Genomic DNA, 57,671 nt, shown 5'->3' with positions numbered 1-57,671 from the left:
ATTAACCGACCTTCAGCATCAGTATTTAAAATTTCAATAGTTTTACCAGACATTGAGGTAACTATATCACCTGGCTTTTGTGCCTTACCAGAAGGCATATTTTCACATGCTGCAACAAGAGTAATCAAATTAACCTCAAGTCCAAGCCCGGCAACAGCAGCAAAAACACCCAGCACAGTTGCTGCACCACACATATCAAATTTCATATCATCCATATTTGCACCTGGCTTCAGGCTAATTCCGCCAGAATCAAAGGTAATCCCCTTACCAACTAGAACAATTGGTTTAGCGTTCTTTTTGCCACCCTTATATTCAAGTTTAATGAATCGTGGCTCTTCTTTTGAACCTTTCGCAACGCCTAAAAAAGCATTCATCTCAAGCTCTTTTATTTCTTTCTCAGTCAATATCTCAGCACTAACATTCTTATTAATCTTCTCAAAGTCTTTTGCTGTTTTTGCTAAATACGTTGGTGTAGCCACATTTGGCGGATTATTACCAAGATCGCGAACAATAAATAATCCTTCAAGTATCGCTATTGCATTAGTGATTGATTTACCTAAATCAGTCTTACTTTTAAAATTAATCTTACCTAGCTTCAAAGAGTTTTTTTCTGATTTAAAATCATCAAAATAATAAAGACCATTAATCATTTCAACTAAAAGCTGTTCTACAAACTCAGTTGTAGCAAGCTTATTATCTTCCAGTAACTGATCATTGAGATGGATGGTTACTTCATCTATCTTGTTCCCACTAATAAAGCGTGCCAATGTAGCTGCTACTGCTGAAACAACAGAATTGGCATTAAATTTTTCCTTATTGCCAAAACTTACAAACACATTATTAGCATGAGTGAGTATCGCGCCAGCTTTGGACAAATCGACAGTTACATATTTTTTATCAAGCTGACTCAATTCTAGATAAGAAGATTTTAATTGCTCGCCAAAATCAAATTGAATATTAAATCCGCCGCTTGACTTTGGTTTTTCGACAAAATTTATCTTTGTATGTTTAAATTTAAACTGCATAACTGTAACTACCTTTCCCGGCTATGACTCATATATGTTAAAATACACTAATTACGATATTCTAGCATTTATCATGTTAATCAAGAACGTTTTTTATCGGGAATTAGTTTCTAATGCAGCCAGGATTCTGGTTGTTCTAGTTATAATTTTACCCATTACAGAATTATTCAAACTACTGGACCAAGCTTCGGCTGGACATATACCAAAAGTAACACTGTTTACACTAACTTTATACGGTACTCTTGCCAGTTTTCCGATGATATTAAACATTGCGACTTTCCTCTCCATCGTAATAACTTTTAATCGCTACTCAAAAGATCATGAACTTGCCATTTGGCTCTCCTGTGGGATTTCCCCTTTTCGCTGGCTCAAGCAAACTGCAATATTTGTAACGCCTTTAGCACTAACTTGCGGCATATGTTCAATGCTGATTACGCCATGGGCAGTTCGCCAGTCAAACCAGTATGCCAATTTTCTTGCAAAACAGTCCGCAACAATGGCTCTTACTGAAGGTGTATTCAAAGAATCACCAGACAACAAAGATGTTTACTACATAGAAAAATACTCATTAAAAGATGGCTATGCCAAAAATATCTTCCTCAAATATCAGGATGAAAGTAATATAAACTATAACATTACCGCTAACGAAGGTATGGTTAGTAATAATCAGGGTATGGTTAAACTAACCCTTTATAAAGGTAACCGCTATCAACTTGATAACTATGAAAGTGGGAATGTTCTACTGATGTCATTCAAAACTTTTACCGCAACATTAAAACAGGCATATGACCCAATCCGCGATCGTGCACAGCTAAATACCCAATCATACCCCACCAGAGATTTGATACGCTTATATTCTGAACCGCACAATCGAGGTGAACTATCTTGGCGAGTATCAATCATGATTATGACATTTGTAATGGGACTAATTGCAGTACCTCTTAGTATGCAGACTTCCAGAGTACAAAATAGCTTGGTATTTATTTTCCCCCCTATCATCTATGGTGTTTATCAAAACATTATCATGACAATAAATGCGCAGATTAATGATGACAAAATATATTCTGCATTCTGGACAATGCCAGTACATATAATTATTATTGGACTAGCACTTGCCCTTACCTATGTAAAAACAAAACCAAATGGTTATTTTCGCTCAAAAAATAAATGAATACCCTCTCTCGCTACATCCTAAAAAAATGCTTCCTTAATACAGCAACATTGCTATTTGCATTTTCGATGATATATACAATTATTAATGCCATCAGTGAAATTAGTAGCGTTGGAAAAGGCAGCTATACTACTTTATCCATGTTTATCTATCTTGGTGCATTACTACCGACCTATATATATCTCCTAGTACCACTGGCAGTACTAATTGGTGTTATGACAGGTATGCTTGGATTAGTAAAAACTTCAGAATATGCCATAATGCGAACTTCAGGAGTATCTCTTGGTGATATTACAAAAGTATTGGCAATATTTGGTATCATTTTTACCATTATTACATTTCTAGTTGGTGAAGTAATCGCACCAACCTCTAGCCACTTCGCCAAAGTTTACAAAATGAATAAGATGAATGAACAGGTATCAACTGAATTATCTTCTGGAGTATGGAGTAAAGATGGGGAACATAATATAATTAATATAAAACAAATTGATCAAAATAATAGTAATACAATCAAGGGTATCCAGATTTTTGCTTATGATGATAAACAGCAATTAAAAAAATATATAGTTGCTGAAAGTGGTGACTATCAAACTGGTACCCATAGCTGGCAATTACATTACCCCACAATATATAGTTATCAAAGTAATCAAATTCAAATTCAATCCCCAAAAGATTTCAGTTGGCAATCAAGTATTGATCCAAGCTATTTTAATGTGCTTGTCATTACTCCCGAAGATATGCCAGCCTTTAGTCTGCAAAAATATATTCAACATTTAAAGAATAATAACCAAGCGGTTAACCGTTATGAAATTGCTTTCTGGAGTAAATTACTCTATCCAATTGCATGTATTTCAATGGCTTTTATTGCTATTGGCTTTATTCCAAATAATGGGCGAAATATTAATCTTAGCACTAAACTTTTTTTTGGTATTCTGATTGGTGTTACCTTTTTCTTTAGTAATAAATTAATTGGTTTCATAGCCGTAATCTATAATTGGAATGCTGTGCTTTCTGCAACTATTCCGACTGTCTTACTCTTTGGGATAGGTTGGCTCGTTATATTAAAAAAAGAATCCTAGCCAAAGGACTCACCCGCCTATTGATTATATATCATAAGCAGAATAGGATTATTGACCCCACTATCAGCACACCAACTTATTTTTATAATCTACCGCCCCAAGTGTTTTATAATGTAGCTCTATTGCAAATTTTTTGGGAGAACTACTATGGATTTTTCATTACCAATTACCTCTGGCGGTGAGTTTAAACTAAGTGAACTGACTAAACCATTAGTACTATTCTTTTACCCACGAGATAACACTCCAGGGTGTACTGTTGAAAATCAGGATTTTAGCCGCCTATATCCTGAGTTTATTAAAGCTGGCTATGAAGTATTAGGTATTTCACGAGATAAACATATTACGCACTGTAATTTTCAGAAAAAACATGCTCTTACCCATCAGTTATTAGCAGATCCAGAAGAAACAGTCTGTAACCTTTTTAATGTCATGAAAGATAAAACAATGTATGGGAAACCTGTTCGTGGCATTGAGCGAAGCACATTTATCCTTGATAAAGAGAAAAACATTATTAAAGAATGGCGTAAGGTTACAGTAGATAATCATGCTGAAGAAGTACTTGAATTTATAAAAAGCCTTGGTTAGGGAGCATAATTAAATAGGTCTAGCTTTATAAGAAGCCTATTTATAAACTCCAATAAACTACGAAAAATATGCGGGGGTGGGTTAAATATTTCTTCACCGAATTAATTATTTGTCCTACCCCCGCATAATATTAAATTTTGTTTTTTTACTAAACAATTATGAATTATCATGAATTATTTGCAACATTAGTAGCACTAACCGCCTTTGCTGGGATAGTTAATGATCGCTACCTAAAATTACCAAAGACTATCGCCCTTACTATTATAAGTATATTAATTGCGATAATCGTAACCACCGTATCAAAAAGTTTACCTGGACACATTGGTCCGGTATATCACATGGTAAAAAGTGTTGACTTTAAGTACACTGTCCTTAACGTAATGCTTGGGTATCTGCTCTTTGCTAGTGGGTTACACATGAACTCAATTGAGTTAAAAAAAGAAATGAAGCCGGTTATTTACCTTGCAAGCGTTGGAGTTGTTATTTCAACATTCCTGACTGGTTATATGCTTTATTATCTAAGTGGTTTATTTAAACTGCCATTTACTCTTGGAGAATGTCTGATTTTTGGGGCAGTTATTTCACCCACTGATGCAATTGCAGTGCTAGGCACATTTAAATCTATTGAAAAATATCCTCAAAGGTTAAAAACTCTGATTACTGGAGAAGGATTATTCAATGATGCTGGTGCTATATTAATGCTGATTATTTTAACTGAAGTTGTCTATTATGATGTCCACTTAACCTTTTTGGGGGTTATAGAAAAACTCGTGATAGAAGCAGGTGGCGGAATACTATGGGGAGTAGTAATTGCCTATATTGCAAGCTTTCTGATAAAGCAGGCAAAATCGCCAGAAGTAGCAACATTAATCACAATAGCAATCTCAAGCGGAGGATACATTTCTGCTGACAGGTTTCATTTCTCAGGAGCTATTACAATGGTTGTAGCTGGTTTAATCATTGGTGGTCTTGCTAAAAAAGAACATTTTTGTCCAGATAATACACTTGTAATCAACAACTTTTGGGAGCTCATTGATGAGATTTTAAATGGATTTCTATTCATATTAATTGGTCTTGCAATGATAAACATCAATATCGACAAAAATGCAATTATTGCTGGTTTGGTTTGTGTGATTATTGTCTTTATTGCAAGGCTTTTAAGTATCTGTTTCCCGGATTTGATAATCAGTAATCTTTTCCGTAAAAAAGGAATGAATTTCTCCCTTAATAAAAGCACATTAATGGCTTGGGGTGGAATTCGCGGTGGATTATCAATCGCACTTGCATTATCAATAGAGCAGTTTCCTGATAGTCTAGTTGCAATTACGTACGTTGTTGTGATCTGTTCTATTTTAATTCAGGGAGGAACATTCAAATGGGCGATAAAAAAACTTGCCCGGTGATAAAATGGATTCCAGATAGCAATAATTAATCATAAAATATGAACTCATTTCTTTTCAACAATACATATCTGAGCTATTATAATAACATGCTGCAATCATAAAAATTGTAGCATGATAAAATGTGTATCTTAAAATTATAAATAAGAATAAAACATAATGGCTATTTCTGATAATACTTTAACTGCACTAAAAACCCCACCTCATTCAATAGAGGCAGAACAATTCTTACTGGGTGGAGTTCTTCTTGACGAGAATGCTTTTGATTATATTGGAGGTTCTTTATTTCCCAAGCATTTTTACCGTAAAGAACACCAGATAATTTTTGAGCATATTAGTAAACTCAAGGCTGATAATAAAAATGTTGATGCAATCACTGTTGCCGAATCACTAAAATTAAACAATCAACTTGAATTCACGGGTGGAATTGATTATCTACATAATTTGGTTGAATCAACCGTCTCCTCCACCAACATCCAAAGTTATTCCGAAATTATCCGTGAACGCTTTATCCTGCGTGAACTGATTAGTGCCAGTAATGTAATTGCCGATACTGCCTACGCACCGCAAGGACGAAATGTTGATCAGATTCTTGATGAATCAGAACAAAAAATCTTTAATATTAAAGATCTAAACGCTAGTAATAAGCAATTTTCACAATTTCGAGACTTGCTCGATGAAGTAATTGCCAAAATGATGGAAGCCGCCCAACGCGATGATAAAGATGGAATCACCGGAGTTGCAACCCATTATAGCGAACTAGATCGATATACTTCAGGTCTACAACGTGGAGAATTAATTATCGTTGCCGGGCGCCCGGGTATGGGGAAAACATCATTTGCGCTAAATGTTGCGGAAAATATCGCTATCCGGAATAAAATGCCAGTCGCGGTATTTTCGCTGGAGATGCCAGCAGTTCAACTAGTACAAAGGATGCTTAGCTCGTGTGCCCGTGTAGATCAAAGCCAAATGAAGCGTGGCGATGTTACTCACGACGATATGGAAAAGATCTATATTGCCATGAATGAACTAAAAAATGCCCCAATTCATATTGCAGAAACCTCTGGAATTAATGTAATTGATCTAAGAGCTCGGGCACGCAGATTATCTGATCGAGTTGGCAAACTAGGTTTAATCGTAATTGATTATGTCCAGATTATGACGGGAATCAGTACTGGTCCGGGTTCTAATCGAGCGCAGGAAATTGCTGAAATTTCGCGTTCATTGAAAACTCTAGCCATAGAACTCGATGTACCAATTATTTTATTATCACAACTTAATCGTGATGTCGAGAGTAGAACTGATAAACGTCCAAATATTTCAGATTTACGTGAGTCTGGTGCCCTAGAGCAGGATGCGGATATCATCTTATTGTTATATCGCGATGATTATTATAATCGTGAAGATAGCAAGGAAAAAGGGATTGCCGAATTAAATATTGCCAAAAACCGGAGTGGCTCAACTGGAACCGTAAAACTAGCATTCCTAAACCAATATACCAGATTTGAAAATCTTGCTTACGAATGGGAAAGTGAACACTAGGATGTCGATCAAACGTAAAGAGCAAGCTCGGCAGATTTTTTCAATCTTGCAACAAGCTAACCCTAACCCAACAACAGAGCTAAACTATTCAAATGGATTTGAGCTATTGACAGCGGTAATTCTTTCAGCGCAAGCAACCGATGTTGGTGTAAATAAAGCAACAGCAAAATTATTTCCCGTTGCAAATACTGCAGCTAAAGTAGCAGCTTTGGGAATAGATGGCATCATTCCTTATATCAAAACTATTGGTTTATATCAAACTAAAGCCAAGAATGTAATAGCCATGGCAACTATTCTTAATGAAAAATATAATGGCGAAGTACCCAAAACTCGTGAGGAACTAGAAGCATTACCGGGAGTTGGTAGAAAAACGGCAAATGTTATATTAAATACACTATATCGGCAGCCAACAATGGCTGTTGATACCCATATTTTTAGGCTTTCGAATCGTCTTGGAATAGCCAAGGGAAAAACTGTTCTAGAAGTCGAGCAAAAACTACTTAAAGTAGTACCAAAAGAATATTTGCTTGATGCGCATCACTGGCTAATTTTGCATGGACGCTATATCTGTAAGGCACGAAAACCAGAATGTGAAAAATGTCAGATTACTGAATATTGTGATTACTATAAAACTCTGAAAGCCAAATAACAATGGGATCAACTCAGGTAGTTATTAATGCATTAGATAGCATTGATACCACTATGACGACCATCATCATCCTAATGATTACAACTTTTTGTATGTATCGGGTGATGAAATTTTTTAATAAACCTCTAGTCTTTGGTGGAGTTTTTGCCGGAGTAATTATTTCATGGTTAAACTTACCAAAACAATACTTTGATATTAGTAGCTGTGCGACCATGGGCGATATTGGAGTAAACTTCTATTTGATGATTCTGGGCTCACGATTCAATTACCTTCTATTAAAAAAGCGCAGAGGTAGTCTCACAGTCTCAATAATTAGTGCAATTGTACCATTTACCTGTGGAATGATTACTGGTCCATTTATCTATCATTATAATATTCTAGCTCCAATCAACAAATTTGAATTTTCTCTGATTGTTGGGTTGTGCATGTCGATTGCCTCACTATCTCTAATCTCGCTATTTCTAAACCAAACCAAGCTTATCAGTAAATCAATTGGTCATGTAGGTCTAATGGCGGCAGGAATAGATGATTTATTATTCTGGGTTGTCTATGGTGGCTTATTACTGGCACTCCAGAAAGATGAGATAATTCGTTACAACCTTTTCTGGACATTTAGCGTCTATGTTATCTCAATGACATATATTTTCCCTCGGTTAATTCAGTATATTACCTCACATATTAAATCTACCGTAGCAACACTGGCATTTATTTTATGTGGCTGCCTAATTTCTTGTGTAATTGCTGATAGCGCCAATATTCACCAAGTCTTTGGAGCTTTTATTTTTGGATTAATGTTACCAAGAAAAAACAAATTAATAACCGAAGTATGTAAAAATCTGGAAGAGTTTATTACTGTTTTCTTTCTGCCAATTTTCTTTGCTCAAGTTGGAATTCTGGCAAAAATAAATATTATAGACAACACAAATTTATTATTAATGGGGTTAATCATTTCATTAATAGCCTTTGCATCTAAATTCTTTGCAGTTTATATTCCGAACAGCTATATCTACAAACACCCTGAAGGTGAATCAGCATTCTTAGCATCGTTACTAAACATTCGCGGCGTTACGGAGATTATTATGATGCGAGTGTTTCATGAAATTGGTTTTATTTCGACGCAGATTTTCACCATATTTGTAGTTTCTGCAATGGTTACTACTTGGTGTGCAACAAGTTTAGTCTTTTATTTTCGCAAGTATATAAATTAGAAATTTGACATCTCTAGTCTTGAAATTTTGAAAAGGCAACCACAAATAGTAAGTTGATAATACTCTTAATGCCTAACCATCGATGTTTAATGACTTTAGCAATTGGAATTAAAAAATGTTAGAAAAACTAATTAACCGTAAAAGACTCATTCCTCTAATACTTAGCTTATTAATTATGTCCTGCTCCAATCAACCAGAAAAACAATCAGGCAATGATAAGCAAATAGAACATGCAACCCTTGCGAAACAGCAGGAAACAACAATCGACCAAAATAATCCCTCATCTATGGCAAATTGTACACTTGGTGGACCAAACTTTGTTAATCTAGTAAAACAGGTTGGTGATAGTGTTGTAAACATAAGTGCCGAAATAAATCCAACGCAAAGAAATGCAAATTTAGGAATTGACCCAAATGATCCGTTAGCTCAACTATATCGTTATTTTGGAGTTCAGCCACAGCAACAAAAACCAAGTCGAGCATCTGGTTCTGGGTTTATCGTTAGTAATGATGGTTATGTGCTTACCAATGCGCATGTGGTTAATAAGGCGACTAAGATTACTGTAACTACTCATAATAAGCAAGCATTTAATGCTAAGCTTATTGGACTTGATACTAAAACTGATATTGCCCTACTCAAGATTGAATCTGGAGGCTTGATTGCAGCTAAAATAGGTAACCCTGAAAGTCTAGAAGTTGGGGAGTGGGTTGTCGCAATCGGTGCACCATTTGGGCTTGATAATACTGTGACTGCGGGGATAGTCTCAGCCAAAGGGCGTAATTTGCCTAGTGAAAATTATGTTCCATTTATTCAGACTGATGTTGCTATCAATCCGGGTAATTCTGGTGGACCATTATTTAACACTAAAGGTGAAGTTGTGGGCATTAACTCACAAATATATAGCCGCAGTGGTGGTTTTATGGGAATCAGTTTCTCGATCCCGATTGACATTGCGATGAAAATCGCCGATCAATTAAAAGTAAATGGTAAAGTATATCATGGACAACTAGGGATAAATATTCAGGAAGTAACACCTGAATTAGCAGCATCTTTTGGACTAAGTAAACCATCAGGGGCACTGGTGGCAAATGTATCAGCTGACTCTGGTGCAGCTAAAGCTGGAATTCAAGCTGGTGATATTATATTAAAAGCTGAAGGTAAGGAAATAATAAAAGCCTCTGATTTACCAATTATTGTTGGTAGCAAAAAGCCCGGTGATATTATTGACCTATCAGTTCTTCGTAATGGTAATATTAGTAATGTAAAAGTTACTTTAGGCAAAGGAAATGAACCTGAAGATGAACAACCGCTATTAAATGTAGATAAAACCCCTAAACTAGACAAGCAAAATACTGAAAATATTGAAAAATTCGGATTACAGGTTTTAAATGTAAATGATCCAAGAATTGCCGGACAAGTTCGTGCCAAATACGGTGTAGTCGTGCTTGATGCTAATAATGTAGCTGCGGCAGCCGGGATCGGGCGTGGAGATGTAATTCTCATGGTAAATAATAGAAAAATTAATAATACCAGTGAATTAAATAGCTATCTAGCCAATGCCAAACAAGTTGCCCTACTTATAGATCGAGGCGGACAACAAATGTTTATAACTATAAATCTGCTTGGACAGTAGCTTAGCTGAAACCTTGCTAACAAATGGTCTCATTAGAGAATAAAGCAAGCTCAAATTAGAGCAAAAGGTAAAATTTATTGTAATCCAGGAGCTAATATGCTATAATCTGCCCCTTATTATTCTTATTAATTAACATTAGGAGTTACACGATGTATGCGGTAATAAAAACCGGCGGCAAACAGTATAAAGTAGCCGTTGGCGATAAATTAAAAATAGAACTGATACCTGCAGAAGTCGGAAGCAAAGTTACTTTATCTGAAGTACTTATGATTGCTAACGGTGAAGATGTAGTTATCGGAAGTCCTATTGTAGCTAAAGCAAGCGTTGAAGCTACTGTTTCGGCAACAGGCCGTCACAAGAAAATTCGCATTTTTAAAATGCGCCGTCGTAAACATTATCAAAGACATCAAGGTCATCGTCAGTACTATACTGAGTTAACCATTGATGCTATTAACAACTAAGAGGAGAAACTAAGATGGCACAGAAAAAAGCCGGTGGTAGTTCAAAAAACGGACGCGATTCAAATCCTAAAATGCTTGGGGTTAAAGCTTACGGCGGTCAGTTAGTTTCTGCTGGAAGTATTATTGTTCGTCAACGTGGAACACAATTCCATGCTGGTGACAATGTAGGTATTGGTAAAGACCATACTTTATTTGCTAAAGAAGATGGTGTAGTTAAATTCTCGGTTGGCGGTAAATTCAACCGTCGTATCGTAAGTATTGAAGCTGCAGAATAATCTAAACTATACTTCAATTATTTTACGAACCCCGCTTACTTATAAGCGGGGTCTTTTTTTGCAAATACCAGTCACAACCTTTATCTTTTGGCTTCTTCAGATGCTTAAATACTGTAACAGTTGTTTTAAATGTGCGATTTTAGCTACATATTTGAAAAATAATCATAAATGACACCATGTAAAGTTGCTTTACTTAATAGCAGTAGGATATAATACCTTTAAGTTAATGTCTCGAAAGGATTATTATGAATAAAGCTGAATTAGTAAAAAGTATTGCTGAACAAACAGGTATTACTGCAAAATTGGCTGATGAAGTTTTAGATGCGATTACAGAATCTGTAACTGCTACTTTAAAAGCTAAGGATAAGGTTACACTTATTGGTTTTGGTACTTTTGAAGTTGCTGAAAGAGCCGCGCGTACGGGACGTAATCCTAAGACCGGGGAAGAAATAAAAATTAAAGCAACTGTTACACCAAAATTCAAGCCTGGCAAAGGTCTTAAAGATGCCGTTGCTAATAAGGCTACAAAGCCAAAAGCAGTCGCTAAACCAGCAGCAAAAACTGCTAAGAAAGCAAAATAAAATAAGGGGCTAACAAATGCCCCTTATTTGTTATATATTTATCCCACAAGCATACACTCCCCAAAAAACCCCATAATTACTCTCCTTACTCCCTAAAAGTGGCACAAACAAGGACAAACCTCAAACCAACACTAAATTAAAATAATGTCATTAGTTAAAGTTATTTGAATACAACAGCGTTGTATTATAAGTAGTTGTAGGGCTGTCTTGTTTAAATATAGCGCTAACTCAAACAACTATCTTTTCTACTCCTTTGTTAACGTTTGAAAGATATGGATTAATTACTTTAGGTATTTTAGTTGCAATATTTTTCATTATTAACTAAGAATTAGATTTTTATAAGGTATTATGGATAAAAATATGAATACAAATAAAGGATTTACAATTATTGAACTAATGATAGCAGTTGCCATCATTGGTATTTTAGCAGCAATTGCAATACCAGCATATCAGAACTATATAATTAGAGCAAAAGTATCTGAGGCAATTACTTTTGCTGACATGGCAAAAGTAGCTGTTAGTGAATACTATCAGACTAATGGCTCATTCCCAAATGGTAGCGGTTCGTTAAATACTGACTTTGGTTTGCCAGCTGCAGCAAGTATAACCGGGACAAATGTCGCAGGAGTTGATGTACGCTATGACTCTCAAGGCGAGCAGATAGCTATCTTAGTTACGCTAGCAATCAGTGGTCTAACTACTTTTTCAATTGCAATTTTAGGTTCACCCTCGGCATCCGGTATCAATTGGACGTGTATCGTACAGCCAAACTATCAAGATTATGTACCTTCTAGCTGTAGAAATCAGCCGTAATATTCGTCTTTTTGGCATGAATATGGACAGTTTTATGAGTATGTCTCAACTACAATAATGCTATTAGATATTAACTGTTATTAAAGGTTAGGATGGAATGAAATTTACAAATTTGCTATGTTTTATAAGCGCGGTGTTAGTAATCAGTGGATGTAATAACTCAGGTGGAAGCACGATTAGTAATAATCCGGGGCAAACAATTGACGAATTGATTATTGATAGCCCGGGAGTAGTTCCAGTATTTGCTGGTGATCAGACTAAAACGGTATTATTTATTCATAATAATGGTAATCAGGACTTGAATGGTATTAGCTATAAGGTAGATAGTGGTAGTCTACTTATAGATGCTACTAATTGCGAGTCGATAAAAGCTGGTGAAACTTGTGAGCTTAATATCACTACTCCATTACTTAGTGAAGAAACACACACTGGAAGTGCAATCATTGAAGCTAGCCAGAACGGCACATCTATCAGACAATTAATCCGTTATGCATTAATCGATGAAAAAGAGGCATCGCAGGGAGAGTTTAAATTCAGCGATAATCTGATTTTAGATAATTCACATAATCAATATCATACTGTATATTTGTATTCAGCAACTAATAAAAACTATCATTTAGACAAGATAGCCAGCGATAGTAATCTAATTAACATCAGTAAATATCAGGAGGCAGAAGCTGGGAGTAAACACTATATTACAGCAGTTGAAATCCATAATCTAAAAAATAGTGAAACTATAAAAAATAGTCAATTAAGCGCATTGGTTCATGATGAAGACAATCATAATTATTCTATATCTGCACCACTAGAAGTTGTTCCAATGCCTAATGGTGCATTCCTGACTTTCGGCGCGACTCCAGTAATCAACACTTTAAATCAGCGTAGTGGTTCGGTAGTAGTTTTTAATTCTGGGACTGAGTCCGCACAAATTAGCCAGATTAGTTATCCAGAAAGTACTGTAGCAGCTAATGGTGCTAATAGATGTAATTCCAGCTTGAATGCTAATGCTTATTGTTATATTTATTTCAATATTGAATCAAACTCAAATAACGGAAGTGGTGATTTAACTATCCATTATCAACAGCACTCAACCCAGACATTATCTTGGTATAATTCAAAATCTTCTGTAATGCAGATGGGTGTAACTGCGGCACAAAACCCGATTCTTTATTATAATAATCAGGCAGCTACAATAATAACTATTCAAAACCTAGGACAAAATACTCTTGAAAGCATTAATTTAAGTTCAGTCCCAGGCACTATCAGCAATAGTAATTGTAGTAGCCTGCATTCGCTAGCAAGCTGTAGCTTTACCCTTTCAGAGACTTCTGCTTTTACTGTAGCTCAATTTAATATAAATATCAATGGAAATTATCTAGCAAATGGTGTTCGTAAGAACTATAGCAGAAAATTCAGACTTTTAACTGCAAACGCAACGTATGCAACAATAAATGCAATTGCAAGCCCATCAACTGGAGGAGTAGTCTCTGGAGCGGGCACTATAGGCGACCCATGGATTTTTAATATTGGAGCGACTGCTTATATAAGTTTTACTTATACGAATACGGGTAATCAGCCAGCGCAGAATTTCTATGTTAGTACGACAGGACTTAGTAATGGTTGGCAGCTATTTAGTACGACTTGCGGCACGCTAAATTCTAAAATAACCTTTAATAACGGTGCGGTTTGTAATGTTACCTATTCTATAACCACTAATAGTAGCGGTAGTAATAATTTTAGTAATGTCCAGACGGTTGCCAATTGGACAGATCAGGCAAGACCGAATGGAGCAACCCTAACAACTACCCGAAATTTCTATTTCAGTGCTAGTCTCGCATATTCGGTAATTGTTACTCCTAGTGTTGAGCGTGCTAGCGATGGTTATTACCACATGGCTCAAGGGCAATATATTAAGTTAAACTTGAAGATTATGGGAAATAATATTGGTCCAAAAGAAATCCGAATTTTTACGAATAATGATGGCGTAAGCTTTGTTGATGCCAATGGTAACTGGACGCGTAACGGTGTTTTTGACTGTGTTATCAGTTCAAATCAGGAATGTAATATTTATGCAATAGCGACACCGTTTGCTAGTAATATCGATAGAAATTTTGGATTTACTAATATGACTGACTCATCTAATACTATTAACCAAATTGCTTACATTGTTGATAGTGGAAAAACTTCCTACATCACTCTATCAAATAATTTGTCTGGTGCGGCAGGTAGTGGTGGCTACGCTACAGCTGATAGTCTGTGTTCGTTTAATGATATGCATCCTACGGGTAATCCGTATTATGTTAGCGATGTAAAAGCCCTACTACGCGGAAATAATGCTACTATCCCGGGGCGCTTATACTGGAATAAAAACTATGAACCGGTTGGAATCGCAGCAAATGGTAACTTTGATAATCTAGTTGGCAATGCAAATAGTCTATGGAATCCTATTGATGCTGCATATCAAGGTGGTGTATGGACAGGTGGGGTTAATGATGGTGCGGGTTCTAACTGCTCTAATTGGACAACAACCAGCGGAACAGGAGAATATGGAATGGCAAATACCAATGCTTCGGGTTGGAGATCAACTTCTAGTAACGCATGTACTGCGACACATAAACACTACTGCGTAATTACTCAGTAAGCTGATCTAAAAAAGCTGCCACGAAATTGGCAGCTTTATAATTTATTTAGTGGCAACATAAATTCGCCAAAGAGTGATGCTGGAATATTTTTATGATAACCCATTTGATATGCCAGTTTTTTTAGAGACTCAAGATTAGAAACATTAAATTTAGCATATAAGTTACGATTAACTATCTTTGCAACCATGGAGCTGGTATAGTTAATTTGATGACTGAGACTTAATAAATTAGCAATATGCTGATAGGTATCACAGTTAAATAACAAAAATAAAACCTCATGCTCCCGGTTAGTTAACCATTCATCAGTTTTGCTACCTAGTTCCCGTTTACGAGGCTGACTTTCTTTTATAATCTCCTTTAAGCCAAAAAATGGCAGCATGATATTTTCCGGTACACGTCCGGTAATTTTATAACCAATCACATTATTCGTAGCATAGTTTACTAGTGGCTGAAAACTAATGATTATCAACCAGTATTCTGGTCTCCGTGCAAATTTAAGTGATAACCATTGTTTACTTTGTCTGGTTTGCTTACAATATTCTAAAGATTTACGATAGATATCAGTTCGCCATTCATCATTGGTCATGGTGAGGAGATTTTTACCCAAATATGAACCACCAGGCGTATTGGTAAGTGCAGCACCAAATTTATCAGCACTAATCACAATGTAATCTAGATTAGCAATCAAATTATAATTGCCATCAAAAACAGTATCATTCGCTTCTGCAATTAACTGTAAAGCTTTTTCGTCAGTCATAATCAAGGTATATAAGGGAAACGTTAATTGGACAAAGTTTATTATACTAAATTAATTGATTATTTGCATATTTTTTCGAGAATTTGCTGGCTCCTCTGTCCTATTGCTTGTCACTACACTGCAAAAAAGCTACAGCTAATATTAGCTAGATTCATACTATTTTAGCGTAACCCCCTCAAAAATCAGAGTTGGCACGAAAGTGGACAATATTCGCCCGTTGATAGATTTATAATCAATTCATCAGCAAATTATATATGATTAGCTGCAAAGGATTCAGAATCTAATAGACGAAAGGAAATCTATGAAAAGAAATAAAATTAATTTAATTGCCATTTTAACTATGGGTGCGGCATTATTTGCTTGTAGCTCGGGAAGTAGTTCTTCTTCAGCAAATACAGCTACTACTAACCAAAAAATAGTTGCATATACAAAAGATGGTAAACTGTATGAATGGGATATGTTTTTAGCAGGTAAAGTAAATCCGGCATTAAGAGTCCATTATATTCCAGGTAAAATGCCATCTGATATAAAAACACATGTTTTTGATTCATTGAACAAATTTGAACAAGCATTACCACAATTGGACGCTCGCTTTAGTAATCCACCAGTATTAAATACTAATAAAAAAGCTAAAATGAATAAATTAGCTGGGTTGTCAAATGCTTTCGAATCAACAGCAGGCGGGCTATTTCTTGGGGTTATCCCATCAACACAAAACATACTTTTAGGATCTGGAAATAGCGAGTGTTATGCCTCTAACCCGTATATTGAACCAGATACTGTTAGCTCTTCATCAAGCTTCGTAGTTACTACTGCAAACCAACAAAACCAAAGCACTGTTTCAAACTCAGATAATATATCAGTAGGATTTGCAGGATTTAGCACAAGTAATAGCAATACCTATGCTAATAGTTATGAATCAGCCAATGCAACCAGTTCATATAATCTGGCTGCTGCGCTAGCAGCAGTTGTTCAAACTGGGGTACCTTCTACTAATAATCTGACGAGTAATTCAGAAAGTATGTATCAACAATATCCAAATGAGTTCTTACAAAATTGTGGATCTTCAGCCCTGGAAGCATATATTGGTGGGATCTTAACAACCTTAAACATGAATGTTACAGCAAGCTCACAGTCGGCTGCACAATCTTTTTCAGACTCGGTCGCAGCCGGATATAATTCTGACTCGGTATCAAACGCATATACAAGTAGTAGTTCTAATAGTAGTAATTATTCAGCGGTTGATTTCACTTATGACTTATATGGTGATGTGCAATTTGTACAGACTGAAACTATATACGGTGAAAGCGCCAGTTATTATAGTTCATATATAGCAAATGCAATGGCTGGTGAAAGTGCAAACTATATTGCATGTACAGCAAACCCTCCAGATATGTCTGCTTGCTCAAACTACAATTCGGCCATGTCTAGTGCAATTTTAGCGGGAATGGGATATGCGCAAACAGCCGTTGAGGCAACAAATTCAACAGCATATACTACACTCTATCCATTTTCAGATGGAATCAATATTAATACAATTAATGCAACTGGTATCACATCAAGTGGCTATAAAAACCCAACCGTTTCTGCTAATGTCACTAATGCAAATATTCAGATAGTTGCGGCAAACTCCCCTAACATATCAGAAAGTAATGCTATTGTTGACCCATATGCAAATTATGCTCCATCGCTTATTAACGCAATCGGAGTCGCTTATCAACTGAATACCTTGGCTGCCAGAGCTAATTTTCTAGGGAGTATGCCTGGCTTAACAACCAGTAATGAAGCTTCGGTACTCAAGAATATTGCTAACAGCTATTTAAATGACTCCAATCGAATAATTACCGTTGCAAATAACTGTTATGATGCAATCATGGAAAGCTACCCAACTCTAAACCCATCACAATGTAATGAAAATATTGTTCTGCAAAGTTCAAATGCCAGTTTCTCATTATCAGGGTTACCTAATAATGTTTATCAGCTTTATGGTAATTCAACACCTGCTTCTGGTTCACTACAAGAGTTACTACTAAATAATTCAGTGGCACTACAATATGAAATTAATTATTCTGAAGTAGGTACCGGCTATTGGAATGGAGATATGATTCGTGGTGGAAACATGATTCAATTAGGAATGGCATACTTTAATCAGTCAGAAAATTCAAGTGAATTTGGAAACTCACCGGCTTCAACGGGTGGATACATTTATCCAAGCGTAACAACTCCAACTTTGGGTACAACAAACAATAATACCTACTATAATTATGGTACGTCTTATAATTGTACACAATGGTGGCAACCATTGGATGCTGGAGGAGAAGTGTGTAATTTAGTCAACTATCCAACAAGCTCGCTTTATTTTGTTTCTTACACTTCAAATAAGTCGCAGCCAATGATCACTTTTGGGCAAACTACACCAGCTACAATCGAAAGTGTGGGATTAAACAAGGTAATTGCCGCTGGTAGTTATACACAAGATTCCTCAAAAAGTCAAAATTACGCTACCTCTACTTGGGGCGTTGGTATAACAACTCAAATACCTAGTATCGCTCAGCTGGCTGCTGGCAGTTTACTAATGAATTTTTCTTATACTACTAGCGGTTTTATTACCACTACAGGCACTACAAATACTCCAAGCCATTGTTATGCTGGTGTCTATTTGCCAAATGTTGATACTGGCAACTCAACGATAGCCTATGGCTATGGTAATCCAAATGGTTATAACTACCTATGTGGTTCACCAAGTGGGACGGCATGGTTAGCTCTAAGTAACAATCCTACAGATGCTTTTACTGTAAATAGTATTCAGCAGACAATAACATTCACATTCTCACCAATTAGTAATTTCTTCGGTTTTAACTGGTGGCAATAAAATTAATTAGACTTGATCTAACAGGATGATACCATTTAAATTTTTGTTTAATCTAGGAATAGAAACTGCCGTTTATGGTGGTTTCTATTTTCAAATGAGGAACAACTCAAATTTATCAATATTGAATAAATTATGTATCAAGATAGTGGCTTATACTCAACAAAGGACATTTAATCATGAATAAAACTAATTTATCAAACTTAGCCGCAGTTTTATTATTTGGTGCTGGTTTATGTGCCTGTAGCTCAGGTGGGAATAGTTCAAATTCTAATCCAAGTAATAACCTAATCCCGGTAACCGATGGTCCGATAAATCCCCAAATTATTGATGGGCAATTTTATAACTATTATACAACTTCTCCACGTAATTTAACTGCCAAATCTTTAAACAGTAACACTACCTCTAGCTTAGCAAAGTTTGGGATTATGGATTTGGTGCCTTATGCCGAATTTGCCTATTATGGTGTAGAAGCAATTAGTGATACCTTTGATTTAATTACTGGCAATACTCCACAAAATACCTTAAATTCTGATTTTAATGCCATCGAAAGCAGCATTCAGTATTTAACCGAGATTACCACGCAGATTAATACCGATCTTAATGATGCAAATAATAATATTACCAATCTAATTGTTGAAATGAATCAGGATACTACCCATAATAGTCTAGTCAGTTACAATAATGCGGTTATTGGTGTTTATCCAATCTGGAATAGCTTATTTAATACTGTTGATGAATATAACAGTATCGAAAGTTTCGTTAATAGTCCTACTGGGGTTAAGGATTTTGCAAATATCTATAATACAACTTGGTTAGATTATCAGGCAACCAGCTCTTATTATACTTCGATTACCAATACCAATGCAACAAGCGATACTATTTGGAATGGAACTAGTTATAATTTATCTTATATCGCGATTAATAGTCAAAACTATACCGATCTTGGCGGGGCGCTTTATGAAATGGAATCGTTGGTATTAGATTATGTTCCATTTACTGGTGGGAGCGCAATTGCCAATAGTGTTACTACAAATTTAGTTTCCAACTTAAATAGCTATAATTTGTATTTGGTCAATATCTATGAATCATCAATAGCTTCGCTACAAACTGCGTATAATATTGAAGCCACTGCTAACTATATTCGTTATGCCAGTCCGTATAGTAACCCTCCGTATAGTAACCCATTAGATGGTTCAGCTTTGCCACTAGCAACACAGTATAATTGTAAGGGAACCTGTACTCCAGGCAGCCCTGAAGCATATAATGCCTATATTTTGGCACAAACCAATCTTGCCAAGTTTTTTGGGCAGATGATTAATGGCTTATATCTGAGTTTAATGGTTGCATCGTTTACCGATCCGGCGCTATCTGGGCAAGCGGTAATCAATAATTATGCTGAAAGTTATCAGAGCATGATTAATTTAGCCACTATTGCCAAAACTATGCAGGGTAGTTTAAGTCCAACAAATCCAACGGGCTATGCGGTTTCTACTAATCAGGTACCAGTCGGCAGCTGGATTGAAAGTATGAATCTTTATGAAAATCCATATTTGGGTGCGTACAAACAGTGCGCTTCAAACTTGTATAACAATAACCAAATTAATTGTCCACTAATTTTTACGACGCCTTCACAAGGCTATTATGACGGTACGACATTAACTGCGGTAACAGCACAAAATAAGACTAATTCAATTAACCTTAACTGGTGTGCGAATTATAGCGCACCATTAACTAATCTGGGTGCTAATATGCCAGCAGTAAGCGGCTCAGAATCGGGAATTAGCGCAAATACGCATGGTACTATGCAATGTAATACCTATGCTAATTTTAGTACTCAGCCAGGAGCGTCGTTATTATCTTCAAGCCTAACTACTAATGCCAATGGCATCAATTGGTCTACGCAAAGTTGTATCAGTCCTTATACCTGCTCTGATTATTGGAATCCAAACTCACCCAACGTCGCTAGTGGCGTAAACTCATTTGTTACCAATTCAACGCATCAGGGCTATAGTGTGTATTTGAATAATACTAGCTGGGCGGGTAGTAATACCATTATTAGTTCCAATAACTTTAATTTGATGATCGGTTTTAATATGGGCAGTAATGGTGAATTAACTAGCGGTGGAGGAAGTAATACCGAGGTGGGTTATGTTCAGGTTACAACTCCAAATGGTACTATTTTGCCGCTATATCTAGGTTATAGCTATAATAATAGTAATGGTGGTATGAGTCTGCAATGCCCAATGGAATCATTTAATGGTAGCTGTAGTGCATATCCAGTTAACAACAGCTCTATTAGTAATTGGTTACAGTTTAATGTTTCTGATCAGACTTATGCGGTTGGAATCGTGAATACTGCACAGGCGCTGAATGATTTATATACTATTGGGTTGGGTGATATTACAATTTCCCAATGTAATACAACTGGTAATACTGGTGGTTATGGTTATTGTTTCTTCCCAGGAGAACCAAATCAAACACTTAGTTTTGTTGTCCTCGATGGTAGTATTCCTAGCCAATATTATGGAAGTGGCGCTCCAACAACAGGTTATCCGTTATCTGGTGGACAATAGTTATAATCTGTAAAAAGGCTCATGGATTCTCATGAGCTTTTTTAATTAACCAATTTTGGCACAAAAATGGACAACTACTAACTATGTATTAATGTAAAATTCGCCTGCTTTGATCTTTTATTGGTCAAACAAGCTTTTTGACTTTAATTATTTTAAAGGTTTTATTATGCGTAAATTATTAGCACTTATTATGGCGTTGCCTGTATTATCTTTTGCTGCATCATTGGATATGAGCACACTAAAATGTCAAACTAGTCCAGATAGAAAGCCACTAAATATCACAACTGCGACAACGTTAAAACAAGTACAGGATAATTGTCTGATTGCAGATGAGAAAAAACATGATGGTATGTATGAGGTAAAATTTAAAAACGATACTACTGGTAAAAATGTAAAATGTGATTTTGCTAGTGATTCACCAACCGCAGTTGTTAACGGTTGTCGTTAAGAATTTTAAGACTATGAAGCTATCTGCTAGGTATAACTTACTCCATTTTTGCTTTTCTCCCTCTGTATCTAGCTGATGGCTTCTTTATTTATTTCACAATTATTTTCAACAAACACTCTACTGCAACTGGAATTGACAGTAAGGCTGTCCACACCCCGGGAAAATAATGAATCCCCAGATGGTAATGGTTGTTCTCGATAAATGGGTAAATATAGTTCAAAGGCTGATTTAAAATAATATATAGACAAATTACTAAAGAAAATAATTCACCCAATAGATTTTCTTGAGAAATCTTAATAATTGCCAATACGCCAATAATCAAAACCGCTGAATTTTCAATAATAGAATAGTCTAAGGTATTTAGAAGCACTCCAACCCTTGGCGCAAACTGAAAAAATGCTTTTTCTTGAAAATTAATTGTCAATAATACTATTATTAATAATAGCTCCTTATTAATATTTACCGTAGCATCAACTCTCCTAAACCTCCAGATAAGTAGCGATATTATAGATGCTAATAAGATACAAATAAATCCTGGGGTTAATGCATTAGCTGTAATTACCATCGTTATAGACAATATCCATAAAACCAATAATAAAGAAAACCACAGGTTTAAATGTTTTAAAGAAGGCTTCATGATTATACAACTTTCAGAATATTTTCTGAAAAAGAGGTTGTATAACATCCTAATATTTACAATAATGATCATCATTGCAGAGATATAATGCCAATCAGAAATATTCTGCAATGCTCCACTACTCACTTTATATAACTGGTATATTCCAGCTATTAATCCCGTTAACAATGTAAAGATTAATGTGTGAATTCCAACAAATGATTGCTTAACCAAAAGTGTTCCACCAGACAGTAGTAACCCAAGAAAAAGGTATTCAGGATGAAATGGCATTTGAAATAATGGATTGGCAGCAATAAAAAATACCCAGCTAATAATGGAATAACCAAATGAAATAATAAGTATTCTACTATTTGAATCTATTTTATTTTTCAGATAAAAAGCTCCAATAAGCGAACTTAATGAAAATATTAAAAAGCTAACACCAAATTTGATACCTAATTTGGTGGTGATAAAAAAGCCAACTGTTAGGCTGGCACACATAATTGTGATAAGTTCAGTTATTAGACTAGTCCGCAATTTAATAATTGCCTTTAACGCAACGTTGAATGTAAGGATAAGTTGTGGTTATAAAATATGCATATATCCCATCAGGAAATTCCTGGGTTTTTACCGTTGCCCCATTACATTCGTCAAGATTTCCAAGTCCGGCAACATACTCATAATCCTGAGTAAATGTTCCCATGGGGTATTGTGTAGTTGATGGTCTACCTGCATCAGGCGTAGTTTTTAACTGATAACTTGATACCATTGCCACAACACTACTTGAGATATTATTGGGATCACTATAACCATATAAAAGATAGATAGGGAAGCCATCCACAGCCCAGCCACCAAGTATGGGTTTGGAAGGTACTCCAGTAGAACCAGATAATAAATCAAGATAACCAATTGGTAATCCATGATAGTGGTATTTTCCCGTGGGTTGGACATGCCCATTATCATTATCCAAACCAAGATTAAGTGCTTTATTTGGCGACTCTGAAGATGGATTTATTGCTTCAATATTCCAAATTTTCCCATCATTTCTAACTACTTCGGCAGTCCCCGGATCAAGTGCCACGCCATTATTCATATACCCCACTGTTGGTGCTACAGCTTTGACGCTACCTATAATTGGAGTAACAGTTGCTGTAAATGATACATTCTGAGAACTAATCGTATTGGGGCAGTAGGTATTTGGAAATGTCCCAACCATCTGATCAGAAGGAATTCCATTACCTGTAAGAGTTCTTGCTGTTGAACTACAGATTTCATTTGAAATGCTTGTCATTCCAAGATTATTTAATGTTTGTTGATTGTAAGGGCAAAACCATGCCACCGTCGAATATGAAGATGGACCTGGTGTTGGCGACGGAGTAGGAGTTGGACTGGGTGTTGGCGACGGAGCAGGAGTTGGGGCTGGGCTACTGCTGCTACCACCATTACATGAACTTAAATTTATTGCCGATATGCTCGCCAATAATAAAATAGCAAAATTACAGTTTTTCATAACCCCTCACTTATTGCGAAATATTTTTTAAATAATTATGCAATATTAGCATACTTTATCTTCAGATGCTAATCCAAAATGGACCAAAAAATTCAGTTTTTAAAGTAGAAAGATTATGACGTAATTAAAATATGTGGATTTCTAGAAAATTTAAGCGATTCAAGTAAGAGTTTTAAATTAGTCAAGCTCATAGCGATACACCCCTCTGTTCCAGTTCTCTGCCCACGCCAAATATGTAGAAAAATTGCACTACCTTTTCCCGGAATTACTGGGTTGGTATTATAATCAATTATTGCGCCCAAAGCATATAAGCCATCTGGACGTAACATTATTTCATAGCTTCTAGCAGAAGTACCCCCACTTATCCAACAATTATAATCTGGATGCTCCGAATCATCAATATACTTATCTTCAGAACTTATCCGCCGAAAAGGCATTTTATTTATCTTTGAATCTAATAAAGTGCCAAAAATAAGACTTATTTTATATAAACCTAGTGGGGTCTTGTTATCCCCTTCCTGTTTATTGCCTGTTGCTCCATTTTTACCAACTACAGCAGGAAGATCAATTAATGGGCTAGTCCATTTACCCTCATTATAAGAAAATAAATTTACAGAAGCCACAGGTATATCAGGAGAGATATTCACAACAACTAACTGAAATATATTTAACTTAGTTAGTTCGCCAAATAATCTTTCATCAAAAATCATTATCCTGCCCCATCCTATAAAAGCCGACTAATCCCAAGATACTCACAAATAATAGTACCAAAGCATTAACTATTGGTGTAGAGCTAACTCCAATTTGTTTGGCAAAGAAAATGCTAAGGCTGCTACTTACATAACCAACTACAACAATTCCAATCGCTGAGCCAATAATAAGAAGAATAATATTTACAGGAATATCAAAATAATCATGATGAACAATTCGGTTAATAATGCTATTTAAAAAATTATAAAGTAATGCCATAACTACAACGCTTAAACCAACTAGATAGTGGAAATATAGATTAAAGTGAATAATACTTATAAGCAGAAAATAAGCTAGGATACAATAGGTAAATAATTTTGAAACATCAACCTTCTGAAATAAATAGCGAAAAAACACTCCACCAAGCAGTGAAACTATACTACAAATTAAAATTATATTTGCAATCGCAGTTGGTGACCAGTTCTCACCATATTGCAATAAAAAAGGTAAATTAAAATACCACTTTACAAGAAAGACTCCAGTCATCAGATTAACGGCTAATCGTGCTGTTAGCTCTTTGCGACTAGATTTAAGTTTGGCTACAATACTTGTAACTGGCAATAGTTGGAAACTCACTAAAGAATACTTATGAAGATAACAGTCAAAAATAGCAGTTAGAAAACTCAATGCAAGCGTAGGTATAACCATAACTTCCATTTGATTAAAATGATGACTACCACCAATTACCGATGCCTTGATACAAAAGCTAGCAGCAAATAACCCACACGCAATTGAAATAAAAAAGCCCTGTGTCAGAAATAAATATTTACTTCTATCTTTAGCGATTACAAGTAAGCTGCTTATTCGAAGGAGCTTTTCATAGCCATTACAAAATAAAAAGACAACAGATGTCAACACAAAAGTAAATTTAAGACTATCGGGATAATGTAGTTTAAATAATTTTAGTCCCAAGGCAAAAAATGACAAATATAAAAATAAACCAAAATAACTAAAATATTCCAAATATCGGAACTTCAGCCTGTAATATTTTTTATTAAACAATAAATAAGCAACAATAAAACTACCAATAATTGTAAGACAAAAGATCAGCTCAAAATAGATTGTTACCGGATACCAGCCATTAGTATTAAAAATAAGCATGGCAATAGAATGGTGATGTGACAAAAGAAGAAAATAGCCACAATACTCAATAACGACTCGGAGGAAAAAGGCTAGTATCTGTTTTTGCTCGATAGCACTAAAGTGATTAGCCCAAATATAATACCATGGGGATTTCTTTATCATTTATATCAAAGTATCTGTTTATTTGGCAGCGATTATAACAAGAAAAATTAGCATCTGCAAAGCTTATTTACATAAAACTAAAATAATATTAAGAAGTTAATCATTAAGAGTCATTGCTTTTTAGATCAAGGATTTCCCCAATGCCAATGTCTTTTAGCTTATCTTTTTCTTCGATGAATAAACCTTGAATTTTTTTGAGTGGCTCACTATAAGGCTCATCGGTAAGATCATAAGTAGCATAATGCATCGGTATCAAATACTTCGCCCCCAAATCATGATAAGCCTGCTTGGCTTCTTCTGGATTGATATGACTATACTGCATAATATTTCTTGGCATATAGGCACCAACCCCCAATATGGCATAATCAATATCCGGAATAAGTTGTCCAATTTCCGCGAAGTGTGGTGAATAACCACTATCACCCATAAAATAAATGGTTGAATTTTTACCACGAATTATAAAACTTCCCCACAAACGTAAATTACGATCACGCAAACTACGATTCGACCAATGTAGGGCAGGCATAAAATAAATCTCTACCCCATCGGCAAATAGTGGAAATTTTTGATACCAACCAGCTTCAATTACGGTATTGCTAATTCTCCATCTTTTCTGTAATAACTCTGCCGTCCCTAGACCACAATAGATTTTAAGCTCAGGATTTATTTTAGCAAGCCTCCTCACAGTTTTTTTATCCAAATGATCATAATGGGCATGTGAAATCAGAATATAATCAATTGAATCATAATCTTTAAGCTGAAAGGGAATTTTTGCCCGCCGCTTAACTAAGGGAATATCCGCAAATACTGGATCAAGAAGGATATTGCAACCATTTAAAGTCACAAGAAAACTGGCATGACCAAGCCAAACAACCTTATCTCGAGTGCGATCAAATATTGCTGGATCATCAAGTGTATCAAGACGAAAGGCATCTGCACGCTTTTCTTCCATTTGTGGGTTTTTTGAAGTTTTCCAACGCAGGATATCTTTTAATTTTGGTGCAGCAACCTTCTGATAGTTAAGAAATCTACCATTTTTCTTCAAATTACCTTTATATTCAGGCTTAACTGATTCCAGTTTTTTATTTAACTGATATTCTATTTCCATACCCCACCCTTACAAATAACTGACACTAATATAAGCACTACCTAACCCAACAATGTTGTGGAGGAAACGCAGTTTTAATCCGATCTGTCGTATGTGGCGAATAATATCTCATATGCCAGTCAATAAAACGAATATTCATAAAAGCAATATCAGCTGTACGTACTTTCCACGAAGAAGTGCCATTAAAGGATGGAATATAACTTGTTACCTCGGATTCATCTATCACTGACCACGAACGATTAGTATATACCAACCGATAAGTTACCTCTCTTTTTATTGACTGGGGATAACGATAATAATTTAACCCAGCAAACTCGCCAGCGACATTAAACTGAACCCGAACACTAGCTCTGGTATCATTAATCATTAATAAATGTGAATGATAGCTTTCGATAAACATCCCACAATCAGGTACTCCTGCATCAGGAAAATCAATATATGGAGTCAATTTATTCCATGACTCATTATTATCCAAAACTCGCAAAAAATTATTCATTGAAGCTAAAACTTGCTGTTTTTCTACCGATGAAACTGCTAATGCTGGTTTTAGCAAAAAACACAGTACTAGAGTTATAAAAAAGCTTTTATACATTTGCCTCATTATTTTTAGCCTCTGATTTAGCTGTTTCGGCAGCAGCAACAATATCATACATATCCGCACCATAATTCCATACCCGGTCGATATATTCCTCACCCCAGTCCTCAAGGAGCATATTCATTTGATAAGCAGTGACATCATCCGGCATCGGACTTGCTAAGAAGGGGTTTTCCGGATTATGATGAATGTATTCCACATCAAATAGCTCCCTACTCATTTTAAAATAATCACGCGTACTTAAAATATAGGCATGCCAAACATCATCCAAATAATGTAAATTATCCATCATAAAATATTTACCATTTTCAAGCTCACTCCGATGTGAGGTATAAAGCCAGCGCATAAAATCAGTAAACCATTGCTTGGCAATTTGTCTACTCCAGCGATTTTCATGCATTAAACGGTAAATAGTTGGCGTATTCTCCCAACTATCAATGACAGATTTTTCAGGTAATCTCATTCTCATTATCCAAAAAAAATGCTGATGAAGAATCTCCATCAGCCATATAGCAAATTATTTTTAGCAAATTAACCAATGTGGTTGCAATTACTTTTGCTTGAACAACTACCGCTACATTTACCTTTGCTGCATGAACCGCCACCACCACCCATACATGATTCTTTTTTACATGCATTTAGTGCTTGTAACGCCAAAATTTTTTGAATTGTAGACATATAAAAATACTCCAACAATAATTATCAGTTAATAAATTATTAAAATAAAGCTACAGTATAAATCAGATTGAAACAGTTTGTCAAAACTATTATTCTTTACATAAAGGGCGATAACAACTACCACCCTTTATTAAGATAATACGTATTACTTTTTAGCCCACGCTTGCGTCCATGCAGTACCTGTTCCTGGAGCATATGCCCAAGCTGCACCACTACACCAACCCGGCTGGATACACTCATATAAGTTACCATCAGTACCAGCAACTACCTGATTTTTTGAATAAGTAGTTCCTTCTTTATATGTCTCATAACCAACTGGAGCTGGTTTTGGATCATATACCATCCAAGCATCAGAGTTTAATGGATATGCTTTTGAGTTACACCATGAAACATACTTACATGAATACATCTTACCATTACTACCATCCATTACAATCTCACCAGATTTGTAAGAACCAATTCCATCTGGATAGATTTTATATTTGGAAATTGGAGTTGTACCATTACGAATTACATAAGATGAATAAGTTGTATCATCAGAAGCCTTATGGATATAAACCCGATTAGCACCACCATCAACAAACTTAACCTGAGTTCCTTCTAAAACACCAGCTTTAACTTTAAGCCCATCATTAAATACATGTTTATTAATTGCCTGAACCATCAATTTTTCAACATTTTTAACATTTGCTGCAGTTTTGATTTCAACTGGCTCAATAGTCTGTTCAACACCAGCAATATTCAAAGAGAATAATAACTTATCACCGGCTTTGATATTTCCATTGCCTAGCCAGAACTTTAATTCCTGACCTGTAGGAGTCCATTGATTAACTACTGGATTAGGATCTTTCTTTTTACTAATCTTGTAACTATAAGTCATGGTTGGATCAGCAAGAGTATTATTTAGATAAACAAAATCTTGAGTTTGATCTGCCGAATCGTAAGTTACAGTACCTTCCTTGGCATTTAATTTACCAACTGCAACCACCTGAGTAATTGTAGTATCTTCATTAATTTTTTTCGCAAGGATACTATCCCAAGTATCTTTATTATTTTTAGTTACAGATAAAGAATAAGTTGCTAATGTACTAGTAACTCCAGCTTTATTTTTCTGATATAATTCAAAAGTAACTAATTGACCAGCACCTACAGCACCTAATTTTTGTATCCAAGGTTCTGCATTAGTTGTAATTGGCGACCAGATTTCTTCAGGTTTGATTGGTGTACCACCTTTAAATTTCACATCAGAACACGAAATAAAGTTTTCACCTGCCGCATCTTGACGTTGCCATACAGTTACAAGAACCTGTTTTTCAGCACCTTGAATCGTTGGCAATTTACATTTCCAGCTACCAGTATCTGATTTGGTAGAAATTGGCACAGAGCATAGTAAGGTTAAATCACTCCAAGTTGGATTAGCATTATATTGTGTACCCTTATAGTTAGTAATAAATACAAACATATTACTTGGTTGATGCCATGCTGTATAAGTCCATTTAAATTGTAAATCTTGTCCATAATTTACTGTAGTCATATGCGCTTCAGGAACTGGTGTATCCAACGAACTCCAACGTCCACCTTGACTACAAATATTACGCCCTTGTGCCGGATGAAAAGCCTTGAAGAAACCTAATGCACCACCGTTATAATAATTAAGGATTCCATCATAATCACTACCGCCACCGCCAGTCAAATTTGCGGCTACTGATTGCGGTTCCCATACCACTGGTGCCATCCCTTGCAGTTTCTGATATTCTGTACGTGATAATGGATAAGTTTGCCAACCATGAGCAAACACCTGTGCTCCAGCAGTAGCACCAAGGACTAAAAGTAAAAGTTTTTTCATATAAATACCTTCCTAAATTTCAAAATTGAGAACAAATTATAACCATATTATTGATTTATTTTAACCAACCATTTTGGTGGGGAATCACACCTAACCAAATAGATATGATAACTAATCAATAATATCGTAACTTAAAACATATAAAACTAAAAACATGTGCAAGACAGCACTCATATCGAATACTGCCTCACTAAGAACCACTCTTACTTATTTTAAAGTAGCAATCTGTAACGGAGAGTTAACAAGAATCTTATCAGCAAATCCTGATGAACCCCATACTACTGACAGAGCCTGGCTATCAATATTAGTGCTAACACTATACCAGCTACCATCTAGATTGTTATAAGCATATAGTTCAGGATGGAAGTTACCAGTATACCAACCATAAGAGTCTGTTTCATTAACCATACGAGTTAAGACAATGCTTGGAATCATCCCATTACTATTCCAATTAACTTGCATATTGCTAATCTGTCTGGCAAATGGATTATTCGGATCAGTTTCTTCAGTATGAACTCCATTTTCATTCCAACCAGCAACTGCACCAAATAACTCAGTTGTACGACCATTAGCAGTATATTCAACCGCACCATTATCCATAGCTATTACTGCTTTAATATTGGCATCATTGGCTTCCCACTTCACAGAAACCTGAGACATATCTAAAGGTCCATCTTGGTAATCATTAGCATTAAACTTATACAAAGTTGTAGTCTTATTTGTTCCCACATTTAAAAGTTGTACACTCTGATTACCGCTATATACGACTCTTGGTTCATCTTTAGACCAATCTGCCTGGAAGATATGACCCGTTACATCAGCAATTGCATGGATAGAACCATTGTTATAATACATTAAGCTCGATGTACCATAGTACTCTGCATGTACATAAAAGATTACTTTATCACTACCTGGTGCCAGACTAATTTCACCCACTTCATGATTAGCTGAGTAAATTTGCTCCCATCTTGCAGAAGCCTCAGCTGAGTTATATAAATACACTTCGCCATAAGGTTTAAGATTATTTAAATCATAATGTGTAGAAGCAATTGCAATTCTTGGCGTGGTATTTGACCAATCCACAGAAATCTCAGACATATCCAGTCTTGAATTTACACTATACGGAATATTTGGTAATGATTTCCAAGTAACCCCATCATAATACTGTACGTTTGCTCCCCATACCACTACTATATGTGGTGTACCATTTGACCAGTTAACATCAACTCGTTGATTTACATTACCCATAAGAGGATGAATATCTTTATAGCCCAAGTTGGTCATTTTGTTTGATTTAATATCAAGAAGCTTAATTTGACCATCAAAACCAGTTATAACTGCCTTTGAACCATCTGGCGATGCTGAAACTGCAGATGAATCTCCTCCAGCAGTTTTAGCCCATTTATACTGGTTTGTCGGCTTAATAACTGGCTCAACTTGTGGATTTTTGCCTTGATGAAATTCAATACTCACGTTTTTAACTTTTGGTGCTACTGATTTTACTACTACGCCATTAGCATACTCAGTTTTACCTTTTGGAACACTAGCACTAATCCCCAAAGTAAGACCTGTTTCAACTTGGTATTTTGCACTAGTGCTTAACTGAGTACTTACATAGCTATACTTATTGCCCAAATCCTGAAAATTAACATTAGCATTATCACCATTAGCAAGACCAGTAACTTTAACTGTCAATGGGTGAGTTTCATGTTTAGCTTCTACCATTGGAATCATGAAAGCATTCGAATTGCCAGTTTTAACTTCTACTTTATTTTCACTGTCCTCTACAAAGTATTTATTTTGTGCCAGATCTGCCAAACCTGTAGAAGTTTTAACCACATACTCATGTGCTGCATCGCTAATCGGTAATTTGACATTAAACGATTTACCCTGTTTGATATCAGCACCTGCCACAACCTCATTATGAGCCTTAGTATTGATTACATCTACGTGTAATGTACCAGTATAGCTATCTAGTACTGATGGCAAAGTAATCTTAACTGTACCAGTTTTTACCGAATTATCTTTAGTAACTTTAACTGTTACAACGTCTTTCGTAAGGTCTTCTGCATTAAGAGTAATTGTTTTTGGGCTAACTACAGTTTTTGTATTTTCAAGAGGCAATACATTAACTGTATATTTCTGATTATTATATAATCCATCAACTGGTTGGGTGTATTCCTGCCCCAAATATTCTTTAGGTACTACAAAAGACTGAACTGATTTGCCTTCCAAATCATTGATACTCACCTGTAAACCAGCACAACTATCTGTTTTAAGGTTGCAACCAGCCTTTGTTGTATCTATATTGATAAACATAACACCATCAGCTTTTTCCACTGGAGCATCAGCATCTAAAACATACATACTCTGATTTGCTGCATTCTGATCAAATTTAGCACCGGGATCTGCCAAAACTGGCACATCATATACTACTTTATTACCAGCAGGAAGGCTCAAGCCATGAAACTCTCCACTTGCCGGAATTTCACCAAAATACTCACCATCCATCAATCTGGCAGTACTACCATTCCAGTTGTCTTTCTCATGCACTACCCCACCACTACCATGGTAACCAAAAGCGACATTTTCACCATGATTATCCACACCACTAAATACGATAGGATGTTTATCCATAGTCACATTTACGCCACAATTATTAGTTACAGTTAATAATGTATGCCCAGATTGACCTGAACCAGTTGTATCCGAGAAAGCCGCACTCAAACATTTTGATTGAGTAAAAATTGGTTTTTTAGCTGCTGAATGAAGAGATTTTGCCTGACGATCAGCGCCACCATTAATCTGATTTCCAGCACCAGAAGCCGATGAGCCGCCATTGCATGCTGCTAATGATAAACTACCTCCAGCTATTAAAATTGCTGATAGTTTTTTTAATTGATTAGTTTTCATAAAATATCTCCTTGATGATTAGTTACTAATTAAAATCTTCCATAACGTTATAATAACAACCATTGATAATCCACCGATATAGCCATATCGGCAATCTACCTATACAGTTTTGACGGAATGAAGAGCATTAGCTGATTTGATATTTGTGATGAAAAAGAATAAAAAAAGAGGCCACCGAATAAGCAGTGGCCAAGAGGCAGAAACCTAAGAAAAAAATGAATTATGCAAAGCCACATTAAGGTAGCAATGCATGATTAGAAATTATTTGGCAGTACCAACCACAAATGGGTACTGTGCATGACCATTTACAACACCAGTTGAGATCTGAGCAACAATTTTACCCGCAGTACCATTGCTATTCCAAATCACTTTATTATAGCCAATGGCTGTATATTTTTTAGAGTTATAGTTAATAGTAACCGCTGACATAGTGCTACCACCATTATTTGCCATAAGCTTCACATCACCATAGAAGTTACCACCTTTGCCGACAAATACTTCAGGGAAAGTAGTCCCAGAATTCCAGCTGACAGCCAAATCACCACTTATTGTTGAACCAAAATCCCACCCTCTTATCGGAGCAGATAACTCGGTTAATTTGCCATCGCCATAGTATTCAACTGCACCATTTTGCATAGCAAAAACTGTTTTTATTTTGGCATCATTGGCATTCCACTGACTATTAATATGACTTACAGATAAAGGTCCCTTAAGTTCAAAATCATGCTGGAACTGATATAGTACTTTACTGCTATTATTCTTGGTATTTAGTAATTTAACAGTATTTTCATCCTGATAAATGATACGTGGATCACCCTGACTCCAATCAGTATCAACAGTACGACCACCCTGACCATATGCAGTAGACCACGAAGATGCAATTTTCTTAACATTGCCATTATTATAATAATAAACCGGATGCCCTAGGGTTTGGGTTTCATTAACGTCATATAGAGCTTTTAAACCATTACTAGCCGGAGCAAGACTAAGCAGTTGGACATCAGCGGTAGTTTTTACGACTTGTTTCCATTTACCATTTTCATAGACATAAAGAGAACCAAATTTCTGACTACGTGGTTTTACAGTATCAAACTCTTCGATGGCAATTGCGATTCTTGGAGTTGCACCAGACCAGTCAACTTCAAATCCATTAAATCCACCATTTTTCCACTGCCCAAGAGTTTCTTTTACTGAATCACCAAAGTAATCTATAGCATCGTATTCAGCAATATCAGAAAGAATGCTCCATTTACTTCCATCAAAGTAAGCTACTCCACCAGAACGCGAAAAGTAAACTACCTGTGGTTTATTCGTACCATTCCATTTAACTGATATACTACCATTTAGCATATCAACATTATCATAAAGCTTGAATTTAGGCATACCAAGGTCATATTTAACAGTTTGGGTTTCCATATCATAAACCTTAATTGTGTTATCTGCCATAGCTAATGCTGCAAGCTTGCCATCTGAAGATACACTCATACCATAAAAATCGTTAGGTCCATCAGCGGCACGAATTTCTTCCCATGGTAAATAAGGATATGATCCATCTTTATCTAGAAGTTGTGGACCTTTAAGGAACAAACTCCATGAATATTCACCTGGTTTACCCGGTACTGGCTCAGGTGTAGGCTCAGGATTTGGCTGTGGCTCAACCTTACCAAAATCAAGAGTAGCTTTTACTGCTTTATCAATTACTACTGGACCATAATTCACTACCGCAGTATCACTAACACCACCGATAGCAAAAACTAGACCACTTTCAGCCATATACTGTTTCTGACCGTTTGATAACACACTGTCACCTGAATAATTATATGAGTGAGCTGCATCATCAAAAGAAATTTTGGCAGTTTGACCTGAAGTTAAACCTTTAACATCTAGGGTAACTTTTTTCAGATCTTTATTAGCAACAGCTTTAAAAGCAAGGTTAAAGGTAGTTTCTTTTCCTTTTTTGATCGCTACAGCTTTTATATTATTTGGTGCTTGATTGAAATATTTACCATTAACTGGGTCAGCAATACCACGAGCAAGTTTCACTTCATAAGTATTATTTTCATCACTAACTGGCAAATCAAGTTTAGGCGAAAGAGTGCCCTGCTTCAAGTGATATTGAGCTACAACGTCAGCACCATTTTTGACAACCAAAACATCAATCACGCCAGTATATGTTTCTAGTACTTGAGGAACATTAATCACTAGACTACCAGTAGTAACCGCAGCAACTTTAGTATATTTTACACCCACTTCATTTTTCTTATTTTTAGCAATAGTAACATCTGAAGTTGGTGCATAGCTGATACTTTCTGAAGCTAGTGGAGTTGCACTTACGCTATATTTCTGATCAACATTAAGCCCATCCACAACCTTTTCACCACCTTCAACTGGCATTGCAAATGTTGCCACAACATTACCAGTCGCATCAGCAACATCCACATTAATCCCATCACAGCTAGATGGTTTATTTTTAGTTGCCTTAGTACACTCAGCCCCTGCAGTATCAACCTTAACTGTCATTGCAGCAGTTTCTGGTTCTTTCGATGGGATTACACCATCAATGGCAGCAGTTGCCTGAGCTTTCGCGATGTCAAATTTATTATTATTGGTAGTATAAATACGTGTACTACTAAACTTGATACTTTCATTTGGTTTTAATACTTTACTAGTACTAATATAGTTTTCAAGAATATTTTGCTGGTTCAAGCTAATTGGGAATAAATTACTGTTACTAGTTGATGTCCAGTCATTAATCTCAGCATAATTACCTTTAACATCCTGCGTTGCAAACTGGATAGTATGCCCATCAACGGTCTGATTTTGGCTACACTTATTAGTTACTTCAACTACAACAGTTCCTGAACCATTAACCTGCCCACTACCTGACACGGTAGGAATTAAACAGTTATTCGCGGCAATAATTGCTTTTGACGCTTTAGCATGTACAACTTCATTTGAAGCTGCATTTGTACCTTGGCTAGTACCTGTTGTACCACTATTACACGCAACTAATGATAAGCTACCTGATGCAATAAGTACACCATACAGCTTATTAATACGGTTTGATATTTTCACAACCTTCTCCTTGTGGTTAAATAATTTAAACATTATACAAAAACAACTTCTATTTCTTATTTTTGCAGCCTGTAGTATAATTGTTACCAAATTATTATTTAACCAACTATTTTGGTGGGGATAGTGCCTAACAAATTTTGTAGCATATAAGATCGTACAAAATCTTTCTCATATTTGATAATAACTACTGTGTATTAGTGGAAAAGCATATGCAAAACTATTTAAATGATGTGATAATAAATAATTTTCGCCCTCTTATTAATCAAAATATCTATTCAGCAATAAAAGACATAAATGGTTGCATTTTATGCTCAACAAATACATTGGCAAAATCAGCAGGCTTTGATAAATGGGAAGATGTAATAGGTATGAGTTACAACAGCACCTACACCAAAATTATTCGCACAAAAATGGGAATCACAGACTCACAAATCATAGATCAAATTCAAGATTATTTTAATTTGCTGTATAAGCTGGAATTATTGGTAGTAAAAGAAAAGGTTGTCGTAAGCTTTGTTGAAATGATCCCCTATAGAAGTATTTATGAATCGTATCTATGTACACTAATTCCACTATTTAACCCAAACGAAGAAGTAATAGCTATCCAAATATACTATTCAACACATAAACTTTTTGGCATTAATGATTATTTTGAACAATTTAAAACACATGATAATAACAAATTGATTAAATTAACTGAAGCAGAAATGAATGATGTTTTACAGATATTCGCACCTCGTGAGCTGGAAATTGCATATTTACTGACAATTGGGTTCTCCCAATATCAAATTGCTGATATTTTACAAATCGGCAGAGGAACAATAGCAAAAGTGATCAGTGATCAAATCTGCCCAAAGCTTGGCATTATAGGATCAAGCACTCGTCAAGTAATTGAGAAAATTCAGGAAATGAATTGTTTTCAGTCACCACCTAAAAGCTTATTACGCCCTCTGGTATTGATTCTTGATGAAGAAGTTAATAAAAAGCTGCAAAAAACTTCTTAAAAAAACATAAGTATTCTAAAAAAACCTACGCCCTCAAAAATGTTGCTTTTTTGCAGCACAATATTTCTTGCCTAGAAAATGATTAATCTCATCCTTTTTACTTACCTCCACCCACAATACATAACCAACTGTAATTATACATATTATTTTCAATCAATACAAAACCATAAAAAGACATCACCCATCAAAAAAACTATATTAGCAAATAACTTAAATTAATAATTTTTTGCCATCAAGCTTCAAATTTATCTTTTAGTCGTAAAATTTGTAATGTAAAATCCCAGTACCCTAACGGGTTTAAAATTTAATAATATAGAAGGAATAATATGAAAAAATTGCTGGGGAGCTTATTGTTACTATCTTCATTCTCAACCTTTGCGGATAATAATGGTACCTATATGTCAGATATGATGAACATGGATAATATGATGTATATGGATTTCGGGCTAGGTTATGGCACGGCTGGTAACTGGGGCACTGGTTCATTAGCACTAAATGCCATGACGATGGGATTTTATTATAAGCCAGGCTTAGGCGTAGAATTAGGAATGGATATGTTACCAAGTGGTAATTATCAAAATAACGGAGCTATGATTAATACCTTTCATTTGGCAGCCAAAGGAATTTTACCTTTAGCAGACGCATTCAATCTATATGGCAAGTTAGGTCTAGGTGTAAATGCTGGGCAAGGAACAGCAACGAGCAATTCAATGATGATGGGAATGAATATGCAAAATATGAGCATGATTACCCCGGTTAATGTTGGTCCCTATTATGGTGCCGGAATGCAATTTAACCTCTCTAAACGTTTTGGAATTTATATTGAAGACTCTGGCGTAATTGTAGTTGGTGGCGGCAATAACGGCGGTTTTGGTAATACCAATATTACTACTCTTGGTCTTGAAGTACGGATGTAATAATACGATAGCAAAATATTAATATCCATACCAAGAAGTAAACAAGGCAGACCAAAACTTCACCTGCCTTGTTTTATTTCTATTCCAAGCTAGCAGCACTCTTAGAATATAGGTTACATTATTCTTTTATGTGGTATTAGCACCAGCATACTAAATGCAAAAAGCTTAAATGGGGTTAGTAGCAAACAGTTGATAATGCATTCCAAAATCGAATACTCCAAATATGTGCCAGCAAAGTAGTGGGATTATTTCCGCTTGCCATAGGAGCTCAACTTATTATTCAGATGTTTCTACTGTCTATAAAGGCTTAGTTACTTCATAATATCATTTATTTAAACAGAATTTGATTGATATAGCAACGCCAGAAATAAATATTACTGGCGTTGCTATATCTGTTAATATAAATTAAAAATTTTACATATGATGAATTGCATCGTGTGTATCGATATGATGCGAATGCTCAGCTGCTAAAGGTGGAATGTCCGATTGACATAATGATTGATATTTCCAACCATTGGTACGCTCTAAAAACTCCATTTTAGCAGCAGTCAAGAAATCACTTTCAGCAATAAGGTCAAGCCCAGTAAGTGCCAGCACCTGAGCTGCACGCATCATACCCTTGCGACCAATAGTCATACCATTACATGCTGTAGCTGCCCAAGTATGTGGAGCAAAACCAGTTGGCCAACACGCAATTGCTACACCCGATGTTGGTGTAATATAGCTGATATCCCCCACATCGGTTGCACCACCAAAATTAGTACCCTTGGGATCTGGAGCAATTTCGGTTGATAAACCAACTTGTTCATAACCTTCCGACTCTTGCATTTGCTTAGCAAAAGCCTGCTCTTCTTCGGTCCAATCTGGTGCACCTAATTGAGTTAAATAGTGCATAACCCGATCTGCCATGACCTGATTTGGTAAAAGATCATAAGCACCAGCCAAATTAGTAAACGCCTCTTTAGTTTGGGTTGCGAGAGCAGCCCCCTTAGCAATATCTCTCATCCACTCCATATACTTCAAAACATTCTTTGCATTTGGTCCACGATATCCAACATTTATTCTTGCATAATCAGAAACTACATTTACTGCTTCACCGGACTTCTCAATAAGGTATTGAACCCTAGACTCGGGAAGAATGTGTTCGCGCATCGCATTTATGCCATGCACAAATATTTCTGCCGCATGAGCAGCACTACGCCCATCCCATGGTGCAAGACCAGAGTGGCTGGTTTTACCAAAAAATTCCACTCTCAAGTTAGTCAGTGCAGGTGTATTTATATTAAATGGCATGGTTTTATTTAGTGGGTGCCAATGTAAGCAGGCATCAAGGGTATCAAAAGCCCCAGCTCTCGCCATATAGTTTTTACCAGTTAGTACCTCTTCAGCTGGGCAACCAAAAACCTTGATTGTTGCATTAATATTATTTTTTTGTAAATATCTTTTTAACGCAACTGCAGCACATATTGCTCCAGCACCAATTAAATTATGTCCGCAACCATGTCCATTGGGATTTCCATCCTTTCTTGGCATCTTATTCGTTATTATCTCATTACCTAGCCCTGGTAATGCATCAAACTCAACTGTAATTCCGAGTACTGGCTTTCCACTACCCCAAGTAGCAACCCACGCATAATCTAATCCACCAATACCATGATCGCTAAGAATAAAGTCATTATCTGCCAGATAATTAGCAGTAAGCTTAGAACTTTGCTCTTCCTCCAAGCTTAATTCACTTAATTCCCACATTCTGTATGCCAAGTCCCATACTTTATTTTCAAGTGAGTTAACCTCATTTAATAAATCCATATTAATCATCTTATAAGCTCCTTTATATAAAAAACACTAATTTTTGATTATCTTGTATAATATTAATATAAATAGCTAACATATATCTGTGTTATATAGCTATTCCCACTAGTATTAATATCTGGCACCTGCTGATAAGCATAAACACCAAATAAAGTCAGTCCTTTAATCTCTGGAATATTGTATGTTGCAGTAAAATCGTACTCTTGAGTTCCATTCCATTCGGCAATAGAAGTATTAAATATCGTATAGGCGGTAGAAAAAGAAAGACAACCATTAAGAAAGGTAAAACTTGGACTCAGTTTATATGCCGAACCAGCAGTCCCCAAGTCTGCCAATCCTGACATATAGGGCGTGGAATATAGTGGATCGGTAGCAAAGCCATAGGTGTATGGGGTAACAATTGCTCCATTACCATAAGCAGAGTTTGGTCCCCAAACATTATTATATCCAATGCTGAAGCCAAACCAATCATAGTTAACCCCGCCTTGTAACCCAACAAAATTACTCGAAATCTGCCCCAAACTATCATTAGTCATGGCGTTACTTCCGTTTGCCAGCTGATTATCTGTTCCTGCCTGTGCGGCAAGGCTAAAAGATAATGCTTTACTTGGCTGAAATTTTATACTGTTATCAGCATAGAGTAATGTACCATAGTTATTAAATTGATATCCCCAGATACGCAGATTATACTGATTATTCCAGCCAGTATAGTTTGCCCCCAAAGCAGCTGTTCCAGAAGAAGTCACTGAAGGATTATTATTAACAATAGTACCACCTAAATAGTCATATCCTTTATTATAAAAGGTATATGGGGTAAATCCGGTTTCACTGACAATCTGTGCACCATTGAAAGTTAGTGCAGTTAATAACCAACCACCTCCTGGATACATATTCACTAAAAGCCCTTGATATGTTGTGCCAGGAGACATTACATTTGCATAATAATTCTCAGATAACCAAGGACTATTATTTATCCCGATATAACCAGCATCGACTTGAATGACATTACCATGCTGATATTCAAGATAAGCTTCCGAAACAGTAACCTGCTCATTCGATGGTAAAAAAGGCGCAGCATTAGTATTCGAGCCATTCATCTGCGCAGCAAAAAAAGGATTCATCGCAGTAAATACACCACCAGCGGAAAATCCACCAACTCTACCAGTCTGCCCAAAGAGATTCAATCCATATGCATAATTTGGGTAGCCTGCACCAACACCAGTATATTGCGCCGACGCCCCCGCCTCTAGGTTCCATGTCCCATCATAAAACAATTTTTCTGCAAAATTATGCTCTTGAATTTGACTTTCATTTAGGTTTCGAGTTCCGCCACCACTAACTATTGAACGATAAGGGTTTTGAATATAATTATCTGATCTAATATAACTTGCATTTATATTTTCAACTCCAGATTCATTTTCATCGGCAAATATTGAAAAACTTGTACAAACTAATAGCGGATAGAGTAATTTTTTCACTCAATAGCTTCCTTCTCTTTACATCATCTACAGACAACTGACTCTATCGCAAAGTTATCAGCTCTGATTTATATAGATCACTAAATGGAAGACTGAAAGGCTTCGGATTATTTTTTTAGAGTATTTAAATTAAATTGTGCATAATTTAAACTACTTTCAGTTTGGATACAGTAGGTAGTATTATTTTGTTTAAATGAATAATACTATTAGGTAACTAAGCCTTTATAGACAGTAGAAACACCTGTAATAATAAATTGAACGCCTATAGCAAGTGTAAATAATCCCATTACTTTAATTAATACGCTCATCCCAATATCCCCAAGAATTTTGACTACATTATTTGCAAAATAAAAGCAGATAAAAACAACTACTGTAATACTCAGAATGGCAACAAATAATTCTGGCATGGTGTGGCTTTTCTTTGCCATCTCAGTAAATAAAGTTATTGTAGAAATAGTTCCAGCACCGGCAGTTAATGGAAGAGCAATTGGCACAATAGCTGCTGACACATATTTGGAGTATTCGATTTGAGAGTGCATTATCTGTTTGCCACTAACGTCGTTTGAGCTTTTTGCATTTAGCATACTAGTGCCAGTACCACATAAAAGAATACCTCCAGCTATCTGGAATGCGCTAATTGATATTCCAAAAAACTCCAAGAGCATAGTACCACAAAACATTGAAACCATCATAATAATAAACGTACTCAAGCTACTTACAACGACTAAGCGACGGATAATTATTTTATCTAGCCCGGAAGTTAATGCAATAAATGGTGCTAATGCAGAAATATTATTTGCTACTGCAATTAAGCCCAGTAAATAGTGTTGATATGAATTTTCAAACATTTATATTTCCTTCAGAATATAGTTTACCCCTACTAATTCTCCGTAAATCTAACCAGCATATAAACAAATAAAATGTTTTATTGATCTAAACATATAATACCTATTTATCATGTTTTTGGCAACTAGTCAATTACTGATAGATAAGAGCACGATTCTATATGAGTTAGAGGTATCTGAACAACTACATTTTTACTTAGTAATTTTTTCACGCAATAGCTTCCTAACTTCACCTCATTTACAGATAACTAGCTTTGTAGTAAAACTCTCAGTTATGATTTAGAATCAATTGCTACTCGTGATTTGTTTAACTACATCGGGTTTATATAGATCACTAAATGGAAGACTGAAAGGCTTCGGATTATTTTTAATAGTATTTAAATTAAATTGTGCATAATTTAAGCTACTTTCAGTTCGGATATAGTAGGTAGTATTATTTAGATCACGTAATGTAGTAAAAACCGTCCACTCAGATGGGTATGATTTAGTACTACTTGGATTCGCTAACGCTTCCGTACTTGCAGTATTAGTTTCAGTTACGCCTTTAATACGATCAAATTTATTCATGATTTTACCTAAGGTTGCTACTCCATTCGCTGGATCTGGCTTGGTTGCAAAATTAGAGTAAAATGCTGCTCTGACAAATCTTCCAGTACTTGAGTCATCATCAGGTAAACCTAGGGTATTACCCCCGGTATCAAATTGGTGAAGAGTCTCACCATTCCATTTTGCAGTTCCATTACCAACATTGCTTAACGAAGTATAATTATTTAAGTTAGTTAAATGCCAAGTAAATTCTGGGGCATTAGTCATTACACCAACCGGATTATCATTTACCACTAATTTGCCATTTATAAATTCAATTACAATTCCCTTTCCAGATCGATCAAATACTGCTATATGGAGAGGAAATTTTAATCCCATTAGAAGTGTTGGTTCAAACCAAATTGATTGCTTAACAATTGCAGATTTAACTTCGTCAACTGAAGAGAATTGGGATAATATCCATTGCCCAAGACTATCAGCATCAATAATATTTGACGTATTTTTAGTATCAGTTCCTTTACTTAGTCCAAACGCATTTACCGTTACGGTTAAACCTTGGCTGTTAATTCCATCCACTGCTGTCTTTTGATTAGTTTTATCTATTTGCGCAACGGCTTCAAGTACCGCATACTTAGCTGTATAACTTAATGGTTTTTTACCTGCTGGGGCACTTGCTACAAATTTACTACCTACTGGATAATAATTCAAATACATTTGTGGTAGTCCATCACCAAATTCCATTGTTCTTCCTTGATACACCCCACCCTGATTGTCTTTAATAATAAGAGTTGTACATGCATTAGCGCCTGACATATTAAAAATCGCACTAGTAAAACATATTGCTGTTAATAATTTTTTCATAATTATTGATCCTTTAATAAATGCAATTTAAAAACTTAAATAATCAAACCTCAATCCAAATCTTAAAACTCAGACTAACTGCCTAATATCTATAAAAGCTTATTTCATTTCAATCTAAATTCAGCTAATCCACATGGAAAACCACTTAATTATTCTATTTACCAATCGAACATATAGCAACATATGGCAGATTAATCTGCTAATACCTTCGGTTTACTTAATTCACTCTCAGCAGCATAACCGACAGCCAATGCCTGATAAACCTGTACCAAAGCATCGAGTTGCTGCGATTTTGCCTGTAGTAACCCCAAACTAGCATTATCCAGATTTAATTTTGACTTAATAACATTATTCAGCGCAGAATTACCCGCCTTAAACTGAATTTGGTTTATTTTATAGTTATCATTTGCTGCTTTATATGATTTAAGAGTTTCAGCATAGATTTTATCCATATTTTCTTTATTAGTTAGGCTATTATCAACATTTTGAAAGGCCGATTTAACAGTTTGCATATAACTATAATACCCGGCATAATATCCACCTTTTTCTACATTTACCCGCTCGTAAGTACTGGCATTAATAACTGGCATACTAACTAATGCACTCCCCATCCAGAAACCAGTACCAAGATTAAATAAATTACTTAATGCCTCGGATGCCCCACCAGCAAACCCGGTTAGACTAATGGTTGGAAAAAACTGAGAATTTGCCAATCCAACATTTGCATTAGCCATTTTTAAGCTATCTTCCGCCTGAATAACATCTGGGCGATTTTTTAATACCGAAGAAGGAATATTGGCTGGGATTAGATTATCAGTTACCAGTTTATCAATTGAACCATTCGTAACTATTATACCTGGATTTTCATTAATTAAAACCCTTAACGCATTTTCAGTTTGCGAAATCGAATTTTTAATTTTTGGCAATTTCGCCTGATTACTGCTAATTTCTTGATCATAACTGGTGATATTACCCAAATCAGCCGCACCATTATTTACCTGAATCATTTCGAGTCGGCGTAACTCCATTAGATCTGCAATCATTTGCTCCTGAAGAGCTAGCTGTTTTTTCTGCGCCAGCAAGGTAAAATAACCACCACTTACCTGACCAATAATGGTTAATCGAGTTGCATTATATAAGGCTTTTTGCATGTCTAGGCTAGCTTTGGCTAGTTTAGCCTGATTGATATTGGCAAATACATTAAAGCTATAAGAAGGGACAAAGCCACCATAAAGTCCACTAAAATTCATATTTGCTATATTCCCGGACTGAGCTGCCGGACTAGCAGCCAGCGCACCTTGTGGAGTTAAACTGCTCGCCCAAGTATTTCCAGCAAACCCACCACCAAGAGCGCTTAGAGTCGGAATCCATGCGTATTGTGCCGCCTTCAGGCTTGCCTCGGCTTTCATTATATTCCCCTGAGCTACCTGAATTTGTGCATTATTAGCAAAAGCCAATACAATTAATTGGTTTAAAACCGGATCATTTAGCTTTTTCCACCACTCCAATTGACTAAAGTCGATATTGCTTGATTCAATCATAGTTCCATTTTTTGTTGATACCGGGGTATCTATCTTAGGCTGATGATATTCTGGAGAAAATATGCCACAACCACCAAGTACCATAGCCAGAGTAGTTAGGCTAATTACTGAAATTTTTGTCATACCAATTTCCGTTTCTTATTATTACTTGGTTGTATCAATTTGAACATCGGCACTAGCCCCGACTCGTAACGGAAATTTAGGATTATTTTCTACCTTAATCCGAATTGTAAATCTCTGAGTAACCTTAACCCAATTCCCTGTCGCATTTTGTGGCGGAAGTAATGAAAAAGTAGTCCCACTAGCATAGCTTATACTTTGGACAACACCTTTATAATGTGCATGTTTATATAAATCAAGATTAACATCAACTGGCTGTCCTTCTTTTACTCGTTCAATATCGGTTTCTTTAAAATTAGCATCAATCCACCAGCTATCATTATCAACCAGCCCAAAAACCTGCTGCCCAACAGCAACATACTGCCCCTTGGTTAAATACATATTGGAAACAAAGCCATTAACCGAAGAAACTACGTCAGTATAACCAACATTATTTCTGGCATTGGCAACTTGGGCTTTAGCCTGACCAACTTGAGCATTAGCAGCTTCAACTTGAATCTTATATTGTTCTAACGTATTTTCTGCCTGAATTAACTGAGCTTTTGCTTGAGCAAACTGGGTTTGATAAGATTGTAAATTCTGGGTAGAAGCTGCGTTTTGCCGATTCATCTCGGTATAACGTTTAACCTGCTCTGCCGCATTGGCATAATTGACTTTAGCACTTGCCACATTAGCTACCGCAGTACTAATCTGGGCTTTGGCATTATTAGCCAGCTGAACTGCATATTGTAACGCCTGCTGCTGTTGATCTAATTGAACACTATAATCAGTTGGCGCAATGCGAAATAACACATCACCTTTATGAACAAACTGGTTATTTTTAACCAAAATTTCTTCAACGTAGCCGCTGACCTTGGGTGCTACATTAACCAAATTGGCATTCACATAACCATCATCAGTTGATGGATATTTTTCAGAGTGTTGAAAATACCAATATACCCCACCACTAACTACAGCAATTAGTAATAAACCACGAATAATAATGCTAATTTTTTGCTTATCCATTTATTTTTATCCTATCAGTTTTTCAGAAATAATTTTGCAGAAATATAATTTTTCTTCTATTAGTGAGCATGAACTTTAATAATTCCTTTGGGTGGCTTAGCTAAAAACATTGGTAGCAAACAAAGTGACAATGCCATAATGCATCCAAGGTAGAAAAGATTTATATTTGCGATCAGGAATGCCTGAGCTTGTACTTGCCCAGAAAAAATAGTAATCTGTTTTTGAATTGACATCCCCTGAAATAATCCATTTTGTAACTGCTGTACGGCATTACTAAAAGGTTTCAAATGACTAGATAAATCATTCCATGAAGTTTGCTCATTCCGACTGAGAAGGGTTGAAGCGATTGAAGTTCCAACCGAGTTGCCAATATTTCTGAAAAAATTAAATACCCCACTAGCATCATTACTTAATGCTTCAGTTACTCCAGTAAATGCAACCTGCAATAATGGAGTAAAAGTCATTGACATACTAAGACCAATAATTGCACAGGTTAATAGCTGAGTATGTAAGCTCCAATTAGTACCAAAACGAGTTTCTAAATGGCAACCCAAGCTAAATAGAAGTAAACCACAAATAAGAACTAATCGTTTATCAAACTTATTACATAAGATACTGCCAAGAACTCCACCAACAACAGCAAATACACCACGTGGCGCAGTTATGTACCCAGCTATATCAACCGGAAAACTATAACCTTGTTGTAAAAACGTAGCATAAAAAGCCATTCCGGTAGTTACCGCAACCATAAATAAAAATACAATTGCACAAGATATTACAAAATTAGAGTTTTTAAAAAGTTTGAAGCTGACTACAGAATGCCCCAATACCCCACGCCAGATGAAAAAAGTTATAAAAACCAGTCCAACACATAAACAGATTACCATTTTATGAGAATTGAACCAGTTAAGATTATTTCCTTCATCGATGAAGTACTCAAGTGAGCCAAAGCCAATTGCCATAAATGCAAAACTTATTGAATCAAAACTGACTTTTTCAGTTAGTGTTTCTTTCATCCAGAAAAATACGATTAGAAAGGCAACCAAGCAAATTGGTACATTAACAAAGAAGATACACCGCCAGCTATAAGCATTTACCAGATAACCACCAGCAAGCGGACCTATTATTGGTCCTAAAACTACAGTCAACGTCATAATGCTCATCATCTTTGGTTGCTCTTCTTCATCAAAGTTACCAACGATATAGCCCTGAGCCATTGAAGGTAAAAATGCGCCGCCAATCCCTTGAATTAGCCTAAAAATAACCATCTCATTAAGACTACTGGCAAATCCGCAAAGAATAGAAGATAATCCAAAGACAAATGTAGATAATAAAATTGTTTTTTTGCTACCCAATCTCGAACTAACAAATCCAGTTGTCATAATAAATACGGCAGCAGCAACAATATAACTAGTAGTTACCAGCGATACTTCCTGAATATTACAGCCCAATGCGCCCATAATGTGAGGAATCGCAACTGCCACAATCGTCAAATCAACAATTTCTGCTAATGCCAGCAAACAGACTGCAATTGCAACTATGGACCTAGGCTCAAGCCAGAACCATTTTTTCATATAAAATAACCCTTTGTATATGCAGATAACCCAACTAATTTAGTAGATTTTATTGTATCATAGCGGATAAATAGAAGCGTGATTTTATGTTAACTAAAAGGTTCTTAACAACTACATTTTTACTTAGCATTGACACATTATATAACTAAATATGAAGTAAATAAACCATGTACAACAAGAATATTTACATGAATATTATGTTAAACTACTAGCCTTTATTTCTCTGAGTAAGATGATGCTAGAACAAACAGACCAGGAATTTCTCAACCAATATATTAGCTATTTCAAGTTAATAAGTGAATCCACGGGGGATTTTTTAGGTGGAATATTAAGTCTTGAAAAGGAAATACTGTATAAATCCGAGTTTGCAAAACACATTGGTATTAGTGATAATGAAGTAGTCGCGCACCTTCATAAACCTGAGGTAGTTACACTGCAAGATAAAGCCATTGAGAAAAAATCTTTGGTAAAGTATCTATTAATGGATACCGCCCAAAATAGACAATCAAGATTTTTAACTATAACTTATGCACCGATTATCAATCCAAAAACAGATAACATTGTTGCCTTATATAGTAGTAGTAAACTAGTTGACACTCTTAATATCTGGTTTATTCTATCTAAATACTATACCAAAGGTATTGCATTAATTGATAAATTTGACTATCAGATCAAATTAACAAACCGGGAAAAACAGGTAGTATTTTTATTTCTATTGAACCTAGATAGCAATACGATCGCCGAAATAATCTCTAAAATTGAGGAAAAAACAATATCCAAGAATGCAATTGACCAAGTATTCAAATCCCAATTAATTCCAAAATTCTCCGTTTTTGGACGGAAAGCACTTTACGACAAACTAATCGATTTAGGCTACTATCGTTTTGTGCCAAATAATATTCTGCGTGACGGATTTTGTATTGAAATAACTGATTACACGGTCTTTGATCATTCAACCTAAATAGTTTCTAGTAATACAATATGAAGTTATTTTTACTAGCTGCTTTTGCTCACTAAACTGATAAAAATCACAGGCAGAAATAAATGAAATCAACTGATCATTTTTAAAAAACTCAGCGGTTCCATTTATAACAACCTTATCACCATCTACCAGTATATTAGCTACTTTAAAATTAGTCGTCACAGTATTAAAATAGGAGCATACTTTTTCACAATTTGCAATAATTTGCTCCCTACCTGAAAATAGAGACTCTCCAACTATCTCCCATTCTGCTTCTGGAGCAATAAAATCATAAGTCAGATTAAACTTCCCGGTTGAGAACGAGGTTGCTATATCTATAATCGTCATTGCTCCCATTATAAATAACTCCATTTTTGTGATAAATTAATTAATAATTGCACTGTCAGATGGGTTATTCTGATATGTAACAACCAAAGATAATTTGTTACCGTGCCATGAATAAACTAATTTATAGCCACTTAAAGTGACAAATGTATTATTTCCTAGGCTATAAAGAACTTCAGTATAACCATCTTGAAACCAGTTTAGATAAAGCTTACCATTTTCAGCTATCACTCTATGAATATTTTTAGGATAATTAGCAAAAGAAAATGAAACTAGATATTTATTTATATCTTTTGGTAATGCTTGTGGACTTATCTGAATTGGCGGATGATAATTAATACCATAGACATCAGTAAAAGCATTCACAACTGAATCAAGAACGTAATGTCCATTATCCGAATTCGTCATAACGATAAGCGCATCATCAAGAAGCTTGGCCTTGCTTCCGTGAGGCGTCACAAAAGCAATCATTTTAGACTGAAAGCCATCATTTACTCCATCATGACCAAAAGTAAATACATCAGGTGTACTCTCTAACATAAACCCCAACCCAAATGGCGAAGGTTTCTGCTGCGTAAACATCTGGCTAAAAAATCCAGATTCTATACTTAGTGGAGAACAATGCCCATAATATGCCATTTTTAAATGGTTTATTATACCTATTAACTCAACAGGAGTCGTCCATAATCCAGCAGCCGCCTGTTCTGGATAGTTATGGTAACGCCCTTTATATACCAGACCATTTTTATCATGTCCACTACTAGCAATACTCTGATATGACTCAGGTAGCGGTTGGAGAAAGGTACTATGCTGCATGGCAAATGGCTCAAAAACTTCACTCTTCATCCAGCTAGCAAAGTCCTGTCCGGTAATATTCATTATTGCAAGTTGTAGAATACTGATACCACCCCCTGAATAGGCAAATTTGCTACCAGGAGTATCAACAACTTTAACAGCTTCGGTCGTAACATATGGTTTTTTACCATTTAGAACATCAATAATTGTTGGTAATTTGCTAACCGAGCGATCAATTCCAGGAAAACCAGCAACATTTATACCGCCAAGATGAGCCATTAGTAGTCTGGCAGTAACTGGCTGAGGTTTAGTATATTGATTATCCCCGAGCCGCCATTTATCTGTCATATAATTATTAATATTTGCATCAAGATCAAGTTTTCCCTGACTAGCTAATTTGAGTGCAGCAACAATAGTTATTGGCTTACTCATTGATGCTGCCTGCAACAGATCATTTGAAGTTAGAGGTTGGCGCGTAGAGCTATCTTTATATCCATAAGCCTTTACTAAAATATATCTACCATCATGAATTGCCGCAATACTAACCCCTGGAATTTTATAACGTTCCATCGTAGAGAGCAATGAAGCAGACTCTGTCTGCCCTTTTATTACATAATAACCTCGTAACCCATGCTCAAGTTGTTTTTCGAATGGATTGACAACAACCCCAGATAAAGCCTTGTCTACTGCAAACGATGAATTAGCACAAAATAACATAGCTGATAATAATAAGCCAGCTTTTTTCATATAAAAACTCTCTCTTTTTATAATTAGTAATTATCTACTTTATGTAATGGCTGTTTACAATACTGTTCGACCATAACTACCCCCTCAAGAAATGAAATATTCAAATGAATACTGCTCTCTACTGGCTTGAATTTAGTCATAATACTTTCTTTATAAGCCTTTAGCTGTAAATTAGTATAGCCAACATCCGATGCATTTGCAGTTGAAAATTTAACTAGCATAATATCATCGCCATTTTTCTCGAGAATCAACTGACAACCATCATCACTTTTCCACATCCCCATAATCTCAGGATTAACCTCTATTTTCTTCTCTACTTTTTTTTGTTCACATGCTACAGTCAAAAGAAAGAAAACCATTATTAATATAAAGCGAAAGTATTTAGCCATCAATATCCTCATCAATATTTATTTTCTAGTAGGTAATTTTATCACGACAATCTTGCTGCTTAATTAATTATGCCATAATATCTAATGATATAATTCACCTTATAATTATTTTTTGGGAAAAATATAATGAAAAAATTAGTTTATCTATTAGCTGCAGCTACATTAGGGGTATCATTTGCCAATGCTGCTACGGTAACTATACCGATGACACTTACCAATGAATCACAAACTATAGTTGGTAATGTAGTTGCAACTGATACTAAATATGGTTTGCAATTCACATTTCAACTACACAACTTAACCCCGGAAATAACTCCTGGTTCACATGGATTTCATGTTCATGAAAATCCATCCTGTGCCAAAAATGGAATGGCGGCTGGCGGACATCTAGACCCCAAACAAACTAAACATCATCTGGGACCTTATAGTCCTGATGGGCATCTAGGTGATTTACCAGCAATTTATATTAATGATGATGGAACTGTTGCTGTCCCCGTTGTGGCACCAAAACTAACCGTCAAAGATATTCTTGGACATAGCTTGATGATACATCACGGTGGAGATAATTATTCTGATACTCCAGCAGCACTTGGCGGTGGCGGTAGCCGGATGGCATGCGGCGTTATTCCAACTAAAGCAGATAAGTAATTGTAATTGCTTCTTAATATTTCACAATACCTCTGTTGCAAAATGCCTTAGTTACTTCAGATATAATTACAAATAACTTATCCTTAAAAAAACAAAAAGGCTGTAGTAAACTACAGCCTTTTTTTATTTATAATATCACTTACTTCTTAGTCACAACATGTGTATTTACATACCATTGCTGCCCCATTGATAGTACATTATTAACTAACCAATAAACAACTAACCCTGCCGGGAAGAAGAAGAACATAACACTAAATGCTAGTGGCATAATGCGCATCATCTTCGCTTGCACCGGATCAGCCGCTGGCGGATTTAGGAATGTCTGTAAAAACATTGTCCCTGCAAGTACTACTGGCAAAATAAAGTATGGGTCTGGGCGACTCAAGTCATTTATCCATAGAAAATGCGCTTGACGTAATTCAACAGAACCAAGTAATGCCCAGTATAGACCAATAAATACTGGAATCTGCAATAGCATTGGCAAACAACCACCAACCGGATTCACCTTTTCTTCACGATACATCGCCATCATGGATTGTTGAAGCTTAACTTTATCATCACCGTACTGAGCCTTCAGCTTTTCCATTCTTGGTGCCAAAGCTTTCATTTTTGCCATTGATTTATAGCTAGCTCTAGTTAGTGGGAATAAAACAACTTTAACAAAAACTGTTAGAAGGATAATTGCCCAACCCCAGTTTTTAACATATTCATAAATATGAACTAATAACCAGAATAATGGTGTAGCAAAGATATATACCCAACCATAATCTTTAGTCCGTTCCAATTCAGGTGCAGCAGTAGCCATTGCTTTATATTCCTGCGGTCCAACATACATTGGCACTGATACAGAATATGAGGTATGAGCCTGAATCGCAGGTAAATCAGTCATTAATCCTGCCGATGCAAGCTTACCATCATCAACAGTTTTCAAATTAAACCGACAAGCAACCCCATTAATACAAACTGCTGGATGATTATATGGGTTTAATAACCACAAAGACGTAAAATAGTGTTCAGTAAACCCTATCCAACCATTATTAACATTTTGCGGATAATCAACATCATTTTTTACTAGGTTATCGAATTTAACCGCATTAAATTTAGCATCAGTAGTATAGTAAACTGGTCCAGTAAATGTGTGAACAAATTTAGTTTCACCACTTGGAGCCTGCTCATCACGCAGGAAACGCCAGTAGGCAGATATATTATTTAAAGCATTTGCACTATTATTAGTAATCTGATAGCTGGTATCAATTACGTAACTGTCTCGCTTGAAAGTATAAGTTTTATAAATAACAATGTCATTGCCAGCATCTGCTTTCAGAGTAACAGAAACACTATCCTGTCCACTTGCCAAGGTATAGTTATCTTTATCAGCACTGAATAAAGATTTATGTGTTGGTAATTTTAGATCTTGATTAGAGCTTATCAAACCAGTCTGAGCAATAAAGACACGATTTTTCTGATTTAACAACAACTGGTATGGTTTTGAAGTATCATCATAATCAGAATACTTTAATAAATCTACTTCACGGATGTCGCCACCCATAGTACTAATATTCACCTTCATTAAATCAGTGGTAACAGTTATTGTTTTGTCACTCGCCAGATTAAATGAACCATCTGAAACAACATTATTACTACTACTTGTAGCAGCAGGAATATCAGCAGAAGCCGAAACTGATTGGGTTTGAGCCGGATTTGGCTTTTGCGGGAAAAATTTTTCCCAGGCAAGCATAAGCCCTAAAGATAAAGCAACAAAAAGTATTAAACGACGCGTATCCATAAACTTCCTTAAAAACTCTAGGGCACAGGATCATGCCCACTACCACCCCATGGATGGCAACGAGAAATACGACGTAAAGATAAAATAAAGCCCCTGATTATACCATACCTAGTAAATGCAACTATTGCATAGTTAGAGCAACTAGGGGTAAAGCGACAGGTTGGTGGTAGCCATGAACTGATTAAAAGCTGATAAGCACGGATAAGAAAAATAGCAAGTCGGATTAGCATGGCTTTATGAACTGCTTGGTAAGCGACTTTAACTCATCAGTTACCAGTAGCCATTCATTTTGAGTAAATTTTTTCTGAACTCTTACGATAAGATCAACCCCACCCCAGCCTGATTGAGAAGTTCTGAAAAACTCTCGAATAAATCTCTTCATATAATTTCGCTGATTGGCTCGTTTAGCAACTTTTTTACTAACCATAAAACCAAGCCTTGAGTGTTCAAAACTATTTGGCATATAATGTAATTTAAAATACTTACCAACCCGAACCTTGCGAAATGCAAAAACGGATGAAAATTCATCCGCTTTTCTTAGTCGGTGCTCTTTAGTAAAGCAATTCATCCACTACCAATATTAATGTGGAATTAAACAGCTAAACTTTTTCTACCTTTAGCACGGCGCGCATTAATAATTGCACGACCAGCCTTAGTTTTCATACGAACTAAAAATCCATGAGTACGTTTACGTTTAGTAACTGATGGTTGAAATGTACGTTTCATCTTTGGTATTCCTTTAGCAAAATAAGTTGCGGATTATAGCATAAAATCAGGGAAATTGCAATTTCTCAATAAACTTTATTAGCTGGGAAGCTTTTCTAAAAACGGCTTCAGCCTTTGACAGAATTCCTCTGGTTTCTCAAAGTAAGCTTGATGACTACACCCCGCCATCACTTCATAATATGAGCCGGGTAATTTCTGGTGAAATTTATACAAACTCTCGGGAGTTGCCTCATCATATTCGCCACAGGAGAATAACACGGGAATATCAATCTTAGCTAAATCTTCATAACGATCGTAATCAACTAGGGTGCCTGTTGCATAAAACTCACTTGGTCCCCACATCTGTAAATAAGCTTCTTCATTAAATAACTTAGCAGTATCTTTAATTAATGTCCGTTGCTCTTCATTTAAAAATGACGGTTGCAACAAATGTTTATCATAAAATGCTTGCATTGCCTCTTGATATTTCGCACTTAACGTGTCTCCACTTTTCTCGCACTCAAGCATTGTTTGATAAATCTCGACTGGCATTGCCTGTTTTAAGCGATTAGCATCTTCCATCCACATTTTAGTGCTGACGAGTGGACTATTAATTACTAAAGCAGCTGGCTTTTTTACGACGGAATTACTAAAATAATATTCAAGCGCAAGACTTGCACCCCACGAAGTTCCAAATAAAATAAATTTATCTAGATTATAGAAGCGAATAAGACGGTCTAGTTCAGCAACAAATCGCTCAATTGTCCACAAATCCGATTTATTACCTGAATCAGACAAGGCTGATTTACCACCGCCAAGCTGATCATAAAATATCAGGGTATATTTATCAGCAAGCGAATTTAAGCCCCATTTAAGCTTATCATGAGTACTACCCGGACCGCCATGCAGAAAAACTATTGTCAGATTTTCTTTGGCAGCATCTGGAGAAATTATTTGAGACCAAATTTTCCCTCCCGGGACATCAATATAATTTTCTTTTACTGTAATCATATATGTCTAGTGAAATCTATGATAATTAACAAAGTTACCATCTATAGTGCTAGTTGCGACAAGTAGATCACTCTCTGGCTGTAAATTTGATTGATACATTATCCGTGCTGTTTGATCTGGAAAGCCGTAACAGTTAAATCCATTGTTGCTATATAAAACCACTGTTTTACAAGCATTATTTAGATAACCATCATTACCAGTAACGCTAATTTTATAATCTATCCATAAAGAGCCTGGAGTAATCGTCATCACGGTGTCGCCACTTTCACTAATCCAAGTACCAACAAGTTTGTCACCGTCTTTGGAGCAGGCAGTCAAGAAACAGATACTAGCTGCAATTAAAAAATATTCGCGCATCAAAATAAAACCTAGTTAATAAAATGAACTAGTTCATTAATCGATTTTCTGGTCTTAGGTCGTGCTGGCGGGTTTAGACGGTAACCAAGACAACAAAAAACAGCAACGTCAAGATTAGCATTTAAGATATTATGCCTTTTTAATATCTCTGTAACCGATTCTTTAACAAATCCCTCCACCGGACAAGAGTCAATTTCAATTAACGCAGCAGCAGTCATCAGATTCCCCAATGCAATATACGCCTGCTTGGCAGCCCAGTCTGACAAATAACGCTCATCCTCATTAATTCGCAGTTCTTTATGCTGATGGGTATCAATCAAACTTCGTCTAAATTCAAGCATCTCGGACGGAGTGTCCTGAACATCAACCAAAATATGTTCAAAATATTCATCATCAATGGTAACATCTTTTTTTGTCGCAAACATTACTATTTGACTAGCGGTAAACAGCTGTTTTTGCGCACCCCACATATGAGGATGAAGCTCTTTCAGAATATCCTGGTTTGCAATTACAAAAACTTCATATGGTTGTAAACCAAATGAAGACGGCGATAAACTAATGGTATTTAATAAAAACTCCAGATCTTTTTGAGTAATTTTCTTTGTAGAATCAAACTCTTTACAAGCATGTCTCCAATTGTAAGCATCAAGTATCAATTTTTTATCGATCATTATTTCTTCCTAATCTTAAAGTCATCCATCTCTTAATTGGCTTTTAAATCACTATGGTAAAAATCACTTATTTTTGCATACATATACTGCGAAAGGCTTTCCCGATCAGGAAAATCAATAGCATTAACAGGCTCAAGAACATCAATTTTAATAACCAAGTCATCAAGACGCAAGGTATTCATCACTGTTTCCATCCAACCCTTACCAGCAAAGGTAACTTCGGTAGCAAGCCCACCTTTAGCATGACGATAACGCAATACAGCAGGAACCACGCGGCTTTTAGCAATCATTGCCGCTTCAAAGATTGAAGCATGAAATGGCAGAATTTGCGTCCCATCACTAGTTGTTCCTTCTGGAAATAAGCCCATCCCCAACCATCAGCAAGGACCGCAGCAATCTTTTTATTTGCAGTAACTAACTCGCGCTTATTTTTGCGGTTAATAAAAACTGTACCACCCGATTTGATTACATTACGGATTAGCCCCCATTTTAGCATTTCAACTTTGCCAACATAGTTTACGCAGTGAACACTAGACATAACTAGCGTATCAAGCCAAGAAATATGATTTTGCGCAAACATTGTATTTGGCTGAATATAATTTTTGCCAAGCGTAGTATTAATTTCAAGCTTTGCACCAACAGCCCAAACCATATACCTTGCCCAATGTTTATGGATCCATTTACGCCAGAAGGCGTGAGAAACAATTGGATACAATATAAACGATAATGATATAACATATATCATTCCCCAAATGACCGCAGCAAACCTGAGCCAGGTTCTAATTTCACGCATATAAATAACACCAAACTAAAATTTAACAAGAAATAACTATGCCGCATGGCATAATAAAATCATACTCAACTAGATTATTGGCTTCAATAATAACTAAAGAATTATCCAAATATATAATTTAAGTATAGAACCGATTGTAACAAAAAATTGATAATTAAGTTAATGTTTAGTTATCAATTTATTTAAAAGTTTACCAGAATCCGCACTCGCATTTTTAATTTCATCGCTTCGTCTAACCACATAAAAAATATCATTAAGTGCTGCATTCACATCCATAAGATCTAAATACTCAATAGCATTAGCAATCTGCTCATCTACATCAGCTTCATTGTCTTCGCTTTCCCACATAGCTTTTAGATCTTCCAATAGCTCTTTATAATCAACTTTAAATGCCTCATCAACTTTATCGACCTGAGCTATTTCCCTATCCAGTGCAAATAATGCAATACATAAGGTAAATAGCGCTGGAAAAAACTTCTCATCTAGAAGCTTATCATCTGGAATCACTTCTGAAACATCCAAACCAATTACAACAAATCCAGCCAAATAACCATATAGCCATTTGATTAGATTAATTTTATGATTAGCATCAAATAATAGTGGATCAAAGAAAGCTGATTTATTTATATCAATTAACGGTTTAATCGGCTTATTCTGTTCATATAAAGAATCTGCCATTAGCGAATATAGTTCGACTAAATTATCAACGG

The 57,671-nt window shown here is 35.8% G+C and carries 53 protein-coding genes (2 of these 53 cut by a window edge); 20 read left to right on the top strand and 33 right to left on the bottom strand.

Translation table 11 applies throughout. From position 1 onward, the window contains the following. Nucleotides 1-1,025: the 5' portion of a leucyl aminopeptidase gene (locus CUN60_RS05835; RefSeq protein ID WP_102951133.1), read on the bottom strand. Its footprint begins 424 nt before the window's first position; the window shows 1,025 of its 1,449 coding nt (coding positions 1-1,025); it begins with the start codon at nt 1,023-1,025; the stop codon falls past the left edge of the window. A gap of 34 nt (nt 1,026-1,059) precedes the next feature. Here CUN60_RS05835 and lptF point away from each other — a divergent pair, with 34 nt between their 5' ends. The 13 genes from lptF to CUN60_RS05770 all read left to right on the top strand — a co-directional run bounded on the left by lptF (nt 1,060) and on the right by CUN60_RS05770 (nt 15,063). Then, nucleotides 1,060-2,196 carry an LPS export ABC transporter permease LptF gene (lptF, locus tag CUN60_RS05830; RefSeq protein ID WP_102951132.1) on the top strand — a complete coding sequence of 379 codons (1,137 nt, stop codon included), beginning with the start codon at nt 1,060-1,062 and terminating at the stop codon, nt 2,194-2,196. Beyond that, nucleotides 2,193-3,275 carry an LPS export ABC transporter permease LptG gene (gene lptG, locus CUN60_RS05825; RefSeq protein ID WP_102951131.1) on the top strand — a complete coding sequence of 361 codons (1,083 nt, stop codon included), beginning with the start codon at nt 2,193-2,195 and terminating at the stop codon, nt 3,273-3,275. The genes lptF and lptG overlap by 4 nt, the downstream gene beginning before the upstream one ends. Before the next feature lie 147 nt (nt 3,276-3,422). Beyond that, complete coding sequence (locus CUN60_RS05820) at nt 3,423-3,860, top strand: peroxiredoxin (protein ID WP_102951130.1); 438 nt, start codon at nt 3,423-3,425, stop codon at nt 3,858-3,860. A gap of 158 nt (nt 3,861-4,018) precedes the next feature. Further along, nucleotides 4,019-5,263: a cation:proton antiporter gene (locus tag CUN60_RS05815; RefSeq protein ID WP_102951129.1), complete on the top strand. Its 1,245-nt coding sequence runs from the start codon at nt 4,019-4,021 to the stop codon at nt 5,261-5,263. Between the two features lie 156 nt (nt 5,264-5,419). Then, the gene (gene dnaB / locus CUN60_RS05810) at nt 5,420-6,802 is read left to right on the top strand and encodes a replicative DNA helicase (protein ID WP_102951128.1); all 1,383 of its coding nucleotides are present in this window, start codon (nt 5,420-5,422) and stop codon (nt 6,800-6,802) included. 1 nt (nt 6,803) lies between these two features. Continuing rightward, nucleotides 6,804-7,451: an endonuclease III gene (gene nth / locus CUN60_RS05805; protein WP_102951127.1), complete on the top strand. Its 648-nt coding sequence runs from the start codon at nt 6,804-6,806 to the stop codon at nt 7,449-7,451. Nucleotides 7,452-7,453: 2 nt separating this feature from the next. Next, nucleotides 7,454-8,659: a cation:proton antiporter domain-containing protein gene (locus CUN60_RS05800; RefSeq protein WP_102951126.1), complete on the top strand. Its 1,206-nt coding sequence runs from the start codon at nt 7,454-7,456 to the stop codon at nt 8,657-8,659. 115 nt (nt 8,660-8,774) lie between these two features. Beyond that, complete coding sequence (locus CUN60_RS05795; RefSeq protein WP_102951125.1) at nt 8,775-10,292, top strand: Do family serine endopeptidase; 1,518 nt, start codon at nt 8,775-8,777, stop codon at nt 10,290-10,292. Between the two features lie 149 nt (nt 10,293-10,441). Then, entirely contained in the window at nt 10,442-10,753 is a 312-nt protein-coding gene (gene rplU, locus CUN60_RS05790) for a 50S ribosomal protein L21 (RefSeq protein WP_102951124.1), read from the top strand. A gap of 14 nt (nt 10,754-10,767) precedes the next feature. Beyond that, complete coding sequence (gene rpmA, locus CUN60_RS05785) at nt 10,768-11,028, top strand: 50S ribosomal protein L27 (protein ID WP_102951123.1); 261 nt, start codon at nt 10,768-10,770, stop codon at nt 11,026-11,028. Between the two features lie 245 nt (nt 11,029-11,273). Continuing rightward, the gene (locus tag CUN60_RS05780) at nt 11,274-11,609 is read left to right on the top strand and encodes an HU family DNA-binding protein (RefSeq protein ID WP_102951122.1); all 336 of its coding nucleotides are present in this window, start codon (nt 11,274-11,276) and stop codon (nt 11,607-11,609) included. A gap of 360 nt (nt 11,610-11,969) precedes the next feature. Next, a complete protein-coding gene (locus CUN60_RS05775) occupies nt 11,970-12,422 on the top strand; it encodes a pilin (RefSeq protein WP_102951121.1) in 453 nt (150 codons plus the stop codon). 97 nt (nt 12,423-12,519) lie between these two features. Next, a complete protein-coding gene (locus CUN60_RS05770) occupies nt 12,520-15,063 on the top strand; it encodes a hypothetical protein (RefSeq protein WP_102951120.1) in 2,544 nt (847 codons plus the stop codon). Nucleotides 15,064-15,098: 35 nt separating this feature from the next. Here the strand turns inward: CUN60_RS05770 and CUN60_RS05765 are convergent, their stop codons facing one another. Further along, nucleotides 15,099-15,821 carry a helix-turn-helix domain-containing protein gene (locus tag CUN60_RS05765; protein ID WP_102951119.1) on the bottom strand — a complete coding sequence of 241 codons (723 nt, stop codon included), beginning with the start codon at nt 15,819-15,821 and terminating at the stop codon, nt 15,099-15,101. Between the two features lie 301 nt (nt 15,822-16,122). On the opposite strand from CUN60_RS05765, the gene CUN60_RS05760 reads away from it, so the two are divergent. From CUN60_RS05760 to CUN60_RS05750, 3 genes are all read left to right on the top strand, one after another. Next, nucleotides 16,123-18,693 carry a hypothetical protein gene (locus CUN60_RS05760; protein ID WP_102951118.1) on the top strand — a complete coding sequence of 857 codons (2,571 nt, stop codon included), beginning with the start codon at nt 16,123-16,125 and terminating at the stop codon, nt 18,691-18,693. Between the two features lie 176 nt (nt 18,694-18,869). Continuing rightward, complete coding sequence (locus tag CUN60_RS05755) at nt 18,870-21,266, top strand: hypothetical protein (protein ID WP_102951117.1); 2,397 nt, start codon at nt 18,870-18,872, stop codon at nt 21,264-21,266. A 166-nt stretch (nt 21,267-21,432) separates the two neighbouring features. Then, nucleotides 21,433-21,714: a hypothetical protein gene (locus CUN60_RS05750; protein WP_102951116.1), complete on the top strand. Its 282-nt coding sequence runs from the start codon at nt 21,433-21,435 to the stop codon at nt 21,712-21,714. Nucleotides 21,715-21,802: 88 nt separating this feature from the next. On the opposite strand, the gene CUN60_RS05745 is transcribed toward CUN60_RS05750, so the two are convergent. From CUN60_RS05745 to CUN60_RS05700, 11 genes are all read right to left on the bottom strand, one after another. Further along, a complete protein-coding gene (locus tag CUN60_RS05745) occupies nt 21,803-22,867 on the bottom strand; it encodes a hypothetical protein (protein WP_102951115.1) in 1,065 nt (354 codons plus the stop codon). A 1-nt stretch (nt 22,868) separates the two neighbouring features. Then, on the bottom strand, nt 22,869-23,840 hold the full coding sequence (locus tag CUN60_RS05740) for a YHYH protein (RefSeq protein ID WP_102951114.1): 972 nt from the start codon (nt 23,838-23,840) through the stop codon (nt 22,869-22,871). Between the two features lie 113 nt (nt 23,841-23,953). After that, nucleotides 23,954-24,550 carry a L,D-transpeptidase family protein gene (locus tag CUN60_RS05735; RefSeq protein WP_102951113.1) on the bottom strand — a complete coding sequence of 199 codons (597 nt, stop codon included), beginning with the start codon at nt 24,548-24,550 and terminating at the stop codon, nt 23,954-23,956. Further along, entirely contained in the window at nt 24,540-25,835 is a 1,296-nt protein-coding gene (locus CUN60_RS05730) for a hypothetical protein (protein WP_102951112.1), read from the bottom strand. Before CUN60_RS05730 ends, CUN60_RS05735 begins: the two co-directional genes overlap by 11 nt. Nucleotides 25,836-25,938: 103 nt before the next feature. Beyond that, the gene (locus CUN60_RS05725) at nt 25,939-26,943 is read right to left on the bottom strand and encodes an MBL fold metallo-hydrolase (RefSeq protein ID WP_102951111.1); all 1,005 of its coding nucleotides are present in this window, start codon (nt 26,941-26,943) and stop codon (nt 25,939-25,941) included. A gap of 37 nt (nt 26,944-26,980) precedes the next feature. Beyond that, on the bottom strand, nt 26,981-27,535 hold the full coding sequence (locus CUN60_RS05720; protein ID WP_102951110.1) for a hypothetical protein: 555 nt from the start codon (nt 27,533-27,535) through the stop codon (nt 26,981-26,983). Then, a complete protein-coding gene (locus CUN60_RS05715) occupies nt 27,528-28,001 on the bottom strand; it encodes a glycine-rich domain-containing protein (RefSeq protein ID WP_102951109.1) in 474 nt (157 codons plus the stop codon). Before CUN60_RS05715 ends, CUN60_RS05720 begins: the two co-directional genes overlap by 8 nt. 68 nt (nt 28,002-28,069) lie before the next feature. Then, nucleotides 28,070-28,216, bottom strand: coding sequence for a hypothetical protein (locus CUN60_RS12905; RefSeq protein ID WP_158649307.1), 147 nt, complete (start codon nt 28,214-28,216; stop codon nt 28,070-28,072). Between the two features lie 145 nt (nt 28,217-28,361). Beyond that, nucleotides 28,362-30,062, bottom strand: coding sequence for a lytic polysaccharide monooxygenase (locus tag CUN60_RS05710; RefSeq protein ID WP_102951108.1), 1,701 nt, complete (start codon nt 30,060-30,062; stop codon nt 28,362-28,364). A gap of 207 nt (nt 30,063-30,269) precedes the next feature. Then, entirely contained in the window at nt 30,270-32,975 is a 2,706-nt protein-coding gene (locus tag CUN60_RS05705; RefSeq protein ID WP_102951107.1) for a hypothetical protein, read from the bottom strand. A 261-nt stretch (nt 32,976-33,236) separates the two neighbouring features. Then, entirely contained in the window at nt 33,237-36,050 is a 2,814-nt protein-coding gene (locus CUN60_RS05700; RefSeq protein WP_102951106.1) for a hypothetical protein, read from the bottom strand. Between the two features lie 209 nt (nt 36,051-36,259). Here CUN60_RS05700 and CUN60_RS05695 point away from each other — a divergent pair, with 209 nt between their 5' ends. Further along, nucleotides 36,260-37,054, top strand: a complete 795-nt coding sequence (locus tag CUN60_RS05695; RefSeq protein WP_102951105.1) for a helix-turn-helix transcriptional regulator — start codon at nt 36,260-36,262, stop codon at nt 37,052-37,054. Between the two features lie 326 nt (nt 37,055-37,380). Continuing rightward, nucleotides 37,381-37,971 carry an outer membrane beta-barrel protein gene (locus tag CUN60_RS05690; RefSeq protein WP_102951104.1) on the top strand — a complete coding sequence of 197 codons (591 nt, stop codon included), beginning with the start codon at nt 37,381-37,383 and terminating at the stop codon, nt 37,969-37,971. Nucleotides 37,972-38,385: 414 nt separating this feature from the next. Here CUN60_RS05690 and CUN60_RS05685 read toward each other — a convergent pair whose 3' ends face one another. The 7 genes from CUN60_RS05685 to CUN60_RS05655 all read right to left on the bottom strand — a co-directional run bounded on the left by CUN60_RS05685 (nt 38,386) and on the right by CUN60_RS05655 (nt 47,753). Beyond that, nucleotides 38,386-39,789 carry an amidohydrolase gene (locus CUN60_RS05685; RefSeq protein WP_102951103.1) on the bottom strand — a complete coding sequence of 468 codons (1,404 nt, stop codon included), beginning with the start codon at nt 39,787-39,789 and terminating at the stop codon, nt 38,386-38,388. A gap of 53 nt (nt 39,790-39,842) precedes the next feature. Continuing rightward, a complete protein-coding gene (locus CUN60_RS05680; RefSeq protein WP_102951102.1) occupies nt 39,843-41,261 on the bottom strand; it encodes a hypothetical protein in 1,419 nt (472 codons plus the stop codon). Nucleotides 41,262-41,467: 206 nt separating this feature from the next. After that, entirely contained in the window at nt 41,468-42,109 is a 642-nt protein-coding gene (locus tag CUN60_RS05675; protein WP_102951101.1) for a MarC family protein, read from the bottom strand. Nucleotides 42,110-42,391: 282 nt separating this feature from the next. Next, on the bottom strand, nt 42,392-43,513 hold the full coding sequence (locus CUN60_RS05670) for a linear amide C-N hydrolase (protein WP_102951100.1): 1,122 nt from the start codon (nt 43,511-43,513) through the stop codon (nt 42,392-42,394). Nucleotides 43,514-43,704: 191 nt separating this feature from the next. Next, entirely contained in the window at nt 43,705-45,177 is a 1,473-nt protein-coding gene (locus CUN60_RS05665; RefSeq protein WP_102951099.1) for an efflux transporter outer membrane subunit, read from the bottom strand. A 21-nt stretch (nt 45,178-45,198) separates the two neighbouring features. After that, nucleotides 45,199-46,179 carry an HlyD family secretion protein gene (locus CUN60_RS05660; RefSeq protein WP_102951098.1) on the bottom strand — a complete coding sequence of 327 codons (981 nt, stop codon included), beginning with the start codon at nt 46,177-46,179 and terminating at the stop codon, nt 45,199-45,201. A 59-nt stretch (nt 46,180-46,238) separates the two neighbouring features. Beyond that, nucleotides 46,239-47,753 carry a DHA2 family efflux MFS transporter permease subunit gene (locus tag CUN60_RS05655; protein ID WP_102951097.1) on the bottom strand — a complete coding sequence of 505 codons (1,515 nt, stop codon included), beginning with the start codon at nt 47,751-47,753 and terminating at the stop codon, nt 46,239-46,241. 232 nt (nt 47,754-47,985) lie between these two features. Between CUN60_RS05655 and CUN60_RS05650 the strand changes: the two genes are divergently transcribed. Next, entirely contained in the window at nt 47,986-48,714 is a 729-nt protein-coding gene (locus CUN60_RS05650; RefSeq protein ID WP_158649306.1) for a helix-turn-helix transcriptional regulator, read from the top strand. Here the strand turns inward: CUN60_RS05650 and CUN60_RS05645 are convergent. From CUN60_RS05645 to CUN60_RS05635, 3 genes are read right to left on the bottom strand one after another with little or no spacing between them, the layout of a single operon-like run. Further along, a complete protein-coding gene (locus CUN60_RS05645; RefSeq protein WP_158649305.1) occupies nt 48,706-49,062 on the bottom strand; it encodes a nuclear transport factor 2 family protein in 357 nt (118 codons plus the stop codon). The genes CUN60_RS05650 and CUN60_RS05645 overlap by 9 nt on opposite strands. Nucleotides 49,063-49,098: 36 nt before the next feature. After that, on the bottom strand, nt 49,099-50,601 hold the full coding sequence (locus tag CUN60_RS05640) for a serine hydrolase domain-containing protein (protein ID WP_102951094.1): 1,503 nt from the start codon (nt 50,599-50,601) through the stop codon (nt 49,099-49,101). Between the two features lie 23 nt (nt 50,602-50,624). Further along, on the bottom strand, nt 50,625-50,990 hold the full coding sequence (locus tag CUN60_RS05635) for a hypothetical protein (protein WP_102951093.1): 366 nt from the start codon (nt 50,988-50,990) through the stop codon (nt 50,625-50,627). A gap of 126 nt (nt 50,991-51,116) precedes the next feature. Between CUN60_RS05635 and CUN60_RS05630 the strand changes: the two genes are divergently transcribed. Then, nucleotides 51,117-51,638: a superoxide dismutase family protein gene (locus tag CUN60_RS05630; RefSeq protein ID WP_102951092.1), complete on the top strand. Its 522-nt coding sequence runs from the start codon at nt 51,117-51,119 to the stop codon at nt 51,636-51,638. A gap of 139 nt (nt 51,639-51,777) precedes the next feature. Here the strand turns inward: CUN60_RS05630 and yidC are convergent, their stop codons facing one another. From yidC to CUN60_RS05580, 10 genes are all read right to left on the bottom strand, one after another. Beyond that, nucleotides 51,778-53,424, bottom strand: coding sequence for a membrane protein insertase YidC (yidC, locus tag CUN60_RS05625; protein WP_102951091.1), 1,647 nt, complete (start codon nt 53,422-53,424; stop codon nt 51,778-51,780). A 17-nt stretch (nt 53,425-53,441) separates the two neighbouring features. Next, a complete protein-coding gene (yidD, locus tag CUN60_RS05620) occupies nt 53,442-53,654 on the bottom strand; it encodes a membrane protein insertion efficiency factor YidD (RefSeq protein WP_102951090.1) in 213 nt (70 codons plus the stop codon). After that, the gene (gene rnpA, locus CUN60_RS05615; RefSeq protein ID WP_102951089.1) at nt 53,648-53,992 is read right to left on the bottom strand and encodes a ribonuclease P protein component; all 345 of its coding nucleotides are present in this window, start codon (nt 53,990-53,992) and stop codon (nt 53,648-53,650) included. Before rnpA ends, yidD begins: the two co-directional genes overlap by 7 nt. 23 nt (nt 53,993-54,015) lie before the next feature. After that, entirely contained in the window at nt 54,016-54,150 is a 135-nt protein-coding gene (gene rpmH, locus CUN60_RS05610) for a 50S ribosomal protein L34 (protein ID WP_102951088.1), read from the bottom strand. Between the two features lie 78 nt (nt 54,151-54,228). Beyond that, nucleotides 54,229-55,140, bottom strand: coding sequence for a proline iminopeptidase-family hydrolase (locus CUN60_RS05605; protein WP_102951087.1), 912 nt, complete (start codon nt 55,138-55,140; stop codon nt 54,229-54,231). 6 nt (nt 55,141-55,146) lie between these two features. Further along, nucleotides 55,147-55,497, bottom strand: a complete 351-nt coding sequence (locus tag CUN60_RS05600) for a hypothetical protein (protein ID WP_102951086.1) — start codon at nt 55,495-55,497, stop codon at nt 55,147-55,149. Between the two features lie 11 nt (nt 55,498-55,508). Continuing rightward, a complete protein-coding gene (locus CUN60_RS05595) occupies nt 55,509-56,168 on the bottom strand; it encodes an NAD(P)H-dependent oxidoreductase (RefSeq protein ID WP_102951085.1) in 660 nt (219 codons plus the stop codon). Nucleotides 56,169-56,200: 32 nt separating this feature from the next. Beyond that, nucleotides 56,201-56,536: a 1-acyl-sn-glycerol-3-phosphate acyltransferase gene (locus tag CUN60_RS05590; protein WP_158649304.1), complete on the bottom strand. Its 336-nt coding sequence runs from the start codon at nt 56,534-56,536 to the stop codon at nt 56,201-56,203. Next, nucleotides 56,455-56,961 carry a lysophospholipid acyltransferase family protein gene (locus CUN60_RS05585; protein ID WP_102951083.1) on the bottom strand — a complete coding sequence of 169 codons (507 nt, stop codon included), beginning with the start codon at nt 56,959-56,961 and terminating at the stop codon, nt 56,455-56,457. Before CUN60_RS05585 ends, CUN60_RS05590 begins: the two co-directional genes overlap by 82 nt. Nucleotides 56,962-57,120: 159 nt before the next feature. Then, nucleotides 57,121-57,671 carry the 3' portion of a UPF0149 family protein gene (locus tag CUN60_RS05580; protein WP_102951082.1) on the bottom strand. 205 nt of this gene lie beyond the right edge of the window, so the window shows 551 of its 756 coding nt (coding positions 206-756); the start codon falls outside the window, past its right edge; the stop codon is at nt 57,121-57,123.

The sequence above is a fragment of the Aquella oligotrophica genome, assembly GCF_002892535.1.
GTDB classification, from domain to species: domain Bacteria; phylum Pseudomonadota; class Gammaproteobacteria; order Burkholderiales; family UBA11063; genus Aquella; species Aquella oligotrophica.
Note: the sequence above shows the minus strand (reverse complement) of the source record. Positions and strands in the feature narration are given on the sequence as shown.

Bases quoted from the DNA above. Each gene is read 5' to 3' on its own strand.
- CUN60_RS05770 (WP_102951120.1), top strand. From the start codon at position 12,520: ATGAAATTTACAAATTTGCTATGTTTTATAAGCGCGGTGTTAGTAATC.
- CUN60_RS05760 (WP_102951118.1), top strand. From the start codon at position 16,123: ATGAAAAGAAATAAAATTAATTTAATTGCCATTTTAACTATGGGTGCG.
- CUN60_RS05690 (WP_102951104.1), top strand. From the start codon at position 37,381: ATGAAAAAATTGCTGGGGAGCTTATTGTTACTATCTTCATTCTCAACC.
- CUN60_RS05630 (WP_102951092.1), top strand. From the start codon at position 51,117: ATGAAAAAATTAGTTTATCTATTAGCTGCAGCTACATTAGGGGTATCA.
- CUN60_RS05730 (WP_102951112.1), bottom strand. From the start codon at position 25,835: ATGATAAAGAAATCCCCATGGTATTATATTTGGGCTAATCACTTTAGT.
- CUN60_RS05685 (WP_102951103.1), bottom strand. From the start codon at position 39,789: ATGATTAATATGGATTTATTAAATGAGGTTAACTCACTTGAAAATAAA.
- CUN60_RS05780 (WP_102951122.1), top strand. From the start codon at position 11,274: ATGAATAAAGCTGAATTAGTAAAAAGTATTGCTGAACAAACAGGTATT.
- CUN60_RS05820 (WP_102951130.1), top strand. From the start codon at position 3,423: ATGGATTTTTCATTACCAATTACCTCTGGCGGTGAGTTTAAACTAAGT.
- CUN60_RS05655 (WP_102951097.1), bottom strand. From the start codon at position 47,753: ATGAAAAAATGGTTCTGGCTTGAGCCTAGGTCCATAGTTGCAATTGCA.
- CUN60_RS05750 (WP_102951116.1), top strand. From the start codon at position 21,433: ATGCGTAAATTATTAGCACTTATTATGGCGTTGCCTGTATTATCTTTT.
- CUN60_RS05695 (WP_102951105.1), top strand. From the start codon at position 36,260: ATGCAAAACTATTTAAATGATGTGATAATAAATAATTTTCGCCCTCTT.
- CUN60_RS05585 (WP_102951083.1), bottom strand. From the start codon at position 56,961: ATGCGTGAAATTAGAACCTGGCTCAGGTTTGCTGCGGTCATTTGGGGA.
- rpmH (WP_102951088.1), bottom strand. From the start codon at position 54,150: ATGAAACGTACATTTCAACCATCAGTTACTAAACGTAAACGTACTCAT.
- CUN60_RS05755 (WP_102951117.1), top strand. From the start codon at position 18,870: ATGAATAAAACTAATTTATCAAACTTAGCCGCAGTTTTATTATTTGGT.
- CUN60_RS05795 (WP_102951125.1), top strand. From the start codon at position 8,775: ATGTTAGAAAAACTAATTAACCGTAAAAGACTCATTCCTCTAATACTT.
- yidC (WP_102951091.1), bottom strand. From the start codon at position 53,424: ATGGATACGCGTCGTTTAATACTTTTTGTTGCTTTATCTTTAGGGCTT.
- CUN60_RS05670 (WP_102951100.1), bottom strand. From the start codon at position 43,513: ATGAAAAAATTATTAACAGCAATATGTTTTACTAGTGCGATTTTTAAT.
- CUN60_RS05720 (WP_102951110.1), bottom strand. From the start codon at position 27,535: ATGTATAAAAGCTTTTTTATAACTCTAGTACTGTGTTTTTTGCTAAAA.
- CUN60_RS05710 (WP_102951108.1), bottom strand. From the start codon at position 30,062: ATGAAAAAACTTTTACTTTTAGTCCTTGGTGCTACTGCTGGAGCACAG.
- CUN60_RS05660 (WP_102951098.1), bottom strand. From the start codon at position 46,179: ATGGATAAGCAAAAAATTAGCATTATTATTCGTGGTTTATTACTAATT.
- CUN60_RS05590 (WP_158649304.1), bottom strand. From the start codon at position 56,536: ATGGGCTTATTTCCAGAAGGAACAACTAGTGATGGGACGCAAATTCTG.
- CUN60_RS05640 (WP_102951094.1), bottom strand. From the start codon at position 50,601: ATGAAAAAAGCTGGCTTATTATTATCAGCTATGTTATTTTGTGCTAAT.
- CUN60_RS05645 (WP_158649305.1), bottom strand. From the start codon at position 49,062: ATGACGATTATAGATATAGCAACCTCGTTCTCAACCGGGAAGTTTAAT.
- yidD (WP_102951090.1), bottom strand. From the start codon at position 53,654: ATGCTAATCCGACTTGCTATTTTTCTTATCCGTGCTTATCAGCTTTTA.
- CUN60_RS05725 (WP_102951111.1), bottom strand. From the start codon at position 26,943: ATGGAAATAGAATATCAGTTAAATAAAAAACTGGAATCAGTTAAGCCT.
- rplU (WP_102951124.1), top strand. From the start codon at position 10,442: ATGTATGCGGTAATAAAAACCGGCGGCAAACAGTATAAAGTAGCCGTT.
- lptF (WP_102951132.1), top strand. From the start codon at position 1,060: ATGTTAAAATACACTAATTACGATATTCTAGCATTTATCATGTTAATC.
- CUN60_RS05735 (WP_102951113.1), bottom strand. From the start codon at position 24,550: ATGATTTTTGATGAAAGATTATTTGGCGAACTAACTAAGTTAAATATA.
- CUN60_RS05650 (WP_158649306.1), top strand. From the start codon at position 47,986: ATGATGCTAGAACAAACAGACCAGGAATTTCTCAACCAATATATTAGC.
- CUN60_RS05715 (WP_102951109.1), bottom strand. From the start codon at position 28,001: ATGAGATTACCTGAAAAATCTGTCATTGATAGTTGGGAGAATACGCCA.
- CUN60_RS05595 (WP_102951085.1), bottom strand. From the start codon at position 56,168: ATGATCGATAAAAAATTGATACTTGATGCTTACAATTGGAGACATGCT.
- rnpA (WP_102951089.1), bottom strand. From the start codon at position 53,992: ATGAATTGCTTTACTAAAGAGCACCGACTAAGAAAAGCGGATGAATTT.
- CUN60_RS05665 (WP_102951099.1), bottom strand. From the start codon at position 45,177: ATGACAAAAATTTCAGTAATTAGCCTAACTACTCTGGCTATGGTACTT.
- CUN60_RS05705 (WP_102951107.1), bottom strand. From the start codon at position 32,975: ATGAAAACTAATCAATTAAAAAAACTATCAGCAATTTTAATAGCTGGA.
- rpmA (WP_102951123.1), top strand. From the start codon at position 10,768: ATGGCACAGAAAAAAGCCGGTGGTAGTTCAAAAAACGGACGCGATTCA.
- nth (WP_102951127.1), top strand. From the start codon at position 6,804: ATGTCGATCAAACGTAAAGAGCAAGCTCGGCAGATTTTTTCAATCTTG.
- CUN60_RS05765 (WP_102951119.1), bottom strand. From the start codon at position 15,821: ATGACTGACGAAAAAGCTTTACAGTTAATTGCAGAAGCGAATGATACT.
- CUN60_RS12905 (WP_158649307.1), bottom strand. From the start codon at position 28,216: ATGTCTACAATTCAAAAAATTTTGGCGTTACAAGCACTAAATGCATGT.
- CUN60_RS05775 (WP_102951121.1), top strand. From the start codon at position 11,970: ATGAATACAAATAAAGGATTTACAATTATTGAACTAATGATAGCAGTT.
- CUN60_RS05600 (WP_102951086.1), bottom strand. From the start codon at position 55,497: ATGCGCGAATATTTTTTAATTGCAGCTAGTATCTGTTTCTTGACTGCC.
- CUN60_RS05815 (WP_102951129.1), top strand. From the start codon at position 4,019: ATGAATTATCATGAATTATTTGCAACATTAGTAGCACTAACCGCCTTT.
- CUN60_RS05635 (WP_102951093.1), bottom strand. From the start codon at position 50,990: ATGGCTAAATACTTTCGCTTTATATTAATAATGGTTTTCTTTCTTTTG.
- CUN60_RS05605 (WP_102951087.1), bottom strand. From the start codon at position 55,140: ATGATTACAGTAAAAGAAAATTATATTGATGTCCCGGGAGGGAAAATT.
- CUN60_RS05800 (WP_102951126.1), top strand. From the start codon at position 7,454: ATGGGATCAACTCAGGTAGTTATTAATGCATTAGATAGCATTGATACC.
- dnaB (WP_102951128.1), top strand. From the start codon at position 5,420: ATGGCTATTTCTGATAATACTTTAACTGCACTAAAAACCCCACCTCAT.
- CUN60_RS05675 (WP_102951101.1), bottom strand. From the start codon at position 42,109: ATGTTTGAAAATTCATATCAACACTATTTACTGGGCTTAATTGCAGTA.
- lptG (WP_102951131.1), top strand. From the start codon at position 2,193: ATGAATACCCTCTCTCGCTACATCCTAAAAAAATGCTTCCTTAATACA.
- CUN60_RS05740 (WP_102951114.1), bottom strand. From the start codon at position 23,840: ATGAAAAACTGTAATTTTGCTATTTTATTATTGGCGAGCATATCGGCA.